We start from the raw sequence: 57,671 nt of genomic DNA on the forward strand, positions 1-57,671 counted from the left end.
CAGATACTTGTCTTTATGTTTAGACCAGTCTTTAATAGCCGTAAAGAATGACTTCCAGTCCTTTTCCAATAAGCGAAGGATTTGTTGAGCCGACTGAGCGGTAGGCATCTGTTTGTAATCATCAAATTCAAGATCTGCTTTTAACAGCTTATCCATATCTCCGTACCGAAGCCATTTATCATTTTTGACAAATTCGCTACGGACTAGATAGTTTGCATGATTATAGAGATTCTTTGATTTATGGGTAAAGTCACAGAACATTGAGTAGAACGGACTATTATGTTTTATCAGATGTTTCTCTACTCTCTGAGCTATCATCTTCTTCTACCCCCCAAAATAGCCACAACATTGAATATAAAAAATCTTATATATTTATAATCATTCTTTATTGTAATTAGTGACTATATTTATCTCACTCCCACTTTTTCCATACATCCGGCTGATATCCTATAGTAGAAAGCTTTCCGTTTCTCACTATAGGAGTCTTTATCACCTGTTGATTCTCAAGTATCTTTTCCAGCTTGTCTTCTTCTGCGATGTACTTTATAAGTGCCAGGGTATCTTTATCCTTGGCATCAGAGTTTATCATGTTCTCAATGCCACCGTTAGCCTGTGCTACGGAAGTAAATTCCCCCTTGCTAAGACCTTTTTCATTCATGTCAACAAACTGAAACTTTATGCCTCGTTCTTTAAAGAAACGCTGTGCTTTCTTAGTGTCGTTGCATTTCTTCGTACCAAATATCTGAATCATTTCATTACCCTCTCAAACCTGAACTTCTTGTAAAAGTACAAATCCAACACGCATCATATCAACGTGCCTTCGAAATGTGCGATCTCATGCTGTATTATCTGTGCAACAAAATCACTATACTTACCGTGCTGCTTTTGGAAGTTCTGATCCAGAAAATCCACTTCTATTTCCTTGTATCGGGTACATGAACGTACACCATCTAAAGAGAGGCAGCCCTCTTCTGTCTCATATTTTCCTGATTTATTTGTGATCACAGGATTTATCATCGGGATAATTATGGGACCTACCGCAACCACTATGATCTGCTTACGTTCTCCAATCATATTTGCTGCCATACCGACGCATCTTTCCAGATTTGCATTTAAAGTATCTATAAGGTCCTGAACTATTTCCTTATCAGCTTCTGTTGCTGGTTCTGACTTCTGCTGTAGGAACATGGGATCACGTACTATCTTTCTAACCATCGATTACCTCCTTTTATACACTTTCTATCATTTCTAATATCTACTGTTTTGCTACTTCGTACAGCAGAAATACACCATTGAACCATCAACATGAATGTCAATGTCCTTGTACATATGTTCCAGAATTTTTATAAGCTCTTCCTCGGTATGAAACGGAGGAGTAAACCAGCCTTTCTTTGAAAGTATGGTATTTACAAGCCAGTCTGATAAACTTGACTTTCCTTTTATGTAAAAACAAGCGATGAATTTCCCGCCAGTTTTTAATACTCTGTGAGTCTCTTTGAATGCCTTTTCCTTATCAGGAAACGCATGGAACCCATTCATTGACAGTACAATGTCGAAAGTTTCATCTTCCATCGGAAGATTTCCGACATCCCCCTGAATGAATGAAATATGTGAACTATCTTTAAGTCGCTGCTTTGCCTGTTCTAGCATGTCTTCACTGTAGTCAAGGCATGTTATTTCGGATTCCGGCAGAGATTTCCATTTATTCTCTGTAAATACAGCTGTTCCTACAGGCACATCAAGTATTGTTCCTTTGAAATTATCAGGAATATAAGAAAGAACCTTACGAGCTATCTCATTGTCATCAGTTCCGCTCCAGAAGATCTTAATATACATTTTGCTTAGGAAACTTCCCTGAGTGATCACATCATCATATATGTTCTTTGATGCCCTATATGCTTTCTGAGTCTTGTCCGCCATTACAAATTTCCCCGTCCGATATTTTCTATTATTTCTTCTTATACCCGCAGTCACAGTACTGTCCACCTGATGCCAGTGTATATTTTCTCACAACTGTTGGTTTCTTTTTCATGCTGAGGATTACTGCTGAAAACATGGCACAGTTTACAATATTGATCTTGAACCGATCCTCTTTCTCAAACTCAGGAAGCTCCCCAATGATTTTCTTATATCTTGGTTTCGCTGATTTTATGGTTTCGTCAGCCTCTGTATCAGAAAAACCAAGAACGCTTACCAGATTATCTCTAAAGCTTTGCTTATACAAAAGCCACATACCTAATGGCATTCCAAAATATTTCATATGTTCTTTCGGTTATGTATCTTTCGCCTCAATTCATCTAGAAATTAAGTCTTATCTCCATCTCATGCCATTTTTCACCGCCCCACTCGGATGCGGACTCTCCCAGGTCATCAAATCCAAACTTCCTGTACATTTTTATCTTTTCCTTATGACATGTCAGTACAAGTCTCTTCCGTCCGCGAGCCTGCTCTTTCCTGCAATAATTGAAAACAAGTTCCCTGGCAAGGCCCATTTTTCTGTACTCCGGAAGGACGTCAAGGCCCATAATCATTACTGTTTCTCCATCAGGCTCATGAAGGCTTTCATCAGTGAAAAATTCATCCCTGAATATACGTTCATTTGTTGCTATGCCGTTCAGGAATCCTACAATCTTTCCATCATTTTCCCTGTCTTTAATCACCAAAAACAGATCCGGCGCAACTTTGATACGTGCCTTCATATGTTCCGGGGTGCATGCTTCATTTGGAGGGAAGCATATCTGTTCGATCTTCACAACTTCATCTGATAACTCAGGTTTGATTTCACAAAACTCAAAATGTTTATATATCCCCGGTTCTTTTACATCAAGTTCTGACAGCATACGTCTTGCTCTCTCACGGCCCTTTTCCGTAAGGTATGCATACTTATTCTTTGGATTAATTATAAGGTCTTCCTTATCAAGTCTATCCATCGCATCAAAATCATAGTTCTTCCACGCAAGTTCATTAAAAGGCCTGCCTTCTCCGTCATTAAAACGTGTAAGATACATAAGTGCCAGTATCATGTCATCAATGGCTTCTTCCCGTGTTCTCATTTTTCCTTTATCCTTTCAAGTATGGCTTCTCTTACAGACAAAATATGTCCTGTGCCAGTCTCTTTCCGCTTTCTGTTTTCATTATTTTACTCATAAAATTCTCGATATTTTCCCGAATGTATCCGTTCTCCGTGGCATTTGCTATGTAATCCGCCTCAATCAGAATCTGATAATCGATGCCGTCGATCTCCTGTAAGGTATGGTGATGCCCAACAAGATAGGCAACACGTTCAATCTGACTTTCGCTCATGTCACAGTCGGAAAGGAATGCCTTCACCAAAGGGATACCTTCTTCTTCCTGATGTTTTCCGTTTGTATTTCCATACTTTTTACGGCAAAGGGGACAGGCAATATCATGGGTAATCGCGGCAACTTCAACGATAAACTGGGTATCCTTATCAAACCCTTCCAATTCCCCGATAGTTTTCGCATAAGTCCATACGCGGATAAGATGGTCGATATCATGAATGTTGCCATTGGAATAAGCGATCATTTTTCTCAAAATCTCTGCTATTGTCACAATCTTTCCTCCAGATAGTAAGTATGCTTAATCTGTATAATATCTCAATGAAGCGGAGGCAGCCCGTGGATGTCATAATTCTCATAATAGATATCAAAGGCAGTTTCCACATCCCCGAACAGCTCTATTAACGCTCCTGCCTGAAATATGGTAGAAAGCGACCCGGAAGGTGCCTTCCATGCGGCATTGGAGATCACCTCAAGTTTTTCATTACCCGGAGCATTAGCCCTGAGAATCGACTCAGCCTTAAAAAGCAACTCCCCTGTTGCGATATGGTAGTCGCTCGACACAATTGCAAGTTTCTTTACTGACGGATAGAGAGATGTCAGAATGTCATAGGTGAAAATGGCATTCTGAGCAGTGGTTATGGAATTGTCCTCCACAATGACACGCTTTTTCTCAATTCCCTGGTCAATAAGCCACTTCGCCATCTCACCGGCTTCTGAAGCGGATTCATTCTCGGAAGCTGTTCCGCCTCCCGTGCAGACAATATACGCATTCGGATACTTTTTTGCACTGTTAAGAGCAACGGTAAGTCGCTCAACAAGTTCCTCTTTCATTGTTCCGTCAGGATTCAACTGAAAACCCAGGACAACGATACAAAGCTCATCCGTATCAGGTAGATCGTCCGGCAGGACACCGTAATGAATTGGCTGACCGAGTTCATCGGAACTCCATATATTAATGATTTCCTTCCACTTTATTCCTGTTACTTTGTCTGCATCGGTCAGGTCTTTTAACAGTTTATCAATCCTGTCATTTGCTTCCACACCGTAGCTTCCATAATCCACCGCTATCTCTTCGACGATATTTTCCAAAAGTTTGGGATCTTCGGAGGGTTTAACGTTCCGGCTTACACACCCTGAAAGAGAAAACACCATGCAGAGCATAAATATATATTTAATTATGTGTTTCATATTATTTTTAGATGTTTTTGACACGATGTCATTCATTATATTTTCTGAAATCAGAAAATAATTGATTGATAAAGCTTCTCAAAATAGTCTGATCAATTTCGTTTTCAAATTTTATTTCCTGTGTATATCCAAAAGCGTTTTTATTGTTCAAGCATCCTGTGACTTTGATATGACCGTTCGGTTCAGCGATAAATATAATATAATTGTGAACACTATATGGTTCTTCCAGTCTTGACTCTCCTGACAGTGTTTCATAGAGATTCTTCAGCTGAACAGCAAATTCAGCTATATCCTGAACACCGACGTCCATAAATGTTTCAGCTGAATAGCCATAACTGGAAACCTTCACGCCTAGCGTTACATTTACAGGATATGCAAAGTCCTGTAAATGAATCTCCGGAGAAAATTCTAATATAAATGTGTCTGTCTCAATTCTATACATTTTTTCTCTCAAACTCTGATTTATCATTCCAACAGCTGATTAATCACCTTCTCATAATCATCTGAAATTAACGCTACTTCTTCACCGGCACGTTGAAATCCTTCTATAATGATCTTGTTATCATCTTGCAGGCTTTCAGAAGTACAGTCCTCATCTGACATCCTGGATTCTATCTCCGAGGCGTGACCTATGATATCGTTGTAATGAGATTTTATATACTCACCTGTCATTGCTAGACAGATAAATCTTATGTGTTTAAAGTAATTTCCGTCAAAATCCTTTCTCCATTCAAACGGAACATAACATCCCTCGACTATAAGATTCTGATGATTCTCCATGGCTGTTTTAATGATCTCACGGACAATTGGCCACAAATATCCTGTCAACTTATCATCATCTTCCGGAGTGAGATCCGTATTACCACTACGAATCAGACCCATTTTCAGGTGATCAATTGACAAGTACGGATATTTGTATTTCTCAAGCATTCTCTGTGCAAGGAGGGTTTTTCCCGTATGAGATGCACCGGTAATGATGATAATCATATTCTTTTCTTCAGTTCCTCTCTGACTTTATCCAAGTCACTACACGTTAGGATAGGAATCAAACTGTCTATTTCTTCACTGCTCTTATCCCACCATTTGAATTGTAACATTAAGCTTATCAGTTCATCGTCGAAACGTTTACGGAGCAGCTTGGCCGGATTTCCGACCACAATAGAATACGGCTCAACGTCGCTGCCAACAACACTGTTGGCTCCGATTATGGCTCCATCACCAATATGAACTCCTGGCAGGATCACTGCATTCTGACCAATCCAAACATCATTACCGATAACAGTATCTCCCTTTAACGGAAGGTCTGACACAGCGGGAGGATTCATATTCCAGCCTTCCAGAGTATAGAACGGAAAAGTTGAAACAGCATTCATCTGATGATTCGCCCCGTTCATCACAAACTCTACACCTGCCGCAATTTGACAGAACTTTCCGATGATCAGCTTATCGCCGTTCCATTCATAATGGTGTGTAACATGGCTCTCAAAATCAGAATCTGCAATATAAGTAAAGTCTCCGACAATGATGTTAGGGTTTTTTATCGTAGGTTTTACATATATTTCTTTATTGTACCCAGGTATCGGATGTATTGTATTGGGATTAGGGATTTTTCCGTCTTTCATATGTATTGTCCTCACAAAATTACGATTCTACTTCACCATCTCCCCATAAATCTGCGCCACCACACTGCCAATGTTCCTACTTCCAATGTATCCAAATGGTATGTTCTTTTCCCTCACTATTGCAATAAACTTTTTATAGCTGATATGGCTAATGTAATCTGTATAAAAATAAACTTTGTCCTTATCTTCCAACATTCCACTGTTTACGGTTTTATAAGCATCTGTGGCAAAAAAAAGCCATTCCGGGAATAGCTTTTTAAGCTTGTTCTGCCAGTTCACATGACCTCCGATTATGACGATCTTTTTATCAGCTATTGCTTTCTCCATATCCGGAAACTTATCTTCTGCTATCTCATCATCCTTATGTTCAGAATTATAGGCATACTCACGCAGTGCGATCAGCTCGTCCCGTTCAGCCTCATATTTCTTTACAATTCCTTCCGTTTCCTCAGAAGAATGCTTAGCACTTCTGTACATCTCCCGGAGGTACTTGTTTTCCTGCTCCTTTTCATTGAGTTTTTTCCGGACCCTGTAGGTATGTCAATGTTTATAAAAGAGCGATTACTTATCTCCGCATCTCAATCACCTTTAAGAAATCTCCAAAGTTATTGGGAAACATATTGCTACCCCAGATATGAATTCCTTCACTATCATCTGAAAACTCTATATCTAATGACCACTGCGTTCCGTCCATAACATCAGAATCATTGTATTCTTGATCCCAGTCATCAATATGAAGCTCTTTTAGCTCGGTGAGTAATTCTGACCACTTCTTGTTTTGATAAAGCACCCTTCCATCAATCAGGTAATCCATTATAGAATTCTCTCTCAACAAAGATGTCTTCACCATCATGGATGAGTGTTCTTCTCTCAGCTCCTCCAAAGAACCCACCATATTCAATGATTATTTTCTGGATAAGTTTCTTGTTCATTGGTGATCCTCCAGTAGTAATTCGTTAAAACAGCTCCATATTTAATCAATAAATCTTTTCGACTTTCTCTTCAATGCCATACATTCTCATGAACTCTTCTATCTCCTTATCATTACAGACCACCATAATCTCTTTAAATTTGCCGGTTGTAAGATTAATGAATCCGGCGACCATTTCACCATTACAAATGCTGGCTTTGATTGCCGGCTTTTGATTTTGCTTATCATAGGTTTTCTTTTCCGGCTTTTTCTTGAAAAACATAACAATATCTCCCAAATATAATGGTTAAAGAAGGCTCCTAAGAACATTTCCCTTTCCAACTTTTCTTCCGTTTTCATCATATGTTTCATTTCTTATAGGATCATATGAACCGCGCCTACGATTCCCATAATCTACTAAGTATTGAACACCATTTGATTCGGTTTCAATATACCCATTACCACCGTTTTTAAATCTTACTATTTCTCTGCTGTTTTTTCGGGTACTACTAAGATGCCTATGATTAATTGCTTCTTGACGAGCATTAGCATAGCGTTCGACATTGGGATTTTCAGATTTGACATTATGTTTGTCGGCATCCAACATTGTATTTGCAGCTTTACCCAAAGCATAGGCAGCAACAGCCTTTTGGGCAGCATTCATCCCTCTTATATCATTTGTTTCCTGTTTATAATCTGGTCGTTGTGATTCTGATGCAGTATTCTTTTTGCTCCCGGTATATTTTCTATTCGTTTTTTTCCATATTTCCGGATTCTTTCTTCGTGTTCTTATACATTTAACACATAGGATGATGTCCATGATAAATGCGATAGGAATAAGGATGAATGCTAATGGCGGAAATATAAACAAAAAAACACATCCGACGATAAGAACAATAACAAATTTAAAAGCTTCCTTTTTCTCTTTTTCAATCACAGACCTTTTATAAGCTTCAATTTCTTCGTAAGTCATATGTTTATCCTTAGTACTAATCTCAATACTGTTCAATTATCAACTTTCACAAATCAATGCCTGCTGATAAATCCCCATCAATCCATAATAATTCAATAGATCTGGCCAGTGATTTCCTGGATGATAAAAGTCCAAAAACAGACGTTTCTTGCCGAGTGTATCTTTGTAGTAATACCAATTATCATTCTTTCCATAATCATAATCTAGTCCAAATACGGTGCTATTCAAGATGTGAAAACAATTGCCACAAATGACAACATCAGGATCTATGAGCATAAATTCCTTTTTTATTTCCGGCATATCCTCAAAAGCATAGGCCTCTAACTCATCATAATCTGATTTGCTCTTTCCATTGCTCTTTTTAATGTTTAGGATAGCTATACGTTGAAGAATATCCTTATATACCGCTTCCGAATATTGTTCTTTGTACGGACAGATACTATGTCTTGTAGTATGAAGTACACCATAAGTCCAAATAGCAATCCTTCTCCATATTTTGTAATGCAAACATTCACCACTGGCAATCCAGTCAGTAAGAAGCCAATCCCCATCATTCTTGTTACTATAGGCCTCCTTTAGCACAAATAATATCCTTGGCTTCTGATCAAACCAAATCTGTGGATTAACAATACCATCAGAAATGAAGACATTATCTTTGTGATTTATTTCAAATCCGTTGATGTTTTTCGGTGATTTGTTTTTCCATAGTTCAAACAGTGTCTTAAGATCTTTGCATTCGTCAATACTTTTATTAGCCATTTTCTCTGAGCCTCCAAACATCAACCTGAAGCTATTGATCCACTATAATTCTGACAAAAGACAATCTTCTTCCGCCACCTCATACGCTGAATCATAGTCCAATCCCTCTGCATCCATATACTCTTCAGCCAGGTTCTCAATAAATCCATCGTTATCATCCACAGAAGCACCCACCTCTTAAATATCGACCTATCTTTTGCTTCGATATGGTGATGCCAAAATAACAGCTCTCATAAAATCAAGATTCATAGTTGACCAATTGAATATCTTTTTCATATCCTTTCGAGATCATGTTTTCCTGTTAGCTTTACATTAACAAAATCTGTAATTAAAAAGGAGGTGGACGGTCCACCCTTTTATGCCAAAGGATCTTTCAGCTTGTTTCCCTTTGTATATTGGTTGTATTCATTAATAAAATGTGTTATATCATCTCCATCTTTCAAAGCTCTTATGCAAATGTAGTCTTCAAGACAATCTTCGGTAAGTTCATTACTGAACTTACCGAACAGCTTGTTTGCCTCCTCAACGGTCATCTTTAATCCGACCACTAGCTTGTAAAGACTTGTACGTGTGATATTGGCACGACCGTTTATCATCTGCTTAATCTGTGAAGTTGATATGTGTGTCAGTTCCTCAATGCCATCATACTTCGGTTTTATATTGTGTTTCTTTGCATAAGCATCGATAACATCACCTATATCAATTCTTAAGTCAAATAGTCTCTCATCAAATTCCTTGATTTTACTCATACTGACCTGTGCACTTCCCTTGCCTGGTGTCAGCTGCATATCTTTGGAAAAAACTCTTTTTTCAATCTCTTCTTGGATAACCATACCTACCTCTAAAAACTTTTCGTTTAAAAAAATATCTTATCGCTCTTGTTTCTATTACACTTCCAACACAAAGTCTGGAGATTATTTTCCTCCGTTAATCCTCCTTTGGCTACCGGAATAATGTGGTCTATTTCAAGTAAAAGATTAGGCTCCTTATGAGTGGAGTTGCCACAAAACCTACAATTATAATTATCCCTTTTCTTAATAAATTGACGTAGCTTATTTGTCATCAAAGCTCGTTGTTCTTTTGCAAATGATTTCATTGAAATCTTGCTCTGAAGCATGTTTATCAATCTTTATATGATCATCATATTCGAGATATTCTGGCAGAATAAGTTTAAAGCAACACTGATTATATGACGGATTCATTCGTGAAACTTCCTTGTTAGTTTTATTTTTAACGAAATATATTATTCAAATTTTAATATCAAAAAAAATATCTCCCAGAGAAAACACAATCTCTGATATTCCTCCATCAGAACAACTAATACCTTAGCCTCTGGTTCGTTTTATACCACATGCCGGTCCGCCGAGGTTCATTGCCTTTTCTGCTTCTGCTTCAGGATCTGCTAAAACATCTGCATACTCAGGATGCTTCTGGAACCATTTTATAGCGTAGGAGCATGAAAGCTCTGCCTTACGGCCATCTTCTCTAAGAAGGTTTGCTACATGTTCAGTTATTTTTCCGGCTATTCCCTGTCCGCTCATAGAGGGATCTACTTCTGTATGAACGAGATTCACTACTCCCGGTTTAACCTCCGGATAGTCAAGTACTGCAATACGTTTTCCGGTCTCGTCTTCCAGCCAGGTACTTGAATTATTTGATTTGAAATTCATAGGGTGCTCCTTATTCGTCCACATAATCCCAGGCATTAAATGTCTCATCAGTGCGCTGCTCTCCATCGGTAATGCCTTTTACAAATTCAGTTACATATGTATCACCGGAAACAGTATTAATATAATAACGTATCTCGGCACCTGTATATGAACGGTACATCACTACAATCTGGTTATCGATAAATGATTCAATTTCATGAGCTTTTTTTATAGAAATCCACACCGTCTCCGGATTTAATAAAAAGACCTGTACTGTCCAGATGATAGTAATCAAAATTAGTCCATGCGCTGTAGGTTCCGTCCTTCAGTGGTTTCATAATCACTGAAGCATACAGGTTCTGTGCAGTGAAGGTTCCGTCCTGATTGTTTATCACTTCTACAGGTCCGATCCGACTTTTCACAGTTGGCTCCATACCGACGCACTTTGTATAAGAATACTTATATATTCCTTCGAGAGGTGAGATGGTGATCTCCGTTCTGGCAGGTTTCCCGTCCCATGCACCATCCCCACCCACATAGTATCCATCCGGCGTCCATGTACTTGTGACCATGACACCATCAGAACCAAGGTAGTAATTGCCTGCCCACTGATCTTTAACAGCTTTTCCGTCATCTCCTATATAGTACCATTTTTCGTTATACTGCCTCCATTCACCTGCTAAAGATGTCATGGAAATCATAAGAACAGATACGATCAATGCTAATGTATATCCCTTGAACAAAGCCACCTTTTCTTTCATGAAAACCTCCAAAGATTTCCCGGTACTCTTATAAATACATATCCCCTAAAGGATTCTTTAAGAAAATTTCGGCAAGGCTTCATACATGTATAAGAGAGTGGCATAGTCCATCCTGAAGAGGTATGTCCCAATATAACAATCAACCCTACCCATATAAAATGTAAAAAAGCCAATGTATTCTATAAAAATCATGCTGGCTAAAGTTGAACTTTGTGTCCAATTAGGGTAGTATAATACCATAACTATCCAATTTGGATAGTTATGGTATTATTTTATTATATGAAGGATCAAAATGAGCATAAATATTAAAGAATACAGAAACAAATCCGGCCTTTCTCAGACGCAATTTGCTGATTATTTTAATATTCCAGTCAGCACACTCCGTAAGTGGGAACAGGGGGAATCCAGGCCGGCACCTTATATCATTAAGATGATTTCCATGTTGCTTCCATCAGCAAAAGATATTATGAAAAAAATCATCACCAAAGATGGAACAACCTACTTTTATGAAGAAAGTTCCGGAATCCTGTATGATTCTGTCGGCAACTCGATTCAGGTCAAATTCGATATCGAAAATGTCAAACCTGAAAATCTTCCTCTTTACGTTGCCGACTTATTTGAATCATTCTATGAGATTAAAGAGAAGTTCGAACAGGATTGCAGATGGGATAAGGACGAAAACATTATTTGGAGTTAACAGAATCATGGCAAAAAAAAATGTAAAAGAATACTATCTCATGCATAAAGACATCCCGGTATGCCTTATGGAAATATCTGATGACGGATCTCTGGGGAAATACAGAAAAAACTCAGATGCATGGGAACATTTCCCATTGGGCGGACAAATGAATGAAATGAAATTCCATGATTGGTGGAAAGACCGTGCCATTCCTAAAACCCGTAATGGTGCCAAGTCTGCTCTGCAGCGTCTTGGATATTCTTCAACAAACAGTGCCTTGGTCGATAATCTTGCACTCAGTCTGTCTGACTGCTATTGGATTAAACCTCGTGGTGAAGACTTATTATGGAAGGATGTAAATCTTTTTACAAATGATTTTGTTGATACATTCGGCGAATTGACCATAAACAAAGATCATCTTATAGACATTAGAAAGGAAACAAAATTCAAATTTGCTACCTCTCAAGGTGAACTTCAAAAGAAATGGTGTATAGACAGCACCGGAAAACGTTATATGATCAAGGGTAACTATGGCCAGTCTTACCAGCAAAGCCTGAATGAACTATTCGCCACCACTCTTCACATGCAGCAGGGATTCGATAATTTTACCGAATATTCTCTTACCCTGCTTAAAGTTGAGGGTGACATAGATGGAATTGGCTGCTTGTCCTACGATTACTGCAGCGAGAACATCGAAAGTATCAGCGCCTGGGAACTGCTGCAAACCGTAAAGATACGTCAAAACGAATCATTTTATTTCCCATTAAAAAACGTTTGTCTTAAATTAGGCATGTCAGAAGAGTATTTTACAAGATTCATGGACTACGAAATAATGACTGATTATCTTCTGTCTAATACTGACAGACACATGAATAATATAGCCATCTTGCGAAACCCTGATACCTTGGAGTTATTAGGCTTTGCGCCCATATATGATTCCGGTAATTCCATGTTCTATAACATTCCTTATGATCAGATGTATAAAATACGAATTGATGAAATCAAAACTCACTCATTTGTGGAGCGTGAAAGTAAATTACTTTCTTACGTTCAAAACAGAAAAACTGTAGATATAAATAAAGCTCTTATGGACTTCGACATTTATACTAAAGATCTCTATGAACGGCAGATCCGTATCCCAAAATTGAAAGAGCTCTATGATAAAAAACTATCTATGCTCTCGGCTTTCCAGGATGGTAAAGACCTGTGGAAAACTTTCAGGTAAAACAATAAAATTTCAATAATAATGTTATTTTTCGATGTATTGAAATCATCATAAACTTGCACTTAAAAAAAGTCCAATTATCTCAAAGCTTTGCGAGATAATTGGACTTTTTGTTTTATTTTGATATCAATGAAACTATCTTCGTCCTTTGTACAGACTATATTTGAAGAAGGGCTTCGTAACACCTAAACTATATTATTCGTCTTCGGTCATTCCGATGAGGTCGAACTTCTCCTTGGAGATAACCACCTCAAAATCATCTTTCTTTGGTACGGGGAATTTTACCCATATAGTACGGTCTGACATGTTGTAGTACCAGCCGGACTCTGCCTCATCGAAGGCATCCCTGATGATGAAACGAGGAATCTCTTCTCCGTCGAGAGTTGCCCAGTAGGCACCCTTTTCCTTGCTGACAAGCTTTATCATCATGGTCTCAAGAGTTGATGGATACTCTCCCTCTTTCCTGAAGCTTATCTTAGTTCTGTCTCCGGCCTTCACTTTGATTTCGGTCTTTGCAAAGATTCCCTTCTGGAAATCCTCTGTGTGTCCGTCATCGTCATAAAGTGTGAATGCAGAATCAGCCTCTCCACCAACAAGTATCTCAAGATGCTTCATGGTATCTCTAAGGATATGTTTTACATCCTCTGTTGTGGTGAAGATACCGTTTCCTCTCAGGAACATAGGTATGGATGATGCATCAACAGGAATCTCGATTTCCTGTCCTCCCTCATAAGCCTTGAGATTGTCGTTCATGTCATACCATGTTGCGCCCTTCGGAAGGTAAAACTTTCTCGTCACAGCGCCCTTTTCGAGAACATTGGCAACAAGGATACTGCTGCCGTACATGAAGCTCAGGCTCTCATCAGTGTAGCAGCGCTTATCCTCCGGGAACTCAAGGAACAGCGGTCTCATGACAGGCATTCCTGTCTCATGGGCCTCCGCCATAAGTGAGTAGAGATACGGGAACATCCTGTAGCGAAGATGGTAAGCCGCTCTCACATAAGGAAGGTTTTCCTCGTACATCCATGGCTGGGTCACGGTGTTGTCATTGTTCGCGGAGTTGATGGTGAATCTCGGCTGAAAGATACCGTTCTGTATCCAGCGGAGAAGAAGTTCAGCTTCAGGAGCCGGACCTGCAAAGCCTCCGATATCACAGCCCATGTTGGCACATCCCGAAAGGCCCATGCCCATGATGGTTGCTACATTGAACTTAAGAGTACGCCAGTCTGTCAGATTATCTCCTCCCCAAACCTGAGCGTAACGCTGTATGCCCGCATATCCCGCACGGTTAATGATGTAAGGTCTCTCACCGGGATATACATCTGCTATTGCCTGCTTACCGAGGAAAGCCATGAGGTTTGAATGAAGTATCTTCAGCTCTGCCATGGTTCCGCCGAGGCCTTCTCTGTCACAGTAAGCATCTCTGTCCTCCACGCCGTCCATCTCGCAGTTGTCATTCCAAACTGTCTTGGTGCCTTTTTTGAGAATGTTTTCCTCCAAAAGCTTCTTCCATGCATTACGTCCCTGTACGCTTGTAAAGTCGATGAAACGGCCTTCACCGCCCCACCAGCGTCCGTAATAGTCAGCCTTTCCGTCCGGAGTCTTGATGAAAGCATTCTCCTTCTCAAAATATTTGATGTACGGATGGTGCTTCAGAATACCCGGCTTCAGGTTAGGGATGACATTTATACCCCGGCGGTTCATCTCTTCAAAGAACTTCTCCGGCTGAGGGAATCTTCTCTTATTCCAGTTGAAAACGTATCTTAGATTATCCTCCTCACCGCTTGAATAACCGCTGGCCAGCCAGAAGTTGTCGATGGGAATGTCTTCCTTTTCATGCTTGTCGATGACCTTGTAGATCTCCTGGTCACAGTCCTTTTCCAGCTCTGCGTAGTACATGGTGGATGCACAGTAACCCAGGGACTGCTTGGTAGGCATAGCCATACGGCCTGTGAGTCTGGTGTAGAGGTCGAGGACATTGGCCATGGAAGGACCGTTCATGAGAAACAGATCAATGTCTCCGCCGTCAGTCTGATAATAGCTGTATCGGTCCCAGTAACCGGAAATCTCCTCTCCCATATCGAAGAGGCAGTCATAGGAATTGTGATAGAAAAGTCCCAGGGCATGAAGGTTATCCTCATTCACTCTGATGTAGAAAGGAATGTGCTTGTACATCGGGTCACCCTTCTCAGGGTCATGACCGATGGCATCCTTAGGGGACATTCTGAGACGACGCCCCTTCTTGTCGAGATAACCTGTCTTCTCACCGAAGCCGTAGAAGTGATCCTTCTCCCTGTCCATTTTGTTGTAGTGATAGAGTCTTCCAAGCTGGTCCTTCTCAAAGGCTCTCTCAGCAAGATCTGAATAAATCAGCTTTCCTTCCCTTGTGTAGAGACGGAAGGAAAAAGGCTTCTTCAGGAGATGCAGTTCCAGTGTCTCTGTTCTGAAAACAAGCTCTTTTTCCTTTTCCTCATAAGGAACATCAAGGGCTGTTATTCTCTTTCTCTCCCCTGAGAGGAGATCATCCATGGCATCCTCCCAGGCAGTGGTTACAAGTGTATAGGATCTCTCAGGAAACTGACGGTCAAAAGAAACTCTGATTCTGATGAGATCCGAAGTCATAAAAACGAGCATCACATCCGCTGTATCACCGTGGATGATGTAGCCGTTGCCTGTTTTCTCTATTGATTCAAATTGTTTTAAAAGCATTTTTTCTCCTTGTAACTGTTCAGCCAATGTAATGAGATTATTCAACAGTACAACCATCACGAACCCTTAAGCTGAGGCATTTAAAAATCGTAAGCGCACAATTTAGAAGCAGTTATCCCTTTTCCTTGACTCCCTGGTCAACGCCGGAGTTTTCATCAAAGAAAACTTGGCGATTGACCAGGGATTACTGCTTCTTAAGGGGCGCTTACAGATTTTTCTGCCGAAGCGCCCGGGTTCTGATGGATATACTGTTGAATTTCATATCATTGGCTGAACAGTTTCTTACATCCCAATGAGATCAAAATCCTCAAAAGAAACTTTAAGATTATAATCCTCTTTCGGATTCTCATACTTCACTTCCACGCTTCTCTTGGTCTGACTGTAGTACCAGCCCTCTGCAACCTTTTCGAACTGATGACGGTTCAGGAAGTGCTTAAGCTTCCTTCCGGAAAGGCTTACCCAGTACGGGCTTCTCTCCTTCTTTACCATCTCAACCTTCACAGTACGGATGCTGTCCTCATAATCCCCTTCCCGTGAGAAACTTAGATCCACAACACTGTTGCCCTTCATGGAAATCTTTGTTGTAAGGTACTGTCCCTCCTTATAGGCATTGGACACACCGTCATCCTCGTACATGCAGTACTCTCTGTCTTCCCCGGGAACAACCGTGAGAAGAAGATCTGTGACCTTGTCCTTCTCCATGCTCATAAGCTGGTTCTCAGCCTTCGGCACGATGGCACCCTCTCTAAGGAACATAGGAATGGATGACATATCAACAGGAATCTCTATGGTCTGACCGCCCTCGTAGCAACGGAAGTTGTCATTCCAGTCATACCAGCGGTTTCCGGCAGGAAGATAGACACGGCGGGTGGATGCGCCCTTTTCCAAAACATTGGCAACCAGGATATCCCTTCCGAAGAGGAAATCAAAACTGTTCTCATATACCTCAGGATCATTTTGGTACTCATATACAAGAGCTCTCATCACAGGAGCACCTGTCAATGTTGCTTCCTTCTCAAGTGAGTAGAGGTACGGAGCAAAACGGTAACGGAGCAGTATGGCATCTCTTACGAGATCAGTTGAATTATGGAACATCCATGGCTCGGTTACAGTGTTGTCATTGGATGCAGAGTGAATGGAGAATCTTGCCTGGAAAATTCCCTGCTGTACCCAGCGGACGAAAAGCTCTTCCTCAGGTGCAGGTCCTGCAAATCCTCCTATATCCGCACCCTCATTCGGCTGACCGCTTAAACCCATACCTGTAATGATAGGGATGTTGTACTTCAGTGTCTGCCAGCTTGTGTAGTTATCCCCGCACCAGGTCTGGGCATAATGCTGAATTCCTGCGCTTCCCGAACGGCATACTGAATAGGGACGGGCTGATGGATCATTTTCACGCACCGCATCGTTTGAAAGCTTGCACATAAGGGTGCTCATGATTGGCTTAAGCTGTCCGATGGTGCCGCCCTTTCCGTCGAAGTCAACGATATCATCCTTGTCCATGAGGCTGTCATACTCGCAGTTATCATTCCAGATGGAATTTGTTCCAACCTCGATGAGAGCTTCCTTCATATATTTCTTCCAAAGCTCTCTTGCAGAAGGCTTAGTGTAATCCCAAAAGGCACCTTCGCCTCCCCACCACATGCCGATGGCGGTCTTTTTCGGGTCCTTTGAATCCTTAACGAAAACATCACCCTTCTCGAACTCCTCGAAATAAGGATGCATGAGGAGTATGCCAGGCTTTATATTCGGAACATTCTGAGCGCCCTTTTCATTCATTGCCTTGAAATAAGCTTTGGGGTCCTTGAATCTTTCCCTGTTCCAGGTGAACACACAGCGCTTATTCTGATAGCTTGTGTAGCCTGATGAAAGATGGAATCCGTCGATAGGGAAGCCCTCCTCATGTACAGTATCGATAAAATCGAGAACCGCATCATCACTGTCCTTCTCAAGCTCCGGATAGTACATGGAGGAACCCTGATAACCCATGGCACGCTTAGGAAGAAGTGCCGGCCGGCCGGTAAGCTCTGTATACTGGTCTACAACCTTTTTTATGGTGCCTCCCGCAAGAAGGAACATATCTATATCCCCTCCGTCTGCCTGCCAGTAAGCATATCTCGGCCAGTAATTGGACTTCTCGCAGCCCATGTTGAAAACAGACTCATAGAAATTATGGAAGAACACTCCCACTGCCTTCTTTGTTTCTCTGTCAAGACGGATGAAAAACGGAATGTGCTTGTAAAGGGTATCCATCTTCTCCGCATCATATCCCATGGCATCCGTTGCACGCTGACGAAGGAAGGTCTTGTTTTTGTTAATGCCTCCCACCTTCTCACCAAAACCATAGAAGCAGTCATCCTCCTTCATACGGAAGTAGTTAGTGATACGGCGATTCGAATCCAGTGTAAAAGGACTAAGCTTTTCTGTGCTGTAAAGCACTGCTCCGTCAGAATCCTTCACCGAAATGGTAATGGGGGCTTTTCCTATATGTAAGCTGAGCTTTCCTGTCTCAAAAAGAAGCTCTTCATCAGTCTCAGTGAATTCCGGCTCCACCGGCTCCACTCTCTTTCTTTCTCCTTCAAATAAAGGATCCAGACGATCCTCCCAGGCTGTCTTCATCAGTACATAAGACTCCTCGGGAAACTCCCCGGAAAAAGATGCTCTTAACCTGATAAGGTCATCACTCAGGAAATACAGCTTGATGTCAGCATTATCCGTATGGATCAGATAAGCTCCGTTAATTTTTTCTATATTTTTAACTTTTGAACAGATTTCCATAACTTTCCTCTCAAATTTGGGTATAAAAATACAGCCTGCACTTCTCTGGTCTATCGACATCGTAAATGCAGGCTGTGCTCAAAATCTGAATTATCCTGCACTTTACCCCTTCATGACACATCGCTGTGTCAGAATTCAGATACCGGCAAAATAAGAACTCACAGCTTGATAATGCTTCTTACCACCAGAAGCTCGGTACAAGTCCGCAGAGATAAGGTATGAGCATAGTGAATATAGGCATAAATGTTACGAGAAGCAGCGCAACAACCATGGCTGCGAACATCTTTACGATATACTTTGTTACACCTTCTATACCTACCTTGGCGATTCCGCATCCTACGAAGAGGCAGGAACCTACAGGAGGAGTTACAGAACCTATACCCATGTTCATAATGAGCATGACACCGAAATGTACATCACTCATTCCGACGCTTCTTGCAATAGGAAGGAAGATCGGTGTGAAAATCAGAACCGCAGGAGTGAGGTCCAGGAACATTCCCATGATAAGGAGGAAGAGGTTCATGATGAACAGGATCACATAGCGGTTGTTGGAAATGCTCATGAGTCCGGCGCTTATGGCTGCAGGAATTCCTGTATAAGACATTACGTAGGACATGATGGAGCTGGATGCGATCAGGAAGAGTATGGTGGAGGAACTTACCATAGTGTCAGCAAGGAGCTCATAGAATTCCTTGGCATGAAGCTCTTTATAAACTATTCCCAGAACTCCGCAGTAGAGGCAAAGCACAACTCCGGCCTCTGTTGCTGTGAAGAATCCGGCGAGGATTCCACCCATAACGATGATAACCGCAAGAAGTGAAGGAATAGCATCAAAAGCAACCTTCCATGGAGACTCGGTCTCAACAATTGTTGAAGTCTTGTATCCCATTTTCTTTGCCATGATGATAGCGATACCTGCTACGAATACACCAAGCATGATACCCGGTATATAACCGCCCATGAAAAGAGCTGCTACGGAAACACCGCCGGCTGTGATGGAATAAAGGATCAGCGGTCCTGATGGAGGAATAAGGATTCCTGTAGGAGCTGAACAGATATTAACTGCTGCTGAGTAGTTAGGATCATATCCTTCGTCCTTCTCAAGAGGTCCCATGATGGAACCCATAGCTGATGCTGCCGCAACTGATGATCCTGAAACAGCACCGAAGAACATGTTTGCAAGAACGTTTGTAGCTGCAAGGTATCCCGGAACCTTTCCAACGAAGAGACGGGCAAAACGAACGAGACGCTTTGCGATACCGCCCTTGTTCATGATATTGCCGCCCAATGAGAAGAAAGGAAGGGCCAGAAGTGAGAATGAATCCACTCCGGAAAAGCATCTCTGTGCCGCTGTAAGACTGAAGATGGAAAAATCCATCCCGCTTGCAAGAGCTGTTATGATAGACGCAATTCCGATGCCTGCAGAGATGGGAACACCTCCGAGAAGCATCACGAAGAAAGAACCAAACAGAAGAACTGTTGCCTGTATAACGCCCATTATTCCTGTCCTCCATTCTTTTTATTCTTCTTCATAAAAATCTGCGCATACTTTAGTACTCTTGCGATGATGATAAATACACCTGACAATGGCAGGATTGCATACAATGTCTTAAAGGGGATACGCATTACCGAAGAATAGTTGGTAGCATTACCCTGAAGCTTTGCTCCGCCCATAACGAAAACATATACTACGAAGAAAATGATAGCTGCCTCGATAAAGATATTGAGAACAAGCTTGAAACCGCCATTTGCCTTCTTGGTCACCAGATCCAGTGCCAGATGCTGGTCCTTATAAAAGCAGTAAGCAGAACCGATAAATGAAGCCCAGATGAGAAGATATCTCAGGAGCTCATCTGTAAAGGTAGATGGATCTTTCAGAACCCATCTAGTGAAGATCTGCCATGTTCCGAAGACAAGCAGGCCGAACATGGCCGCTGCCATGAGAAAACGCATGACAAGTGTAAGATATTTATCTATTTTTTCCAAAATGATCCATCCTTCCAACTGCCGGACCCCGGCCGGAAGCTTTTTCAGCCCCCGGGCGGAACCCCGTACCTCATGTACTCACAGTACTGATCAGTCTATGATTTGTATTAATGATTACTTCTGAGCAGCCTGAATCTTCTCGCAAAGAGCGTATGTATCAGGCTCATCCTTCTGAAGCTTCTCATAGATAGGCTTTACTGCCTCCTGGAATGCAGGGATGTCAACATCCTCAACGAAAGTAACGCCCTTGCCCTTAACATCATTGATTACCTGATCCTCAAACTCCTTCCATGCCTGCTTGTAGTTTGAAGACATCTCTGCTGCAGTCTCGTTGATGATCTGCTTCTGGTTGTCGCTCATCTCGTTCCAAACCTTCTCTGAGATAACAACGATATCAGGAATCATGGTGTGCATGTCGTAGCTGTAAACCTTTGCAACGTCAGCGTGATCACGAAGAGCAGTAACATTGTTCTCTGCACCGTCGATAACGCCCTGCTGGATAGCTGTGTAAATGTCTCCGTAGCCCATAGCTGTTGCTGAACCGCCAAGTGCGTTCATCATATCGATAGCCATCTGTGAATCCATGGTACGGATCTTAAGTCCCTTAAGATCTTCAGGCTTTCTGATCTCTTTGTCCTTTGTGTAGAAAGAACGTGCGCCGGAATCAAGCCATGTAAAGCCGCGGAATCCCTGATCAGCTGTTGCATCATATACTTCCTTCATGAGGTCCTGATTCTCAAGTACCTTGAAGTATGACTCCTTGTCATTGAAAAGATACGGAACTGAGAAAGCTGTATAAGCCTTAGAGAAATTTCCAAGTGTTGCTGCTGAAACCTTTGCCATGTCAAGAGCGCCGCCCTGGATCTGTGAAATCATATCTGTCTCTGAACCGAGAACACCGTTTGGAACTACCTCGATATTGATGGTTCCGTTTGACTTCTCCTTAACTGTATCGGCCCAGCCCTTAAGTGCTATATTAACTGCATGATCCTCAGCCATGTTGTGACCGAGCTTAATGTTGAAGGTCTTCTCTCCTGATGCCTCACCGCCGGCTGCTGCTTGTGTTGCTGTCTGTGATGCATTTGATCCTCCGCATCCTGTAAGTGCCATGCTTACTGTCATAAGGATCGCTCCTGCCAATGCTACAATTCTGTTCTTTTTCATCTTACCCTCCAAATGATAACGTGAATGTCATTTTGCGGGACACCCACAATTCTTTACATCCCGTACAGTTTCGTACAGAACCCTCTTATCAAGAGATTTTTTCAACATGCCTGTCGCGGATCATATCCAGCAGGTCTCGTAGATTCATGCTGAGCATGCTTCTGCTTTGTTTCCATTCTTTGCCAGTTTTTTCAGAAAGAAAATCTACAAATCTCTGCTGTTTTTCCTGAGTCCAGATTCCTCTCGGAACCATGACTGCATTCTGACGGCTTTCGAAAAGGTAGAAACATCTCTTATCAACAAGCATCCGGTCTATCTTTTCATAAGGAATGTTCATTCCTGTCTGATCGATAAGCACCGCATCACCGGTAAACCGGTATCGTACAAGGCTTGTCTGCCCCTTTCTGGACTCAATGACCTGTTCAGCCCTCATCCTTCCGGGGAAATCGGTACTGACCATAAACCAGCACCCTATCAGCATAAGTACGCCTCTTACTGCAGTGCTCTTCACCAGGAAAAAAGCCGCCAGAAGTAAAAGCAATCCAAGACCTGCCCTGAAAAGAATCTTCAAACGTTCATAGCTGTAATATTCAGCCTGAAACATCCATCTGATAGCATCATCGTTAAATACGGTTTCTGCTTCAAAATATACAGAGGATTTTTTCATACGCTTCTCTCCCTTCGTGAATTTGCTGTGATTTTGACTTTTCCAAACTTTTCGTTTGTTCATATTTGCCCCAATTCTATCATCAAGTTTATTTTTTCGTATATTCGTATGTGACAGGTATATTGCAAAATGTGATATGGGCTGTTATTATTTTCACCAGTGAAAATACAACAGGCGGACGCATGTGATAAGCGTCCGCCTTTAAGGATAAATTTTAAGATACAGGCATCCCGATGAGTCCCTGCTCCCGGGTACAGAGGAAACATCATGTCATTACACCACAAAGTCAACCATATTACGGATTCTCACCTTACAAAGGGCGAAGCCACGCAAAAGCTGCCTATTCCCATAGTCATAACATGGTATACAAACCGTACCAATGTGCAGTCAGTGGTACACTCTCATCCATATTACGAGCTGATACTTCCTCTGTACGGCGGAGTAATGTATTCCGTGAACGGAAGCCTGATCCATCTTAACGAAGGAGAGCTTATAGTACTTCCGGCGGATATCTATCACTATGGAAAATATGATATTTCCACTGATGTATCCGATCGTCTTCTCGCCCAGATCGATCAGTCTTTCTGGGATAATGTTTCTTCAGCGGAACCTTTTCATGAGCTTTGCAGACTCCAGGTGCCTCTTGTATTCAGTACCTCGGACGTTGCCGCATGGGAGATACGCTCATTTTTCGAGCAGATGGACCTCAGCAGAAATATCAAAGATCCCGACAGCCGGCTCTTGCTCTGCAGCAACATGCTTCGTACTCTTTTCATATATATGACCGAGAGTCTTCATGAACAGCATGCGCCGGAACTGGCCAAAAACCAGCTTGTGGAACAGGCCGTATCCTACATACGGGAGCATTTTACCGATCCCGAGCTTACGGTTTACGACATTGCTGAAGATACCTTCTCAAGCAGAGAACATCTTTCCAGACTCTTCAAGCGCTATACCATGAAGAGCATTCATTCCTATATCACCGAGCTTCGTATGCAGCACTTCCACCAGCTCCTCCGGGAAGGAAAAAGCATCATGGATTCCTGTACCTACAGTGGTTTCTCCGACTACTCAAGTTTCACCAGAAGCTTTAAAAAAATGCACAACATGAGCCCGACACAGTACCTAAAGTCTCTGGAGGGGGCTAAGGAAAAATAATAGTGTTCCGCTTGATACGGAAGAAAAAAGCCGGATAAACCTTCAGACTTACGCCTTCAATGAAGAGGGTTAAGTAATCATTGACTGATAATTGATACAAAGCAACTATGATAAATTTAACATAATCTATTACAGAAAAGGTGCTGTCGCCTGGATCAACAATCTAAGCGACAGCACCTTTTATAATGATATTCGGTTTTGAATCCTAATTCTGTGGTTAAAATTGCACTTGGGAATTTAATTATGCCGCAGTTGTGGCTGTATCATTTTTAACCTCTGCCTTTGTCGCAAGTAGCTTTTTGATACATGTTACTGCTACAAGAACACCAAGAACGATAAGGAATGCTGCAACTATGAGCTGTAATCCGTTTACGAGGAAGGTGCCTGTACCTGCTGAAAGCGCCTTGACATTTCCGATGATGTTAAGAATGATAGCCGAGAAGGTCACTGTAAGCATTATTCCCATAGGAACATAAAGCATCTTTCCATTTCGTCCTGTAGCCTTCAGGAATACTGCAATACCGATGAGTACGAGAGCTGCAAGCATCTGGTTTGCAGATCCGAAAAGTGCCCAGACATTGGCATATCCACCGAGACAAAGGAGATATCCGAAGAAAAGTGTGATGGTGGTTGCAAAATACTGGTTGAGGCAAAGCTTCTGCCATGCAGGGATCTTTGACTTGTCTGTTTCGTCACTTGCAAAAAGCTCCTGGAATGACATCCTTCCGATTCTTGCAACTGAATCAAGGGATGTAAGCGCAAGGGCTGATACACACATGGTCATGAAAACATTGGCAATGCTGTTTGGAACTCCGAAGGTTGAAAGGAATCCGGCAACACCCTGTGAAAAGATCTGGAAGGGTGTGAGGTCTGCAGGAACTGCACCGTTTACAGCTACGGCTCCGCAAACAAGAAGTGAGCAGACACCGAGAAGTGTTTCAACTACCATTGCTCCGTATCCGACACAAAGCATGTCCTTTTCATTCTTTACAGTCTTTGAAGATGTTCCTGAAGAAACAAGGCTGTGGAAACCTGAAACCGCTCCGCAGGCGATGGTAACAAACAGTGTCGGGAAAATGTAGCTCTGTGAACCGTTCGCTGTCGTGAGTACGAATCCGTTGAAAGCATTGAGCTTCATCTCAGGATGGGCTACAACAAGTCCGAGAACAGCTCCGATGATCATACCAAGAAGCATGAATGTAGTAAGGTAATCTCTCGGCTGCATGAGAAGCCACATAGGCATAACGGATGCCGCAAAGAGATATGCCATGATAACGTAGTTCCACTGCGGTGCTGTAAGATACATCGGCATAGCCATTCCTACTGCGAACATAACTACAAGAAGTCCGATGGCTACTACAACTCTTACGCCTTCCTTCATGTTCTTGAAGTGTTTTTCAACAAGACCGAAGGCCATGGCTACGAAGATAAACAACATTGAAATGGTAGCAGCGGCAGCTCCGTTAAAATTCTGAGCTGTAGTTCCGTCTGCAGCCTTTGTGAAGCCGTTAAATGTGCTTGATACCATGGATGTGAATGCTGCGATTACCAGCAATGTGAAAAGCCAGCAGAACAGTGAGAAGAATCTTCTTCCTGCTTTTCCGATGTACTTCTCGATAACCATGCCGATTGACTTTCCGTCATTTTTTACCGATGCATACATAGCACCGAAATCCTGAACAGCACCGAAAAAAACGCCGCCGAACAGAAGCCAGAGAAGACATGGCACCCATCCGAAGGCAGCCGCAAGAATCGGTCCCTGAACCGGTCCTGCTCCGGCAATTGATGAAAACTGATGTGCAAATACTGTCAGCTTTGAAGATGGCACGTAGTCCTCTCCATCCTCATACTTTGTGGCCGGTGTAATTGCTTTCTCATCGATGCCCCAGGTTTTTGCAAGGTATCTGCCGTAAAGGAGATATCCTCCCAGCAACGCAATACCTGCAACAAGTAAGATAACTAAACTATTCATTTCAGCCCCTCCCCTATAAAGAAACTTTGGTATTACCTATAGAGTAGCACCAAAGCGTCGAGCCATGACATACAGTTATGTTATCCGAGATATTATGTTTCATTATATCCATTTTGATACTGTTGAGTGATCTTGAAATTTGAGTAAATTTACGTATGAATATCACATGCTTTTAAATAGTGAGTTTTTTTACGGTCATTTTTATAATGCAAATATTTTTCGCCTTAAAATAAGGGAAATACGTAAAAAAATACCGTATGACCGGGAGTTTTTAATGCCACCCCCCGGCATACGGTAGTATATTTTCTCAAAGCAGCGTAAAATCACTCAACTTTAACGTAATATTACTCAACTTTTATTGCGTTCCGTATTTACACTCAATCAATAGTCTCCTCCATACTGAGTGTCGCTGATAAGCTCATAGTCATCTTCTATCTGATTGTTGTTTTTAAAATACCTGTATCCGCCTTTCAGGAACTCTATCAGTTTTTTTCTGGTATTGATATTCAGATAACTGCACACTTCATAAAAGATATCCTCAGTAATGGCATCCCTCAGCTTATCCCCGTCCAGATTGTCCGGAACTTCACTGAAAGTGATATAAACCGCATCATCTTCATAAAATAATATAGGATAAAAATTATCTTTGTCCCTGATACAGGCCTTCACACTCATCATCTTAAACGAGGACTGAGTGATAACTATCTCCTCATCAAGATGCCTTACGATTACATCATTTCCGGAAATACTGATTTCATCCCATGTTATGGGAACTGCCCGGAAATGCGGATTATTGGATAGAGCAATCTCAAAATCCAGCAGTGAAAAATCTTTTACCAGAATCCTAAATAACTGTGACGCACTATATGTCATAACTCCACCCCTTTGATAAGACAGAATTTAAATCGATCGCCATTTTCCCACAGTTTTTATTTCGACAGTTTTTTCAGTCTCATTACAGCTTCATGACATATACTCAACGCGTTGATGCAAGAGATGTTGCAAAACAACACAGCTCTCAAAAACGCATACACGGCATCATCCGGAGGCGGAACAGTATTACGCCCCACAGAAACATTATCATGATGTAATGGCATATTACACAGGAAGGTGTATATGTTTCGCATCATACGTGAGTGAAAAATATTTATGACACTCACCTTTTATTATTACGAATAAAACAAACGAGGTGAATCAAAATGAAGAAAACAGGAAACATTAATATGAAAAAAACAGCTGCAGTTATCGGAATTTGCACATTGCTCGGAGTAGCTTCCATCGGAGCTATAGCATCATTTGCAGATGTGACTTCCACAACTGCAGAAAGTGTTCAGCCACCTATGAATAACGGTATGTACATGGGTAAGATCACAGCTATCGGAAGCGGTTCTGTAACCATAGAGACCATGGGAGGCGGAATGAAAATGGGCCAGGGAGGCGCAGCAATGTCCGCTGACGGAACACTTCCTACAAATGCATCCGGTGAGCTGGAGACTCCACCTGCACTTCCTACAAATGAATCAGGTGAAACAGAGACTCCACCTACACCTCCTACAAATGCTTCAGGTGAAATCGAAACACCTCCTGCAGACGGAGCAAACGGTGGACAGATGGGCGGCTCTTCTACTATGACCTTTACAGTAGACAGCACTCTTATAAGCAGCTTTTCAGTAGGTGATATGGTTGAGATCACTTCTTACGACGGAGCTACAGCATCGGCTGTTACAGCAGCACAGCAGCCTGCTGATATGAACACAAGCACTTCAGCGTCATAATTTTGCGGTATTACAGATTTTTTAAAACACAATGCCGGGCTGGCAGCGAAAGCCCGGCTTTATATTTATACCCTGAGAAAATAAAAAATCCGCAAAGCTTTTCTAATGGGGAGGAGGAAAAACCATGCGGATTTAGTGTACCGTGCACTGCCATTGGATTGGTCACAGCGCGTCAACAATGTCTACATATTGTATTTATGGATTTATTATAGCACAATCTCTTGCTTTTACCACTGCGTTTTAAGCGTTTTTATAATCTTTTTATATATAATTCATAAACTTTTCTTTATCAAAATTTCATTTCGTTTTTCTTATATTTTTGCTTAATTTTTCTTCATTTTGTGTGTGCCGAAACTTTACAGGATACCCCCTCTGTGTGGTATAATTAGTTTAGATTTAAACCTTGGTTCGTGACTCAACATAATCTGATGTAAAAAATATAAAAGTTCGATTTTATATGATCGTGATTTTTTCGGACTTTTGGAAAGGAGCGATATGGCTATTAACCCAATCGGTGCTGTCGGATCAGAATCTTCTGACAGTAACCCCTATGAACGATATTTCAAAGCCTACTACGGTGGCGCCCAGGGTTATTTGAATTACAGACAGTTCCAGAACGGCTACGGACAAAACTCTCAGAGAACTGCTTTGGATGATTCAGATACCGTAAAAACCGGACGTATCAGTTCTCCTTCCGAGTGTAAGACCTGCAAAGAACGCAAATATCAGGACGGATCTAACGAGATGGATGTCTCTTTTAAGTCCGCATCACACATTTCCGTAAGTGAAGCTCCTTCGATGGTCAGAGCTCATGAACAGGAACATGTGACCAATGCTTATCAGAAGGCAGAAGAAAGGGGCGGAAAAGTATTACAGGCTTCTGTTAGTATAAAAACCGCTGTGTGTCCGGAGTGCGGAACCACTTATGTTTCCGGAGGCGAAACCTCAACAAAAATTGCTTATCCCGTTGAAAAGACCGCATCTCAAAGTCTCGCAGAAGATACAGGTCTGGGAAAAGTATTTGATACAAAAGCATAAAGGATTGTTTATCTTACCTTTTCTCTTTTTTTATTTTCCGAAAGGACCGGGAGCTTGCCACTCCCGGTTTTTTCATTTCATTATTTCACTGTAATTTAAAGTTGAGTGATTTTACGGAAATCATCTTTTCGAAATGTGAGTGATTTTACGGAAATCACCTTTTTCCGGGTTTATCAATACTAAAATAAGCCCTATAAGCCTCAAATCTCACCCAAATCGGCGCACTTTTTCACAATTCTCCGTAAATTCCCTCAACTCTCCCGTATATTCTCTCAACTTTTAAACGCAAATGTCTGTTCTGCCGTAAAACGGCTCAACTATTTCACCTAAACATTGTTCTATAAATCAGCCTGCCTCCCGTAAAAAACTATATATCTCTTCTCCGGCTCTCATGGGCTGAAATATAAAAAACCTGCCGATGGCAATTTTTTCCATCAACAGGTTTTTTTATTGTATTACAGTCCTTAAGCAAAGAATCCGATTTAATTATTGGGGTGTCCTGGCGGATACACTGTAAACCTCCACCTTTTTTGACATTCGGCTGTTGAAGAAGATCCTGTCCCCCGAATGTGAATATATAGGATGTGGATGGGCATCCTGTCCAAGCCAGTCTGAATCATGTTTACAGAGCGGCACCCATTTAAGCTTTCCCCCATCCCAGTCAGGCTCAACCTTCGTTATATAAGCACCATCTTTTCTGTGGGGATCCGGACCGTTATCTGTGGAATTCTCTCTCTCGATTATTTTTTCTCCCGGCATGCGATAATATCCGTCGCAGGTAAGATTTCCATGATGATCCATAAGGAAATGACCGTAAGCATTGTACTCATCAGGAAGTGCTATTTCCCAAAACTTCCTCCCGGGAAGTCCTTCTTCATCTTCCACAGAAAAATCTATGTCGCACCTTCCTACCATTGCAGGTCCCTGATCATATCCTCCATGATATATTATGGTCTTTCCATCATCTGTCCACATCTCATGGCATACCCAGTCCTGACGCTTTCTGGCGTATCCTCTGCTGTTGCCTCCTGTATTCTCCCCTTCTGAGCGTATGTGGTACAACAGATTCTTCTTGTGATCATAGATATTTACACGCCTTATACCGCAGTCAAATGCCGGCCACTCGTGATTGAACATTATCACATCGGAATCCTGTGGATTGAACTGTACATGAGTTATCCAGCAAAGCGGAACAGTCTTTTCAAAAAGCAATTCTCCGGTTTCAGTATCATATACGCAAAGATAAGAGTTCAGCTTCTCATCCTGAACCCGCTGATCGATATTGTACTTAGGCCTCTTATCAAGTCCGTAACCTTCGGTATCCGGATCGAAATCCAGTATTCGTCCGTCTGTCATGGGAACACAAAGGCGCTTTCCATCCAGGCTTACATGGGTAAATGCAGTCATTCTGCCATCCGGCACTCTGTTCAGCTCTTTGATATTTCCCTCTTTATCGGTGCGGCAGATGCGGTCATCCTGAATATAGTATATACGCTCATTGACGTAGTCGAGTGAGACACTGGCTTTCCCCAGACCCTGGTTTTCTGTGCCGTCAAAATATACATAGCTTTTTAAGATGCCCTTTTTATTATCCGTAAGTTTTCTGTCGATGCCCCTGAACATGTCATGCATCCAGACATTGGGCTGACCGTCCCTGTCTGAGATAAGATAAATTCTCTCGTCATCTCTGCTGAGTGACGAACAGGTAAAGTACAAAAGCTGGGTGTCAAAATCACCCTTTCCGGAGTCTCCGCTCACCAGCACCCTGCCGTTCAATGTTTTTTCATTCCCCATAATGACCACCTGATTCACATTTTCCTGATGTGACATAAGTGAGAAGGCTCCCTCGAAACGATTTGATGTGGACTATTGCCCTTCACTGATGCCCCTTGCATCTTTAAATTTACAGTATCATCCTCTGCTGAAAGATATTCCTGTCATCCTCATAGAACATGATGTTGCTCCTGAACACCACCTGACTGCCCACTGTCACCAGATCCTGTGGTTTCACGTCCTTCAGAAGGTACTCTATGAGCACATGACATCCGGTATATGACTGGGCGTATGGATTTTTTTGTATGAGATTCTGAAATGTGCTACGCTTAAGAGCGTCTATGTTTTCCGGAAAAAGGTCGCTGCCGACAGCCACGATCTTTCCTGCCCGCCCGGTCTCCTCAAGGGCTCTCATAAGCATCATGCTGGTTCTTGAAGAAACACAGCATACAGCAGCTACATCCGGCTGGCTGACCAGCTCCTTTATATTTTCGTAATTCTCTGCATTTATAACGTGATTGTAAAGCTTATAAACTTTATTCGTACAGTTATTCTCTTCCATATACTGATCAAAGCCGATCTCTATCCCATGATGGGAATATATTTCCTGCTTGCCTGCACACAGAAGAATGCCTCCATAGGACATGATCCTCTCGGTTATAATCTCCGCAAGGGTGCGGCCTATGACGTTGTAATTGGCCTGAACGCAGGAAATACGTCCGCTGCCGGGAACATCACAGTCAACGGTAATAAGCTTAAGCCCTGCATCGGTATACCGTTTCAGCTCCGAAGCATCAAAAGGAGATGTATTGCCATCCAGAACCATGCCGTCTATTTCCCCGTTCTCCAGTTTTTCACGAAGTGACTGAAGATTCATCACGGATTCACGGTCCTCACTGTCCGGCGAACAAAAAGCCACATAAGGACATTCCAAAAGACTGACGTTCATATCCTTCCCGTATTCTGTCCAGGCATCTCTCATTCCCTTCCAGATAGGCGGATAGTAATATCTGTTGTCACCGGTAGTATTGGGAAAACACCCCACGATGGTCTTTGTTTTTCTGTTGAGAGATGCTGCAGCATAGTTAGGATGGTAATCCAGCTCCTTTGCGGTCTGCAGAATCTTCTCTCTCGTCTCATCGCTGATGCCTGTTTTCCCATTGAGTGCCAGATGTACCGTTCCCAATGAATATCCGGTCTTCGCGCAAATATCTTTAATAGTGGTCTTTTTATTCAAAATCACACCTCGAACTAATATCATTTAAGTTTTGTGTTCAGCCCCGCCTGGATTTTTACCTGATTACAGGTCAAACCAGGCCACACCTGCATTAAGGTATCAGTTACTTACTTTAAAGTCAAAGAATCTGTTTGCATTATTAAAGCAAACATCCTCTATTATTTCCTTTAAATTTTCTTCTGTCCCGAAGTATTCACCTCTTTCACAGAGCTCACCGAGATAATTACAGAAAACTCTTCTGTATAATTCATGTCTGGGATAAGAAATAAAGGATCTGGAATCCGTCAGCATGCCTACCGACAAAGCCACCGGATACAGATTCCCACAGCTTCTGAACTGACGGTCGATGCCATACTGCTGGTCGTTGAACCACCATGGAGCCGCAAGCTGAACCTTAGCTTCAGTTCCGTTATCACAGAATCCTGCCGCAAGGACCGCCCAGGTCTCGATTTTAGTGCCATCCAGGGGATAAAGCAAGGTTCTGGGAAGTTCTCCCATTACAGTGAGCCTGTTAAGAAGCTCTCCCACGGATTTAACTGCGCACTGATCATCCGTACAGTCAAATCCCGTAGACTGACCTACCCTTTCAACGCCTGTTCTGTTGGCATCAAGATAAGTTCCGATATGGAGCTGCATCACATATCCTTCCTTATTATATAGTCTGCCCATCTCCACCAGAAAAGCACTCTGATACTTATCTATCTCCTGCTTCGTCAGCGGCTCATTTTTTCTGGCTTTTTGGAAGATCACTTCGATTTCTTCATCAGTATAGTCTTCCCATGTGAAATGCGGTATGCCATCGTCGGAAACTGTTGTACCGGTGACTTCTCTGAAATACTTAAGCCTGTCCTGCAGCGCCGGAAGCATTGACCTGAAATCCTTTATTTCACGGCCTGTTACCCCGGAAAGCTTATTTAAATAAGAATCAAAGCTGTCAAGTTCCAGAAACATGGCCTTGTCCGGTCTGAATGCCGTTATGACACGTACTCCGCCTTTATACTCTCCCTTAAGAAGCTTATGATATTTAAGGTCATCCAAAGGGTCTTCAGTGGTGGACACGAGACGTACGTTGCTGTGTTCCATGCACCACTGTCTCGTCATGTGTTTTTCTTTAATCAGGGCCTTTGTTTTCCGGTAGATTTCCTCGGCATTGGCCTCGCTCAGGGGCTCATCTATACCGAAATAACGCTTAAGTTCCAGCGCGCACCAGATGAAGATAGGATTCCCAACCATCTTTGGAAGCACTTTGGCAAAAGCCAGATACTTATCATGGAAAGAGGTCTCATTTCCGGTGATGTACTTTTCATCTATACCGAAGGTGCGCATGGCTCTCCACTTGTAGTGATCCCCCTCAAGCCACATCTCTCCCAGATCCTCGAACTCTTTGTTCTCATACATTGCCTTGGGTGAAATATGACAATGATAATCTATGATGGGCATGTGCTCCGCGTATTTGTGGTAAAGCTCCCTGCCGGTTTCATTGCAAAGATACAGCTCCTCGGAAAATTTTGAATTCAGTTTCATACTATCTTCTCCCCTTTATCCATCCTGCTTTTGAAACAGATTTTTGAGTCTCAGGTCTCTGTCCCGCCTTATCCGCCAACCGCATTTTATTCAGCAAAAACCAACTCGACTCTCAGAATCCTATCAATGCTCCGCCATCCACAGGTATACAGGAGCCTGAAATGTATCTCGCAGCTCTGCTGCATAAAAACGCTGCCGTCATACCCACATCCATAGGATCTCCAACGGATTTTGCCGGAATCCGGCTCATGATTTTCTGAAGACGCGGAGTATCATTGTCCACTGCCTTATGAAACATAGGTGTGTCGATCCAGCCCGGGGCGATGGCATTGACAGTCACCCCATACTCTGCAAGTTCCGCCGTAAGCACATGGATCATGCCGAGAAAACCGGCTTTCGCCGTTGCATATCCTGCCACCTGCGGCTGCCCGATATAGGAAGTCATGGATGCCTGAAATATGATGCGGCCGTGACGCTGTTCTATGAAATATGGCGACACTGCCTTTGCCATGGCAAAGGATCCCACCAGATGAACATCCAGCACCTTCCTGTAATCCTCCACCGTCATGTCCCAAATGTACTTCTTGCAATGGTTCCCTGCGTTGTTGATCAGGATAGTGACCTTTCCGAAATCCGAGACTATTTTCTTCACCAGCTCATTCGCACCATCAGTGTCGGTTATGTCATGCTGATAATATCTAACCCTGTCTCCGAATTCTGCCAATGTCTCTGCCGCAGCTTCAGGGCTTCTGGAACCTACCACCGCTGCCTCCGCACCTGCGGAAACCAGACACCTTACGATTCCGAGTCCCAGACCGGAAGCTCCCCCGGTAACTATGGCGACTTCTCCGCTGAGATCATACCAGTTTCTGATATCAAAATTTCTTACTTCCTCTTCAGTTAATGCAGCCATTTTCCTCACTCTTTCTTTTACATAAACCACTGCTGCCCACGCCTTTTACGCCACACTCTCATGCTTCGCAGGCTCTTTTAAATGCAACTTCCTTCTCCTGATACTTGTAGGGAATGAAGAACTCCCTGTGTCCCATGGCCTCCGACTTGCTGGGCTTTCCTCCTGCGATTTCCAAAACATATCCCATAAGCTCTTCCGCCATTTCGTCTATGCTTTTCTCACCCGTTAGAATGGGGCTTGCATCAAATTCCATATCCTCACTCATTCTCTCAAAAGTTGCATGATTTCCGGTTATCTTTATGCAGGGAGAAACTGCGCTTCCTACCACATTCCCTCTGCCCGTAACCAGAAAAACCATATGCGCCCCGCAGCTTATGAGATCCATGAGCCCCTCACTGTCATTGGGATTTGTTATCCCGAACTGCATCCAGTAAGGATCCGGTGTGGAATCAAGAAGCCACAGTCCCGGATGTTTCGGAGGGGCAGACACCTTTATTACCCCCTCAATCTTTTTGGTCCCGCTCTTTGCAACAGCTCCCATGGACTTCTCTTCGATAGTACTCAATCCCCCGGCAAAATTTCCCGGGCTCACGGAATACTGTCTCACCGACTTACAGTAGTCGAGGGCCTTTTCATATGTGTAACGTATCTCCTTCGCAGCTTCCGCATTTGCAGCTCTCTGTTCCAGCAGGTCTCCGAGCCCTATGGCCTCTACAATTTCCTCAAATACAGCAGTGCCCCCAAGCTCCACCAGCCTGTCATAGAACCTCCCGACTAAAGCATTACCCGCAAGTCCCGAGGTATAGTCTGAGCCTCCGCACTCAGCACCTATGACGAGATCCGAAATTCTCATTTCCACTTTTTCGGCTTCTGCAAGCTTTGCCAATGTCTCCTTAACCCACCTGAGACCCTTCTCTATGGTCTTCGAGGTTCCGCCTTCCTTTTGAATGAACATCCAGGCATTGGGCTTACCTTCCTTTTCCGCTATATCGGAAAGCCACTCCGGCTGTATGTATTCGCAGCCGAGACCCACCGACAGCACCGCTCCTATATTCGGATGCCGTATCATGCTTATGAGCATGTTGACGGCATACTGATTATCCGTACATCCGTCAAATCCAATGAGCTCAACATCAGGATCAGCGGAAAGCTCAACTATACGCCGTGCCACAAACTCAGAACACTTGACGGTATAGATAACCAGAACCCGGTTTCTGATTCCCGGAGAACCATTCTTCCTTTTAAATCCGGGCCATGTAATTTCCTCAGCTTTCATTCATACACCATCCTTCAAACTCATACCCCTGGAATCTGCTGTTTCAACTCAGGAATATATATTCCCGGGTAATCTCCCCCGGCATCTACCGTGGTCCATTTCAGGATACTTCCGGTCTTTAATCTCAAAAAACCGTTGCTCACTCATATCTGATATCCTTCGGAGCCCCCGTTACTGCATCAAGATGACCGGACCTTTCGTCATAGTTCGAACACATCACATGAAGATGGATCCAGCTCCCTTCGGGGATGTCTGCAGTAGCCCTTCCTATGACAACACCGTATTTCAGGATACTCTCATCCTTTTTTATATCCCTGAGGGCTATCTTGTGTCCTACAGGGATGTCCTCCACAGCTTCCATCCCGCCGCGGTCTCCCTCACCGATAATCTCACATCGCTCCCCCTTCGGTATTTCCGTAAGGGCCGTGGCCACATTATCATCATGATTAATCTGAAATGCTCTGTACAATATCTTATCCTCGTTTTCTATGTCCATTCCCACAGACTGCCTGTGCCAGAAACCACATACAGTTATGTTTCATTAACCATCCACATATGCCGCGGCATCTCACAGTATCCCGTATTTTGCAAATGCATCCGTGGAAGACATTCCCCCCTCGATGGCTTTACGAACCACCTTCTCACCTGATGCTTTAATCAGAGCCTTTTCCAGAACCTCATCCTTTATCTCCTTCGGAATAACCAGTACTCCGTCAATGTCTCCGAATATGAGATCACCGTCATGTATAGTCACCTGGCCGATTTCGATAGGACATCTGTACTTGAAAACATAGGTACGGATGGAACTGTCCTGGGCCCAAGTAGCCCTGCAGAATACCGGAAAATTCTGTCCGAGAACCTGAGGTGTGTCTCTGGAATAGCCGTCAAGAATTGCTCCGACTGCTCCCCTTGCCTTTGCTGTTGCCGTTAGTAGTTCTCCCCACAGAGCGGAATTATGTGCACCTGTTGCCACATAGATTTCATTCTTCTGAAGCTGATCCAGTGCCTCTGTCATAAGTCCGAAGGGCTTCTCCGGATACTCATAAACATCATTCTCCAGAATGGTACATGCGTATCCCGCCACCTTCAGACGGTTATCCGGCACACTTCTGTCTATAAATGCCTCTGCCGGAACAAGCGCCTCAAGGGGCTTTATCTCAGCAGGAAGGAACTGATGGGGATACCCCATCTGATCCAGTATGTCTCCCACCACCGGTGTATATAGTTTTTCCTTCATCAAGGCAAACATCTCTTCGTCATTGTTCCACTGCTTTTCCATATCTAAATTCCTCGATTCATGTATTATCAGGCAAATGCCCATATAATATATAAGTCCTACGCATTGCTTCGCTTTCGCTCCCGCCATGCTACAGAAATCTCGAATCCGCGCTAACGCGCTACTTCTCGATTCCTGTTGTCGTATCAGATGTCTGTGCATACTTACAAGCAAGCTTGACGTATACACAGCCGCCTGATACAGGACTTATACAATAAAAATGCTGCCAAAGCATCTCAGCAGCATTCATCTAAACTACTTCATATAAAATTACGCCAATCATCTGTCATCAGCCTATACCAACCGGCATAATGAGATTCGGAATAGTCATACAGAAGGCCGGAATATAGGTAACTACCAGAAGTACGATGATCATACAGATATAGAACGGAATCATACTCTTTGAAAGCTTCTCCAAAGGAATCTTCGAGATAGCCGCACCGATGAAAAGTGTAGAACCTACAGGCGGTGTAACGAGTCCTATACCAAGATTAGTGATCATGATGACACCGAAGTGTACAGGGTCTATACCTATGGATGTTGCTATAGGAAGAAGGATCGGTGTCAGAACCAGAATGATAACGCTCATGTCCATCATGGTTCCGAAAATAAGCATCAGAATGTTCATCATGATGAGGATCGCATACTTGTTGGTTGTGATTCCGAGGATAGTTCCCGAAATCATAGCCGGTACCTTAAGATAGGTAAGCAGCCATCCAAAGGCGCTTGATGTAGATATAAGGATCAGCACTATGGCAAGGGTGTTCAATGCATTTTCCAGAACATTCCAGAAATCCCTGAAAGTCATCTTCTTATAGATAAAGAACGAAACAATCAGCGACCATACCACCGCAATGGCTGCAGACTCTGTTGCCGTGAAAACTCCGGCTACAACACCTACCACAACGATCATAACCGTAAACATTCCCCAGATCGCTGATGTGGCCGTCTTGAAAAGATAGCTGATACTGAAAGGTGTTCCCTTGGGATAATTTCTCTTTATGGAAATCACATAGCTGTAGATCATAAGAACGATCCCCAGGAAAACTCCGGGCGCGAAGCCTGCAAGGAACAGACGTCCTACAGAAACACTTCCCGCTACAGTTGAGTAAATAACCATGTTATGGCTTGGGGGGATAAGGATACCCTCAACGGAGCTTGCCATGGTAACGTCAGTGGAGAAATCTCCGTCATATCCCTGCTTTTCCATCATGGGAATAAGAATGGTTCCGAGAGATGCCGTATCCGCTGCGGAGGAACCTGAGATTCCGCCGAAGAACATGGACGCCACGATATTTACCATGGCAAGTCCGCCCCTGATCCATCCGACCAATGCGTCCGACAGCTCTATGAGCTTATCGCTGATGCCTCCCTTTCCCATTATCTCGCCGGAGATGATGAAGAAGGGCACTGCCATAAGTGAGAAGGAGAACACTCCTTTTACCATCAGCTGCACAACCTGCATAAGGGGCAGCTGAAGATATATAAAGGTAATAACCGAAGCCATGCCTATTGCATAGGCGATAGGCATTCTCAAAATGATGAAGCCAAAGAACATGCCTATGAGCATGATCGTAGCCACTGTTGTACTAGGCATAGTTTCTTTTCTCCTCTCTGCACTTTCTTGCCTCCTGAAGCCTTGCCTCATGCTCCGCCTGCTCAGCCTCTTTCTTTGCCTTTTCAGCCGCCCAGAAATCTATATACTCCCTGGGAACCTTGTCGATCTTTTTGAAAAGTGCAAGGAAAAATCTCTCACTCTGCATAAGAAGCATGCAAATTCCCGCAAGCGGTACCGCACCGTAAAGTACAGCCTGAGGAACCGGAATACCCGACATGGTGCTCTTGGTCATAAGTGCGCAGAACTGCACTCCGTATATGATCATGAACAGTGAAAATGCGAAGATCATCACCTGACTCAGCACCTTGAGAAGATCAATGACCTTTTTCGGAAGTATGAAGTCAAGTATCATTACCCTGAGGTGCGTATCGGTTCTGACTGCAAGAGATGCGCTGACCAAAGCCATATAGACCATGCAGAGCAGAATGGACTGCTCGCCCCATCTGGGTGTTTTGTGTAAGATGTACCGGCAGAATACTACATAACTCGTGATACAAATAGATATGATGAACACTATTTTACAGAATGACATAAACAGCCAATACACAGTGTCATAGAACTTTTTCATCAGTCATCCTCCTGCATTTTTGAACGTCAGCCCTTTAGGAATTGAAAATCCCGGGGCTGACGTTAAATGTCCATTCCTTAATTATTAACCCTGAACCTCTACAACCTTCTGAAGAAGATCCTCGATGCCCTCTGTGTAGCCGGCCCAGACTGTCTTACAAGCCTCCTGAGCTGCTGCAACGTCTGAATCGCTCATCTCAAGGATAGTAACTCCGAGATCCTCAAGCTTCTTCTTAAGTTCAACCTCTTCACTCTCGATCTGAGCCTTGTTCCACTCTGAAGCCTTCTTTCCTGCCTCGCGAAGGATCTGCTGGTCATCTGCTGAAAGCGCATCCCACTTAGCCTGTGCCATAAGGATGATTCCGGGTGAGAATGTATGTCTTGAAAGCAGATAGTAAGGAGCTACTTCATAGAACTTGTTTGAGTAATATCCCGGATATCCGTTCTCTGCACCGTCAACAACACCTGACTGAAGCGATGTATAAAGCTCGCTGTAGGAAATAGGTGTCGGTTCACAGCCAAGTGCCTTCATGGTATCCATCATGAGCTGTGTCTCAGGAACTCTGATTTTAAGTCCCTTGATGTCTGAGAATCCCTTAATTTCATTTCTTGTGAAAATGTTTCTGGCACCTTCGTCTGTGTAGGTGATGCCAACCATGCCGGCTCCGACGTCCACACCCTCTGTGAAGAATGCCTGACCAAGTTCCTCATTCTCAAGAACCTTCCACATGCTCTCACGGCTCTTGAAAATGAATGGGAGACCGAACATATTAAGCTTTCTGAAACCGTAATCAGAAAGTGAGTTTGTGTTTCCACGATAGAAATCAACTGTTCCGCCGCCCATCTGAAGAGCATTGAGACAGGTCTTCTCATCACCCAGTGTTGATGAAGAGTTTACTTCTATAACGATACGTCCGTCAGACATGTCGTGAACATACTTTGAGAACATGTAGCCTGCTCTGGTGTTAATGTTGTCATCAGGATTCAGCTCGCCATACTTGAATACCATCTCGGCATCCTTTTCCCAGTCAAGAATGGTCTGAAGATCCGGCATAGTATCATCTGATTCCACAGCTTCCTTCTTCTCCTCTTTTGCTGCCTCCGGAGCTGCCGCTGTAGTCTCGGCAGTTTTCTCAGCCGCCTTCTCTGTTGCAGCTGCCGTGGCTGCTGTAGTGGCTGTGTTTGATGATCCGCAAGCTGCCAGTCCTGTGAGCATTGCTGAAGCTATAGCAAGTGCTACCAATCTTTTTCTCATATTTTCCTCCTTTAATGAGTTGTCAGACCCTTTAGATTTTGTTTTGCGCAAAGGCCCGACAATAGGTGACAAGTCATGGAAACTCTGTCACATTCTTAATGCAATTAAACGTTCCGCTTAAAATTCTTCGTTCTGAAACGTTTCACTTAATAAGCCAAGATTAATCCCTCGCAGGATAATTGTCAACAAACTTTTATAAATATTGTATATCATCCGCATGATATATGAATATATTTTATGCATCATTACAACCGCCGTATATTTGCAGCCCTGCTGCAACTTGGCAAAACATTACGGTATTTACTTTTAAATGGTTAAATGTTAGTATAAAAATCACAAAAATGATATATTTTCTAAAACGTTTCAGTTCAGGCAGCAGAGGAGGATTTTATGGCTTACACCGAACAAAACCTTGCGGTTTTCCATTCAAAGATCACAGACTCCGACTTCAGGAGATTCTCTTTTTACAACGGACTCATCAGAAATCACAGTTTAATTAAGACAGCATTATTCGCGGTGCTGCTCTGTCTCTTCGGCTGGTGCAACTACCACGCAGGCATGCCCCTTCTTTGCCTCTCCTTTGTTCTGCCGGGTCTGCTGCTTCCCTTTGTTTATCTTTTCAGATACCGGAAGAGCGTGAACACCCAGATAGAGACATTGAAACTCTCCAGAGAGCCGAAGGATGCATATACTGTAGGCTTTACAGACAGAGGTATATGGATAAACCGGGGCAACGAACATGTCGCGCTTGACTGGGAACGTCTTGACAGCGCTGTATCAGTAAAAGATGCCACCTATCTTTACTATATGAAGAACAGGGCGCTTATCCTTCCGGACAACGCCTTAACTCTCTCGGACATTGCCTCCTTCAAGGCTCTTTTGTCCGAAAAAATGGGGCAAAGGCAGGAGCGTAAAGCGTGAAGTATTCCAACATAGGCTTTTGACAATCAAAAAATTTTTCCATATCAAGGAGAACATCTATCATGATAATTCAAAAATTCGAATCCTGGTGGGTCGAAAGAGGCCGCTGCCTCTTTGACGAAAAAAGACAGGGCGGCGCCAAGATGGGCTGGGACGTCCTGGTCATAAAACTCACCACCGACACCGGTATAGAGGGCATCGCGACCTGTATGGCAGCAAGATCAGGGGCGGTTTCCGAGTCTTATCTCAACGAAACCGTGGCGCCTGTTGTTCTTGGCAAAGATCCTCATGACAGAGAGGCCATCTTCCAGGAGCTTTGGATCATCGACAGACACGAAGCATTTTTCCCTGTCTTTCTTCCTGGCCCCGTTGACGTAGCCCTTTGGGATATTTGTGCCAAAGAAGCCGGGCTTCCCCTATTCAAGTACATAGGAGCCTACAGAACCGGTCTTCCTGCCTATGCAAGCTCCAACTTCCTGCCATCGGTTCAGGCCTATGTAGACGAAGCTCTCTACTATAAAGAGAAAGGGTTAAAGGGTTATAAGATGCACCCGGCAGGACCTGCAGAATTTGATATGCAGGTACATCAGGCCGTTCGTGATGCAGTTGGTCCTGATTACGCCCTTATGACAGATCCTGTAGGAGATTACACTCTGGATGAAGCTGTCAGGGTAGGACGTCAGCTGGAAAGACTTAATTTTGAATGGTTCGAGGAACCTTTCAGGGATTTTGAACTCTATAAATACACAGAGCTGTGCAGAATTCTGGACATACCTATAGCTGCCACAGAAACCACAAGAGGCTGTCACTGGGGTGTGGCCCAGGTCATCAACCAGCATGCTGCAGACATTGTAAGAGCGGATGTTTCATGGAAAGACGGTATCACAGGGACTTTAAAGATAGCTCACCTTGCAGAAGCCTTCGGTCTCAATGTAGAGATACATACAACCACCATGAACTATATGGATATGGCCAACCTTCATGTAAGCTGTGCCATAAAGAACTGCAAATACTTTGAGTACTTCGTTCCGGAAGATAATTACAGACTTCCCATGAAGGGCGATCTTCCAATCGATGAAAACGGAATCATCCATGTCCCTGAGGATAAGCCGGGTGTGGGTGTGGAGCTTGACTGGGATCTCATAAACAAAGCCTGCCATAATTACATCTGCCAGGAATACAAAGGCTGATGCCATAAGCTTTTTCTCTTTTGAAGCAAATTCAAACAGAAAAAAGCCATACATAATGCCGATTAAAACCGCTGCCTGCACCGCCGGAGTTATGATCCTTCGGAAGTCATGCAGCGGATATGGTACATAGAACTAAAAGCCGTATATGCACTGCGGCAGAACGGAGAATATCATGTCAGAATTAGAAGGATATGCGGGAATAGTTACCGGCGGCTCCAGCGGAATAGGTCTGGAAGTGGCCAATCAGCTGGCCTTAAGAGGAGCAACCGTATATATCATTTCAAGGACCGGACACGTCAAGGCCGACTGTCCCGAAAGCCTCCCCGGAACTGTTCACATAAAGGGAGACATTACCGATACCGAAGAAATGCGCGGCATCATCCGTGAGCTTGCGGAAAAACACAACGGTCATCTCGATTTCCTTGTGAACAATGCCGGCGCCACCTATAAGTGCGTTGCCCAGGACATTCCCGAGGATGAATTCGACAGAGTCCTGAACACCAACGTCAAGTGTTCCTTCCTGATGGCTCAGATGCTCTATCCATACCTTAAAAAGAGTCCTCACAAGGGAAGGATAGTCAATATCTCCAGCATGAGTGCCCATCTCGGATTTTCACTGGTGGTTCCCTACTGTGTAAGCAAATCCGCAGTTCTGGGACTGACCAGAGGGCTGGCCATAGAATGGGCCAACGATAACATTACCGTAAACTCCATTGCTCCCGGCTGGTTCCACAGCAAGATGCTGGACGAGGTCATGGACGATAAAAGACGTGAGCAGATACTGAACCGTATCCCGGTACATGATTTCGGTGATACTAAGGACCTTGGCGCTCTGGCGGCATTTCTCATCGGCCCCAACGGTTCATACATAAACGGTCAGGACTACGCCATGGACGGCGGCGCTCTGGCATACGGATATTGATATGATAACAAAAAAATTCTCCGGTACTGAAGGCAATGAATGCCAATGCTATATCCGGCACCACCGCCTGTATAAGTCCATCACATTTTCCATACATTCTATTGCATCCCGCACTCTGTATGATTATTATAATTTCCATGAAAAACTATTACATGGACAATGCGGCCACGACGCCGCTTTCAAAAGAAGCTCTTGAGGCCATGATGCCTTACCTTACAGAAGAATTCGGCAATGCATCAACCATTTATATGCCGGGACAGAGGGCAAAAAGTGCAGTTGAAAACAGCAGACGCACCATAGCTGCCACCATAAATGCTAGACCGTCAGAAATTTATTTTACCAGCGGAGGCTCGGAATCCGATAACTGGGCTCTTGTGGGCGCATATGAACAGGCGCGTTCTGCCCTTCGTGAAAAAGGCCTGCCAGGACATATCATTACCGATAAAATAGAACATCATGCCGTTCTCAACACCTGCGGGTATCTGGAATCCCGGGGCGTTGATGTAACCTATCTCGACGTGGATTCTCAGGGCAATGTCAATCCCGGAGATGTTATGGCAGCAATCCGGGAGGATACCATTCTCGTCAGTATCATGACAGCCAACAACGAAGTGGGAACCATTGAGCCTGTAAAGGAAATCGGGGAAGGTCTCCGGAAACATCAGGAAAAAACCGGACAAAGAATTCTGTTCCACACTGATGCTGTTCAGGCATACGGACATATTGCACTGGATGTTTCCGGGCTCAATGTTGATCTCATGTCCTCAAGCGCCCATAAACTTAACGGGCCAAAGGGCACAGGTTTCCTTTACATGCGCCGGGATATCACTCTTCCCGGTTTTATACACGGGGGTGCTCAGGAACGTGGACGGAGAGCCGGCACGGAAAATGTCCCTGCCATCGTGGGATTTGCCCGGGCTGCGGAAATTGCCTGCGGAAACATTGGCACAAGGATGATACGGGAAACAGAAGTACGTGACCATCTTATAAACAGGCTCCTTAATGAGATTCCGGGAACAGTTTTAAACGGCTCACGGGAATCCAGACTTCCGAATAATATTAATGTCTGTTTCCCGGGAACAGACGGAGAAACTCTTCTCCTTCTTCTTAATGAACACAGCATTTATGCAAGTGCCGGTTCCGCCTGTGCCAGCGGTTCTCTGGAGCCGAGTCATGTGCTTATGGCCATGGGGCTCAGCAAGGACGAAGCCAGAGCCAGTCTCAGACTGACCATCAGCCATGATACCTCCATGGAGGATGCCGACTGCGTGGCAGATACCCTGAAACAAATTCTGTCCCGTCTCAGAAATATTTAATGATGTGATGTCTAAAATATATATACTCATCATAGCAAACTGGGCACATATACCTGCCATGTTCTTAATGATCTTTAAGGATGCCTTTGAGATTATTGCTTCCCGATACGGACTCTCACGAAGTTTCAGAAATTTAATAAATAAGCACTTGTTCATTTTACCCGGTAAATGTTATCATAAGTCGTAATTTTTTCAGGAGGTCAACGATGATTGGTTTTTTTGATGCCGAGTTCAATTCACTGAAACAAGCTGACGGAAGCTATGATTACAGTCTGATTGATATCGCAGTCATACCATGTAAAAGCAAGAAACAAGTGCCTGTAAAAAAACCTTTTCAATCATTTTGCCGACCGGAAAAGAATGACGGAAAGGTTTACCGGGCTATACGTGAGCTGACAAATATCTCACAGGACGTAATAGATAAAGCCGAAGGGTTCACTACAGTTTACAGAGCATTCAGAGAATATATAACTCGAAACAATATCACAAAGATCTTCACCTGGGGCGGCAGTGATCTGCCTATGATGAACTGGAACTGTGAGTTTTACAATATTCCTAAAGAAGAGAGGGATATACTTGATCTCTTCGTAGACATTGCCCCTGACATCTGCAGTAAACTGGGCACAAAATCCGTTACTTCCGTGGAGAACGCTTCATTTATCTGCAGCTGCAGAAAAAGAGACAGGCACAATGCTTTGGACGATGCCATATCTTTACATGAAATTGTTTACGTCACCGAGCTGAAAAAGTTCAACCGGCAAAGGGCAAAACAGTTCCATGAATTTGAGTGTCACAGAAATGATTTCCTTATTGCAAAACAGCTTATGGAAAGCCTGAAGCTTCATGGCACAGATATAAACGAACTCATTGAACGCATAAATAACGGAGAGAAATTCCCAAGCTTTTTTGAGTATCTCTGCCGGAATGAAGACAATAAAAAACAGGAATCGGCTTGATAATAACCGATTCCTGTTTTTTTACGTTGTAAGTGTCTTTAATCCATATCGGACCGATTCCTGCACTGCCTGTAACGCCGGCCATGAAAATCCGCATCGCGAAGGATGGCGTGCCGTATTCTTTGAACCTGCCAAAGGGCGCCTTACTCCCTTTTACAGAAAATCCACTTTTCCCGTATCTATATGATACAGAGCTCCCACAACTTTCAGGCTGTGTTCATGCTCTTCCTTCTGTATCTCGAGACTCTCCTCCACCGCAGCGACACTGTGCTTCACATTGAGGATACATGCCTTTTCCGGATCGGTTTCATCCCGTATGGCTTCCCGTATCTCATGAAGTATAAATCTGATGTATTTATTGTCATCATCCGGATGGAAGGCTGCTCCTATGGCTCCGCAGTTTGTATGTCCCATGACAACGATAAGTCTCGTACCCAGATGGCTCGCCGCATACTCTATGCTTCCCAGCTGATGATCGTCGATTACATTGCCCGCAACTCTGATGACAAAAAGCTCACCTATCCCGGTGGAAAATATAGTTTCAGGAATGACTCTCGCATCAGAGCAAGTCACCACCACTGCAAAGGGTTCCTGTCCCTTTCCGGCAGTCTTCAAACGGGCTCTATTCGAAACATCTCCGTTACTCATATCAGTTTCCACATATTTGCGATTTCCATCCATGAGCCGTTCCAATGCTTTGTCAGCAGACATTACGATTTTGTTCATGACTTACTTCTCCTTTTTCTAAAGCATCTCCCAGTTGCATCTAACATCTTTATACCAGAAAAAGGCATTCTTTTTAAGTCATTTCTTCTCATCCCATCGCTTCTTCAGTACGAAAGCAGATGACTTAGGCTGGCGGTCTCTGGTGAATATTCCCTTCTTGTTTCCGCCTACTCTGAAGATACCTTCGGAGGTTGCGAAATCAGCGAAATTCCACACCAGCTCTCCCTGAATGGAATCGTAATCATCAAGTACTCTGAAGTTCATCTCATAGTAGTCATTCTGATATTCCTCAGACCACATGGTTCCCGGAAGCGAATGGTTTCCTGCCAGAGTATCTGTGCCGAATTCCGTCATGACAAAGGGCTTATCAACTCCTAAAGCTTTCCAGCGGTCAAGCTCGTCCCTGAACTTTCCTTCGGCCTCTTCAAAATCTTCACCGCCGCTTATGTACCAGCCGTAATATCTGTTGAGGCAGATGAAATCGAGTAGCGGGTAGCAACGGCACTTTTCAGGACTGCTGTTCTTCTCCAAAGCACCTGTAAGAGGTCTCTTCTGGGGATCCAGTTTCTTTGCCTCTTCAAATATCCCGGAGAAATATTCATATGCATAATCACTTGTTGTTTCCGGCTCGTTAAAAAGACTGAAGGCTATGACACTGGGATGATTTTTATCCCTTGTAATCATTTCCCTTATCTGCTGAAGATGATTCTTCTTAAGCTTCGGAACTGTAGGTGTCTCAAAGAAATAAGTGTACTTTCCGGTTCCCGCATCAACGAAATTGTGAGTAGAACGCATCATTCCCACAGCAGGTACCTCATCGATGATGAGGAAGCCCTCTTCGTCAGCCATGCGGTACCATTCATCAGCGTATGGATAGTGGCTGGTTCTGAAGCAGTTTGCCCCGTTCCACTTCATGCACTCAAAATCACGTTTGGCAACCGAATAGTTGAAAGTTCTTCCCAGAATGTTGAAGTCCTCATGTTTTCCGTAGCCCTTGAGATAAACAGGCTTTCCGTTTACAAGTATCTCCCTGCCCTTTACCTCTACGGTTCTTAGTCCTATTCTGTCTGTGTACTCATCAAGAAGTCTTCCCTCCTTGTCAGTCACCCTTATGACAATGTCATAGAGATGGGCATCTCTCACATTCCAGAGGATGGGATTTTCCACTGACAGTGAGGCTGTATACACGGTGATATCATTAAAGCTGATCCCCGTGGTTTTGCCGTCACTATCGGAACAAATATCCTTGAAATCTTTTTGAAACTTTGATATCCCGATATTTTCCTCAGCGTGAAGATTCTCTTCTGCAGCAACCCTTCCTGTTTCATCGATGAGCTTCACAGAAACATTGACATAATCTAAAGCTGTATCTGCACAGACTGCTGATTTATCCTGAGAAAACGGAGCTTCTGATCCTTTTTCTTTGTTTGAACCTTGCGTGCCGGCTTTTCTCAGCTTCACCTGAAAATCAATTTTGGCACTTCCGTCGGAAAGCTCTGTAACATAGCTGTAATCCTCTACGGAAGTTTTCGGCACAAACAAAAGCTCCACACTTCGCTGGATTCCTGAGTAATTGAAGAAATCAAAATAGGGCTTTGCAGTGAGGCTTCCGTCTTTGTTTTTCTTGACTGTTCCGCAGGGAAGACTTTCCTCATTAAGTTCGTTGTTTGCTTTAACGGAAAGCCGATTCACACCCGGACAGATATACTCTGTGATGTCAAAAACAAATGGAAGAAATCCTCCCTCATGCTCTCCGATTTTTTGTCCGTTCAGATAGACCCGGGCCCTGTGGGTAACGCTTCCGAATCTCAAAAGCACCCTCCCGGATTTACGCTTTCCGGCACACGAATAGGGCACTGCAAAATCCGTTTCATACCAGAAATCACCGCAATAGTTCTTTTTCTTTTTATCTGTGAAGAGATCCGCAAAGCTTCCGGGAACAGGCATCATTTCATACTCAGAAAGCCCCTTCTCCCACTGCTTTTCTTCTCCTGTTTTTTCTCTGTCAAAGGAAAATTTCCACATCCCGTCCAGGGAAAGCTTCATCCTTGTGGCTGTCATGCAGGGATATAAAAGTGATTCCATCATATATTCAAATCTCCGTTTTTTACATTATCTCAGGCAGAAGCCTTCTGAGCTGCCGTTGTTTTAAACCCGGAATGCTTATCCTCATTATCTTCTCTGAATGTCACAAATGCTGCCGCAAAAGCTCCAACTATGGAGATAACGATAGCTACGATTCCCCAGGGGCCGTAAACCGCATAGATGGCCGGCAGTGTAAGAGCATTAACAGAAATCTGCACATCTCTGGTTACATGCATGACCGCACATAGAGCTCCGCCGATTCCGTTGATGATACACATAGCGGCAAAAACCTTCTTTCTTGCAAGAAGCACACCGTAAATTGCAGGCTCTGTTACGCCGCCGATAAATGCCGACAGGGCTGAGGTTCCCGAAAGCTCTTTCAGCTTCTTGTCTCTTGTTCTAAGGAATACTGCAAATGTTGCTGCTGCGATACCAAAGTTTGTTCCTACAGTTAAAGGAAGGATATAGTCATAGCCTAAAACCGCATAGTTGTTCATGCAGATAGGGATGAGTCCCCAGTGAACACCGAAAATGATCATTACAGGCCAAAGTGCTGCCATCAGGAATCCTGCAAGAAGCGGTACTGTGTTGAGACCGAGCTCGATCATTACGGCGATGCCTCTTCCCACATAATCTGTCACAGGTCCAACAACTATAAGTGTCAGAGGGAAGATCACAAGAAGGTCAAGCAGCGGGATAAATATACCGGCAACAACCTCAGGCAGGAACTTCTTGAGAAGCTTCTCCCACTTGGCCTGAACAAAGGCTGCCGCAATGATGGGAAGCACTGAACTTGTGTAGCTTATCATGTTCACGGGAATGCCCATGAAGGTAACTGCCGTTTCAGCAGACTTAAGAGCTACGATGTTCGGATAAACCATAGCTGCCGCCATAGCCATGGTCAAAAAGGGCTTGGCTCCAAACTTCTTTCCTGCTGAATAACCGATGAAAATCGGAATGAAATAGAATACGCCGTCAGCAGCGGAATAAAGAATCTGATATGTTGTTGACTCCTTTGAAAGCAAACCCAAAGTGACAAAAAGAACTACAAAGCCCTTCAGAAGTCCGGCTCCCATATAGGCTTCCATAAATGGTGTAAAGATAGCGGAAACATACTCTACAAACTTGTCTCCGAGGACATTTTTCTTTGTCTTCTTTTTGTTTTCAGAAACGATATCCCTGATATCTTCAGTATCTTCGGAATCCGCTCCTCTGTTCTGTCCCCAGGCTGCCGCTTCCGGAAGTGCCATAACCGCATCGTAAGCCTTTGTTACATCCTGGCCGATAACCACCTGTGTCTGCCCGCTTGCTTCAATCACCTTCAGAACTCCGTTGATGCTCTCAAGCGCTTCCTTGTCCACCTTTGACTTGTCCTTAAGAATAAATCTCAGTCTTGTCACACAATGTGTAAGCTCCTTTACATTGTCACTGCCGCCTACATTCTTAACAACTTCTCTGGCTATCAGTTCATAATCCTTTGCCATATCTGTTTCTCCCCGATAATTTGATTATTCCGGCAGACTTCTTATATCCATTCCGGAATGTAGTTTTAATTCTGAAGATATCAGGTGACCCTGTCTATGCCACCCATATCATCCGGCAAGGATCCTCGTTGTACTAAACAGATGTCAGTACAAACGATACCGTACCGGTTATTAATTTGAATCGATTCAGCTGATGGTGACATTATAGCAGTAGGTCGTTCTTTGCATTAGAATATTTTTGATGATATAGCAATATAATGCACGCTGTGCTAATATTTTTTCACAATCACTCACAGAAAGGAGTTTCCGGTACAACGACATTTAATTTTGACATATATTTCATACGTCTATATCACACTTATACCCGCACGGTAGCGGGAGAATTGCACGAAACGAATCTATGTCGGCTTTGACCGGATAAATGCTATGAATCTTTATGACGCCTGCCGCTTTCTCGAAAATCTGGAACTGATTCCGGTTCACGTTTTTGACTCCGAAAACGCCATTTCTGAATTTATAAACAAATACCGTATCCACCCGTCTCAGCAGCTCTTTTCAGAAAAGGAGCTGAATGAGCTGTTTTCAGCATTAAACGACTCTGATTTACTGCTGTATGAAGACCCTTTCCGCATAAAATTTCTCTTTGGTAAATGCCGGGATATCCCTGTTGCCTACGGTCCCTACTGCACAGAGCTTCTTTCCACCGAAGAAATCACCATACTCCTCTCTCACCTGAAAATCAAAGACCTTTCACCAGAAGATCTTGCCCGTCAAAGAAGCCGCTACACCGTAAAGCCTCAGCAGAATGTACAGTATCATCTCAATATCCTCTTTTCCGAAGTCACCGGAGATGAGACCATACGAAATGTTAAGCTCTATGCGCTATCACCCTCTTCTTCATACATCGAGGCTTCAACTGAAAAAAAGGAGCTCCGCACCCAGCTTGTACGTGAGCATTACAGCAATGAAAAACGTCTTATGAATGCTGTCGAAAGAGGTGATTTCACAGAGGCTCTGGAGGCATGGCACTTCCTGCACAAGGCAGTTTCATACACGAAAATCGGCCACACTCTCGAAACAGCCAGAGTATCCGCCGGCATTACCAGAACCCTTATTCGTATAGGTGCCGTAAATGCCGGACTCCCCGCCGAAATAAATGACCGTATATCCGGCCAAAGTTCTTTCAACATAACCAAGGCACGAAGCATTGACAGCATATACCAGGAGCACGAAAGACTTATCAGGGAGTACTGTGATGTCATAAAAGCTTATCGTGAGAACAAGTACAGCACCACCGTACAAAGTCTCATATATCTTTTGGAAAATGACTTCGAAAAGTCTCTGACCCTTGAGGAACTGGCATCTGAACTCAGCATCAGCAGCAGTGCCATCAGTCACCTGTTCAAAAAAGAGACCGGCACTACGCCTATGGCATATCTTAACCACATCCGCGCAAAAAAAGCAGCCGACCTCCTGAGACAGACCGATTCATCTATACAGGAGATAGCTGCTTCCGTTGGAATACTTGATTCCAATTACTTTGTCAAGTGCTTCAAGAAAGAATACGGTATGACTCCCAGCACATACAGAAAGCGGTTTGGAGCTTCGTGAGAAATTCCGGAATCACAAATTATGTAGTCTAAATTCAGACCATATGCAAATCAAATAATATCTGATATCATCTCCCATACAGGGTCCTTCAATCCTGCTTCAATAATTCATATCACGTTCTGTGATTAATAATTCCACAAACTTCTGTAAGAGTAGAGGTATATGTCAATCCACTGAAGATGGAAGCATCCTTTTCAGACTGGCAGAATATAACCTTCGAATAGCACTTGATAATGCAGAACATAACCATATTTCGAATACAGTCATTATCCGTCTTCCGAATTCCGGTCTTATCAATCTGAGAGGCCCCGGAGATTCCTCTAAAGTTTCACAAATGAGCATAGTCTATAAATATCAAGATCAGGAAATACTGCTGCCTGTTCCCGTAATGAATATTACTGCATATTCTGCAGACGATATATACAACGACAGGTTATTCTTTTTAATACCGTTTTATGCTATAAGGTATGAAAAGCGTTTAATAAAAATATCAGATTCGGAAGACCCCGAATATGATAAGATATATTCAGAACTGCAGGATTATTTCGGCAGATTAAAGGAAGCTTGCGAGAAAGATATCATCTCTGAAGATGACACCCGTAAGCTTGCTGAACTTTCAAAAATCATTCTCATACATATATCAAGAAATCTTAATTCGACTTTACGTGAAAGGATGGTGAATCTCTTGGGCGGACAGGTACTTGAACTTCAGGAAGACAGATGGCTTAAGCAGGGCCGGGAAGAGGGACGTATAGAAGGAAGCAAATCTATATTATTCTCTTTAGTCATTGATAAAATCATAGATGTTTCAGTCGCCGCCGAAAAAGCAGGCGAAAGTGAAGGTGAATTTATTAAAGAAATGGAAGCGTATATCAATAAACAAAAATCATAATCATTAATCGTTAAAAGCATCGATGACGTTTAAATCATCGATGCTTTTGTATTAATTGCTTATTTAGCTCCCACAATATATACCACAACATATATTTAAAAATATCAGCTCATCTTCATTTTTCCTTAATTCATGAATAAAATCATATTTCTTTCGGTTGGCTTGAATGATGGGAGAGGTTTATAATAATCTGATTGTGACTATTTTGATATTCTGATTTTTTGACAGCGAGGTAATTTCATGAACAGACAATTTCAGGGTAACATGATGCTTTTGATCACTTCCTTGATCTGGGGTTCAGCCTTTGTTGCCCAGAGTGCGGGAATGGAATATGTAGGACCTTTTACCTACAACACAACGAGAAGCTTCATCGGCTTTCTGGTACTCATACCCCTTGTAATATTCTTCAGAAAAAGATTTCTGAGACAGCATCCCCTTTCCGAACGTCAGGAGCAAAAGCTGAATCACAGCTCAGTGACAGGTGGAATAATATGTGGCATGGTACTCTTCGTGGCCAGCAATCTCCAGCAGGTAGGCATCAGTTCCACAACAGCCGGAAAAGCAGGGTTCATCACCGCCCTTTATATCGTCATAGTTCCTATAATGGGAATACTTATGGGTAAGAAAATTGCCAGGATTATATGGATTTATGTCCTGATGGCAATATTCGGATTTTATCTTCTGTGCATCAAAGACGGTTTTTCTATAGGTAAAGGTGATTTCTACTGTCTTCTTTGCGCAGTTGCCTACTCTTTCCATATCATGGTCATAGACCACTTCGCCACCCAGTTTACAGACGGAGTCCTGATATCCTGTGTCCAGTTTCTGACAGTAGGAATCCTATCTATCGTCCCTACACTGCTTTTTGAAACGCCTTCATTTTCCGCTATATGGGATGCAAAAGTCACCATCCTGTATGCAGGAATCCTGTCAAGCGGTGTGGCCTACACATTGCAGATACTTGCGCAAAGCCGTACCAGTCCGACTATCGCTCCGCTTCTTATGAGCATGGAATCCGTTTTTGCAGTTGTATTCGGATGGCTCATTCTGAAGGAAAGTCTGAGTCTCAGAGAAATGCTGGGCTGCGCCATCGTGTTTCTGGCTGTAGTTCTGGCACAGCTGCCTGCTCCGGATTTTAAAAAGAAACTATTCAATTCATAAGCCACTTGACTTCCGGATCTTTTAGATCAAGCTTCCGAAAGGATGTAATGAATTATTTGGGCTTCGATACAGCTAATCTGCGTCTCGGCCTATATATAAGAATTATTTTAAGAAGGTGAATTCCATGACTGACAAAACAAAAAGAAAACAATTTATTCTTTGCTTCTCTGCTTTCGTAACAAACGGAATGCTGGCTCTTTCCATCGGTTCCCTGCTGCCGTTCCTCCGGGATGCCTTCGGTCTCGATTATGCATTCTGCGGACTTCTGGTAAGTCTTCATTCCATAGGAAACCTTTGCTCCAGCTTCTTTTCAGGGGCACTTCCCATGCTTATAGGAAAGAAAAAAAGCATTCTCTTCTTTGAAAGCTTCTTCCCTATTTCTTTTCTCCTGATACTTCTTGGAAACTACAGATTCCTTCTTGTTTTTTCCTTCCTGGCAACAGGAATTGCAAGAGGAGCCTCAAGTAATTACTGCAATGCAAAGATCAACTCCATCGCCACCGGCATGGCCTGGGCACTGAATTGTCTCCATGCCTTTTTTGCGGTCGGCGCCTTCTTATTTCCTCTTATTCTGATGCTCATGACCAGAAACGAGAGTCAGAACTGGGTATACGCCTGCGTATTCCTCGCCGTTCTCGGTGTCATGACATGTCTTTTCTACTATCTGATGCCGGAGGATGCCGAGTCCGGAAGCCATTCCGGCAAAAAGAAACCTGTAGATAAATCTTCAGACATATCCGCCGATCAGGATATGAACCCGAAGACATCCGGCGCATGCCCGGCAAACGAAAGAAAAACCGGGAAGCCTGCTGCAGCCTTTGGATTTTTCAGGGAGCCGCTCTTTTATATATGTATAGCTACACTGTTCTTCTATTTATGTGCGGAACAGGGTGTCATCGGATGGATGATCACCTATTTCAAGGACACCGGACTCCTTCAGCCAAATCTCGCTCAGGTCACCGCAAGTATTCTTTGGGTGATGATCCTCTTAGGAAGACTCACAACAGCTTTCCTTTCAACTAAGGTAAAAAAAGAGAACCTGCTTCCCGCCATGGGCGTAGGCATAGTTCTCTTCTTCATAGTGCTTATACTGTCCAGAACCACCCTTCCAATCATCATCGGTATAATGGGCTTCGGTTTCTCCATGGCCGGCATCTATGCCACAACCGTTTCCTTTGCAGGTGAGCTCATCAGGAAGTACAGCCTTGCCTGGAGCTTTATCCTCACCAGTGCAAGCCTCGGCTCCATTGTCATGCCCACAATAGTAGGTGTTATCGCAGAGAACTTCGGCATCGCAACAGGAATCGGAAGCATAGCCATTGCCCTTTTCATCGACATGATCTGCATCATGGTGCTGGTCAGATTTGTAAAACGAACCGGTCATATCAAGGCAGAGTCAAAGTCTGTCGCACAAGCGGTATGATCTGTCATGAAGGTTATGAAATCCTCGGGAGGAAGAGGCTTGGAGAAAAAGTAGCCCTGCTCATAATCGCACCCAAGCTCTTCCATCTTATTTTTCATATCTATAGTCTCTATGCCTTCGACTATTACCCCCATTTTAGAATGTTTAAACAGGTTGATAAGGTCGGGTAAAAAACCGGCCTTACCTTCAAAATATGACCATACAAAGCTCATATCGATTTTTACAACATGAATCGGCAGATTTACCAGGCTGTTGAGATTTGCAGCTCCTGTTCCGAAATCATCAAGGAAAAACTCCGACCCTTTTGCGCTGAGTCCTGCTATGGTAGTCAGTATCATAGTATAGTCATCTATCATGGACTCGGTTATCTCAAAATCAAACAGGCTCATGGGTATTCCATGCCGTTTGGCAATTTCATACAGGTCATCGGAAAGACTGCGGCTTATACACTGGATAGGTGAAAGATTAACACTGATGAATCTCAGTCCTAGTTTTTCCGTATCCACATTTTCAAGAAAGGCGCAAACCCTCTCAAAAATCTGTTTACCTATCTCTATGATGTCACCGTTTCTTTCGGCTGTCTGTATAAATTCAACAGGCGGAATATTCCCGATATCAGGATCCTTCAGCCTCGCAAGGGCTTCCGCACCTTCGATTTTCCCTGTCTTAACCGAGTATATAGGCTGAAAATATACTTCAAATCTGTTTTCGGCCATCGCACGCTTTATGGCTTTTTCTACATCCCTCTGCCTCTTTACATTCTCAATCATTTCTTCTGTAAAAGAAAAATTATCACGGCGATTTTCGGAATATGAATTTACTATAGCATATCTGGCTATATCACTTATGATGGGGCTGTGCTTACTTATCATTTCCTCGGAAAGCAGCATCATACTTATATTTACCGGAAAATAGTTGTCGCAGATTCGAATCAGATGAGTATATTTTTCTTTCCACTCTTCTGTCATCACAGAAACAGCCTTATTCTGATGTCCCTTAAACAGAATTATAAAGCTTCCGTTTTCTGTCCAGAACAAGAATTCATCCGGATAGTTCTCGGCAAGCCAAGAAGCTACTATTTTAAGAGTTTCTTTTATCTGCTCCATGCTGTATATAGCTTTCAGAGTCCCAAAATTATGCAGAGAAATAGTCATGAGACTGAATGGTATATTCTTATTCTGAATATCCTTTCCTATGAGATAAAGTGCATTCTTGTTGAGAAAACCCGTGCCTGAGTCTCTGTATAAGTCAGGATTTTCTGATGTAAGAAATATTATCATTATAGAAAGCAGACTGAAGTAACTTGTCACCAGCATATGATAGAACTGTTTTCTGACAAGTATTCCGAATAAAAGTAAAAGGTTATAGGAAAGAAGTCCTGCCCGTATACGTCTTGTCATTTTGCCCCAATTCATCGCGATGATCACCAGTGAACACCCGATATAAAAATACGTGCTGAAGTATATGACAGGGTAGAAAGAACAGTTATGATAACCATCCGCTGAAAAAGTATAGATAGCCGCTGTCCAGGGAGAAGACAGAATAAGCATAACGGCTGCTGCCGCCGGAAGAGAGACTATCATCCTGATCCAAAAGTAGTGCTTATTATAAAATCTTGAGGCTTCAACAGTGTATACAAACAGAAAAAAACCCCTCAGTATAAATCCCAGGAAATATGCGTGGTTTACCGCATACATGATCCATAACGGAAATTCTTTCCATATCTCATTCATTTCACAGGAAATGATATCCGCAGTTGTCATCACAAAATTGGAGATCAGGATATACCAAAAGCAGTAACTCTGCATCAACGGAAGATTTCTTCTGAATCCATAAAACACGAGAAGTATGATCTGTACCGGCAAAGTAGCTATTGCGAAATCATAATTAAAGGGACTTATCCAATTTATCATATCACTCTCCATCTCGCCGTAGTTCTCATAACGGTACATATATTAAGAATAGGCATTTACGATTTTTACCTGCCACTATTATTATCGAACCAAACTGACAACAGTATAAATGAACTTTATTTTGATTTCGAAGTCCGGTCTGTTATACGGAGAGCCCGGTCCTTAATTTCGCTAAATGAACCCCGGGAAGTTAATAAACCAAAAACAGATGCAGCCCCTTTGGTTTCAGAGCTGCATCCGTCTGTTTACCGTTCAACAAGTTGATACCTCGAATGCATCTCGTACCTGAGTCAAAAAGCTGCATCCATAAGTTTACCGGTACTGTATTTTATGTTTATCAGGAGAAAAATATTGTTATAGAAATATACGTTATGACAGAGGTGCCGGATATTCGATCTTTGTATCTGTAAAGTCAAAAGGCCATACAGTCTTGAATGTACCATCCTGAATCTGAGCCACAGCAACAGAAGAGTGAATATTATCATTTGTATGCTGTGCACCATCAAACTCATAATCCTCAAATTTGATTTCATTATAAGGAAGGATGATGTCAGGACCGTTAGGGAATGAATCCTTGATATCGATCTTATCAAGGACATCCTTAACAGCAGTTCCGTCTGTTGTGCCGGCCTGTTCAAAAGCTGTCTTAAGAAGCCATACCACAGTATAAGACTCTGCTGAATGTCCGTTCATATCTACATCAAATTGAGCCTTGAACCTCTCATTAGTCTCAACACCCTTCTTAAGATCCGGATTGAATTCCACAACAGTTGTTATACCGTTGGAGATTCCCTCTGTTGACGGGATATATGACGGATCCGCAAAACCGTTCGCCTTGGCAATTATGATAGGAGGCTGATAATTCTGCTCCTTAAGAGTCTTTGTAAAAAGAATTGCATCTGCTATATATGACTCGCAGATAACTGCATCTGCATTGGCTTCTTTAAGAGCGAGGACCTCTGAGGTGAGATCCGCAGCACCGCTTGAATACTGAACTTCCTTCACGATCTCAAGGTCATACTTTGGTGCGTAGAGATTAACGCAGCGAATGATTTCCTGTCCGATCTGGGAATTATCCGCAAAAATCGAAACAGTCTTTACTTCTTTACCGGTCTGTTCGGAAGAATCTTTTATATACTTGACCATATCTTCCACATATACTGAGTTAAGCGGGCAAAGACGGAAGAAATACTGGAGTCCTCCTGTTGAAATACTGTCTACTGTAGAAATGGCTGTTACCATAGGTATCTTATACTGCTCACATACCTTGGCAACGATTTCTGTAAGTGTTGACTGATGGCATCCCATGATGGCATT

58 protein-coding genes and 1 pseudogene (1 of these 59 running past the window's edge) are annotated in these 57,671 nt (G+C 43.2%); 14 read left to right on the top strand and 45 right to left on the bottom strand.

What is annotated here, in order from left to right; translation table 11 throughout:
* From T515_RS11365 to T515_RS11470, 22 genes and pseudogenes are all read right to left on the bottom strand, one after another.
* Positions 1-318: pseudogene (locus T515_RS11365) on the bottom strand (hypothetical protein); the annotation flags it as partial.
* Positions 319-412: 94 nt separating this feature from the next.
* On the bottom strand, positions 413-751 hold the full coding sequence (locus tag T515_RS11370) for an arsenate reductase family protein (RefSeq protein WP_036611179.1): 339 nt from the start codon (positions 749-751) through the stop codon (positions 413-415).
* A 53-nt stretch (positions 752-804) separates the two neighbouring features.
* Complete coding sequence (locus T515_RS11375; protein WP_036611181.1) at positions 805-1,215, bottom strand: peptide deformylase; 411 nt, start codon at positions 1,213-1,215, stop codon at positions 805-807.
* Positions 1,216-1,266: 51 nt separating this feature from the next.
* On the bottom strand, positions 1,267-1,920 hold the full coding sequence (locus T515_RS11380) for a class I SAM-dependent methyltransferase (protein WP_036611262.1): 654 nt from the start codon (positions 1,918-1,920) through the stop codon (positions 1,267-1,269).
* Between the two features lie 28 nt (positions 1,921-1,948).
* A complete protein-coding gene (locus T515_RS11385; RefSeq protein ID WP_081832794.1) occupies positions 1,949-2,260 on the bottom strand; it encodes a hypothetical protein in 312 nt (103 codons plus the stop codon).
* Between the two features lie 37 nt (positions 2,261-2,297).
* Positions 2,298-3,053, bottom strand: coding sequence for a DUF6429 family protein (locus tag T515_RS11390; RefSeq protein ID WP_330372667.1), 756 nt, complete (start codon positions 3,051-3,053; stop codon positions 2,298-2,300).
* A 31-nt stretch (positions 3,054-3,084) separates the two neighbouring features.
* On the bottom strand, positions 3,085-3,573 hold the full coding sequence (locus tag T515_RS11395) for an HD domain-containing protein (protein ID WP_036611183.1): 489 nt from the start codon (positions 3,571-3,573) through the stop codon (positions 3,085-3,087).
* 44 nt (positions 3,574-3,617) lie between these two features.
* Positions 3,618-4,391 (bottom strand): YdcF family protein, encoded by a 774-nt coding sequence (locus T515_RS16730; RefSeq protein ID WP_197026438.1) that lies wholly within the window; start codon positions 4,389-4,391, stop codon positions 3,618-3,620.
* A 127-nt stretch (positions 4,392-4,518) separates the two neighbouring features.
* Positions 4,519-4,944, bottom strand: a complete 426-nt coding sequence (locus T515_RS11405; RefSeq protein ID WP_197026439.1) for a WapI family immunity protein — start codon at positions 4,942-4,944, stop codon at positions 4,519-4,521.
* Positions 4,945-4,955: 11 nt separating this feature from the next.
* Positions 4,956-5,477 (bottom strand): AAA family ATPase, encoded by a 522-nt coding sequence (locus T515_RS11410; protein WP_036611185.1) that lies wholly within the window; start codon positions 5,475-5,477, stop codon positions 4,956-4,958.
* Positions 5,474-6,112, bottom strand: coding sequence for a CatB-related O-acetyltransferase (locus T515_RS11415; protein WP_036611186.1), 639 nt, complete (start codon positions 6,110-6,112; stop codon positions 5,474-5,476). Before T515_RS11415 ends, T515_RS11410 begins: the two co-directional genes overlap by 4 nt.
* 27 nt (positions 6,113-6,139) lie before the next feature.
* Positions 6,140-6,589, bottom strand: a complete 450-nt coding sequence (locus T515_RS11420) for a hypothetical protein (RefSeq protein ID WP_036611188.1) — start codon at positions 6,587-6,589, stop codon at positions 6,140-6,142.
* Between the two features lie 88 nt (positions 6,590-6,677).
* Complete coding sequence (locus T515_RS11425) at positions 6,678-6,926, bottom strand: hypothetical protein (RefSeq protein ID WP_036611190.1); 249 nt, start codon at positions 6,924-6,926, stop codon at positions 6,678-6,680.
* Positions 6,910-7,044 (bottom strand): hypothetical protein, encoded by a 135-nt coding sequence (locus T515_RS18215; protein ID WP_278245417.1) that lies wholly within the window; start codon positions 7,042-7,044, stop codon positions 6,910-6,912. Before T515_RS18215 ends, T515_RS11425 begins: the two co-directional genes overlap by 17 nt.
* A gap of 45 nt (positions 7,045-7,089) precedes the next feature.
* Entirely contained in the window at positions 7,090-7,305 is a 216-nt protein-coding gene (locus T515_RS11430; protein ID WP_036611192.1) for a hypothetical protein, read from the bottom strand.
* 24 nt (positions 7,306-7,329) lie between these two features.
* A complete protein-coding gene (locus T515_RS11435; protein WP_036611194.1) occupies positions 7,330-7,995 on the bottom strand; it encodes a hypothetical protein in 666 nt (221 codons plus the stop codon).
* A gap of 39 nt (positions 7,996-8,034) precedes the next feature.
* A complete protein-coding gene (locus T515_RS11440) occupies positions 8,035-8,754 on the bottom strand; it encodes a hypothetical protein (protein ID WP_036611197.1) in 720 nt (239 codons plus the stop codon).
* A 356-nt stretch (positions 8,755-9,110) separates the two neighbouring features.
* Complete coding sequence (locus T515_RS11445) at positions 9,111-9,587, bottom strand: transcriptional regulator (protein ID WP_036611201.1); 477 nt, start codon at positions 9,585-9,587, stop codon at positions 9,111-9,113.
* Between the two features lie 23 nt (positions 9,588-9,610).
* Positions 9,611-9,871, bottom strand: coding sequence for an HNH endonuclease (locus tag T515_RS18475; RefSeq protein ID WP_334290864.1), 261 nt, complete (start codon positions 9,869-9,871; stop codon positions 9,611-9,613).
* A gap of 208 nt (positions 9,872-10,079) precedes the next feature.
* Entirely contained in the window at positions 10,080-10,424 is a 345-nt protein-coding gene (locus T515_RS11460) for a GNAT family N-acetyltransferase (RefSeq protein WP_081832797.1), read from the bottom strand.
* 10 nt (positions 10,425-10,434) lie between these two features.
* A complete protein-coding gene (locus tag T515_RS11465) occupies positions 10,435-10,647 on the bottom strand; it encodes a hypothetical protein (RefSeq protein WP_036611203.1) in 213 nt (70 codons plus the stop codon).
* The gene (locus T515_RS11470; RefSeq protein ID WP_036611205.1) at positions 10,619-11,164 is read right to left on the bottom strand and encodes a hypothetical protein; all 546 of its coding nucleotides are present in this window, start codon (positions 11,162-11,164) and stop codon (positions 10,619-10,621) included. Before T515_RS11470 ends, T515_RS11465 begins: the two co-directional genes overlap by 29 nt.
* Positions 11,165-11,456: 292 nt before the next feature.
* Between T515_RS11470 and T515_RS11475 the strand changes: the two genes are divergently transcribed.
* Entirely contained in the window at positions 11,457-11,861 is a 405-nt protein-coding gene (locus T515_RS11475; protein ID WP_036611207.1) for a helix-turn-helix domain-containing protein, read from the top strand.
* A gap of 7 nt (positions 11,862-11,868) precedes the next feature.
* Positions 11,869-13,068, top strand: a complete 1,200-nt coding sequence (locus T515_RS11480; RefSeq protein WP_036611209.1) for a hypothetical protein — start codon at positions 11,869-11,871, stop codon at positions 13,066-13,068.
* A 195-nt stretch (positions 13,069-13,263) separates the two neighbouring features.
* Here the strand turns inward: T515_RS11480 and T515_RS11485 are convergent, their stop codons facing one another.
* The 6 genes from T515_RS11485 to T515_RS11510 all read right to left on the bottom strand — a co-directional run bounded on the left by T515_RS11485 (position 13,264) and on the right by T515_RS11510 (position 22,372).
* The gene (locus T515_RS11485) at positions 13,264-15,777 is read right to left on the bottom strand and encodes a glycoside hydrolase family 31 protein (protein ID WP_036611211.1); all 2,514 of its coding nucleotides are present in this window, start codon (positions 15,775-15,777) and stop codon (positions 13,264-13,266) included.
* 282 nt (positions 15,778-16,059) lie between these two features.
* The gene (locus T515_RS11490; RefSeq protein ID WP_036611213.1) at positions 16,060-18,555 is read right to left on the bottom strand and encodes a TIM-barrel domain-containing protein; all 2,496 of its coding nucleotides are present in this window, start codon (positions 18,553-18,555) and stop codon (positions 16,060-16,062) included.
* A gap of 178 nt (positions 18,556-18,733) precedes the next feature.
* Complete coding sequence (locus tag T515_RS11495; RefSeq protein ID WP_036611217.1) at positions 18,734-20,053, bottom strand: TRAP transporter large permease; 1,320 nt, start codon at positions 20,051-20,053, stop codon at positions 18,734-18,736.
* The gene (locus T515_RS11500; protein ID WP_051671675.1) at positions 20,053-20,541 is read right to left on the bottom strand and encodes a TRAP transporter small permease; all 489 of its coding nucleotides are present in this window, start codon (positions 20,539-20,541) and stop codon (positions 20,053-20,055) included. Before T515_RS11500 ends, T515_RS11495 begins: the two co-directional genes overlap by 1 nt.
* A 114-nt stretch (positions 20,542-20,655) precedes the next feature.
* Positions 20,656-21,705 carry a TRAP transporter substrate-binding protein gene (locus T515_RS11505; RefSeq protein ID WP_036611219.1) on the bottom strand — a complete coding sequence of 350 codons (1,050 nt, stop codon included), beginning with the start codon at positions 21,703-21,705 and terminating at the stop codon, positions 20,656-20,658.
* Between the two features lie 88 nt (positions 21,706-21,793).
* A complete protein-coding gene (locus T515_RS11510; RefSeq protein ID WP_036611222.1) occupies positions 21,794-22,372 on the bottom strand; it encodes a YcxB family protein in 579 nt (192 codons plus the stop codon).
* 267 nt (positions 22,373-22,639) lie between these two features.
* Here T515_RS11510 and T515_RS11515 point away from each other — a divergent pair, with 267 nt between their 5' ends.
* The gene (locus T515_RS11515) at positions 22,640-23,530 is read left to right on the top strand and encodes a helix-turn-helix domain-containing protein (RefSeq protein ID WP_036611223.1); all 891 of its coding nucleotides are present in this window, start codon (positions 22,640-22,642) and stop codon (positions 23,528-23,530) included.
* Positions 23,531-23,771: 241 nt separating this feature from the next.
* On the opposite strand, the gene T515_RS11520 is transcribed toward T515_RS11515, so the two are convergent.
* Together T515_RS11520 and T515_RS11525 are read right to left on the bottom strand one after the other, a co-directional pair.
* The gene (locus T515_RS11520; RefSeq protein WP_036611225.1) at positions 23,772-25,502 is read right to left on the bottom strand and encodes a carbon starvation CstA family protein; all 1,731 of its coding nucleotides are present in this window, start codon (positions 25,500-25,502) and stop codon (positions 23,772-23,774) included.
* A 381-nt stretch (positions 25,503-25,883) separates the two neighbouring features.
* The gene (locus tag T515_RS11525; RefSeq protein WP_036611227.1) at positions 25,884-26,375 is read right to left on the bottom strand and encodes a hypothetical protein; all 492 of its coding nucleotides are present in this window, start codon (positions 26,373-26,375) and stop codon (positions 25,884-25,886) included.
* A 326-nt stretch (positions 26,376-26,701) separates the two neighbouring features.
* Between T515_RS11525 and T515_RS11530 the strand changes: the two genes are divergently transcribed.
* Both T515_RS11530 and T515_RS18030 read left to right on the top strand, forming a co-directional pair.
* Positions 26,702-27,277: a hypothetical protein gene (locus T515_RS11530; protein ID WP_036611230.1), complete on the top strand. Its 576-nt coding sequence runs from the start codon at positions 26,702-26,704 to the stop codon at positions 27,275-27,277.
* Positions 27,278-27,772: 495 nt separating this feature from the next.
* Positions 27,773-28,315, top strand: coding sequence for a hypothetical protein (locus T515_RS18030; protein ID WP_242839369.1), 543 nt, complete (start codon positions 27,773-27,775; stop codon positions 28,313-28,315).
* 486 nt (positions 28,316-28,801) lie between these two features.
* Here T515_RS18030 and T515_RS11540 read toward each other — a convergent pair whose 3' ends face one another.
* The 10 genes from T515_RS11540 to T515_RS11585 all read right to left on the bottom strand — a co-directional run bounded on the left by T515_RS11540 (position 28,802) and on the right by T515_RS11585 (position 39,754).
* Positions 28,802-30,145, bottom strand: a complete 1,344-nt coding sequence (locus T515_RS11540; protein WP_242839370.1) for a hypothetical protein — start codon at positions 30,143-30,145, stop codon at positions 28,802-28,804.
* Between the two features lie 73 nt (positions 30,146-30,218).
* Positions 30,219-31,325: a LacI family DNA-binding transcriptional regulator gene (locus T515_RS11545; RefSeq protein WP_036611231.1), complete on the bottom strand. Its 1,107-nt coding sequence runs from the start codon at positions 31,323-31,325 to the stop codon at positions 30,219-30,221.
* A gap of 99 nt (positions 31,326-31,424) precedes the next feature.
* Entirely contained in the window at positions 31,425-32,849 is a 1,425-nt protein-coding gene (gene uxaC / locus T515_RS11550; RefSeq protein WP_036611233.1) for a glucuronate isomerase, read from the bottom strand.
* A gap of 112 nt (positions 32,850-32,961) precedes the next feature.
* Complete coding sequence (locus T515_RS11555; RefSeq protein ID WP_036611235.1) at positions 32,962-33,762, bottom strand: SDR family NAD(P)-dependent oxidoreductase; 801 nt, start codon at positions 33,760-33,762, stop codon at positions 32,962-32,964.
* A gap of 58 nt (positions 33,763-33,820) precedes the next feature.
* Positions 33,821-35,038, bottom strand: coding sequence for a UxaA family hydrolase (locus T515_RS11560; protein WP_036611236.1), 1,218 nt, complete (start codon positions 35,036-35,038; stop codon positions 33,821-33,823).
* 139 nt (positions 35,039-35,177) lie between these two features.
* Positions 35,178-35,534 (bottom strand): UxaA family hydrolase, encoded by a 357-nt coding sequence (locus tag T515_RS11565; RefSeq protein WP_330372668.1) that lies wholly within the window; start codon positions 35,532-35,534, stop codon positions 35,178-35,180.
* A gap of 72 nt (positions 35,535-35,606) precedes the next feature.
* Positions 35,607-36,317 (bottom strand): RraA family protein, encoded by a 711-nt coding sequence (locus T515_RS11570; protein ID WP_036611238.1) that lies wholly within the window; start codon positions 36,315-36,317, stop codon positions 35,607-35,609.
* 286 nt (positions 36,318-36,603) lie between these two features.
* On the bottom strand, positions 36,604-37,911 hold the full coding sequence (locus tag T515_RS11575) for a TRAP transporter large permease (protein WP_036611240.1): 1,308 nt from the start codon (positions 37,909-37,911) through the stop codon (positions 36,604-36,606).
* Positions 37,904-38,500, bottom strand: a complete 597-nt coding sequence (locus T515_RS11580) for a TRAP transporter small permease (RefSeq protein ID WP_036611243.1) — start codon at positions 38,498-38,500, stop codon at positions 37,904-37,906. Before T515_RS11580 ends, T515_RS11575 begins: the two co-directional genes overlap by 8 nt.
* 84 nt (positions 38,501-38,584) lie before the next feature.
* Positions 38,585-39,754: a TRAP transporter substrate-binding protein gene (locus T515_RS11585; RefSeq protein ID WP_051671676.1), complete on the bottom strand. Its 1,170-nt coding sequence runs from the start codon at positions 39,752-39,754 to the stop codon at positions 38,585-38,587.
* A gap of 390 nt (positions 39,755-40,144) precedes the next feature.
* Here T515_RS11585 and T515_RS11590 point away from each other — a divergent pair, with 390 nt between their 5' ends.
* From T515_RS11590 to T515_RS11610, 5 genes are all read left to right on the top strand, one after another.
* Positions 40,145-40,675, top strand: coding sequence for a YcxB family protein (locus tag T515_RS11590; RefSeq protein ID WP_036611245.1), 531 nt, complete (start codon positions 40,145-40,147; stop codon positions 40,673-40,675).
* Positions 40,676-40,737: 62 nt separating this feature from the next.
* Positions 40,738-41,865 (top strand): enolase C-terminal domain-like protein, encoded by a 1,128-nt coding sequence (locus T515_RS11595; RefSeq protein ID WP_036611247.1) that lies wholly within the window; start codon positions 40,738-40,740, stop codon positions 41,863-41,865.
* Positions 41,866-42,037: 172 nt separating this feature from the next.
* Entirely contained in the window at positions 42,038-42,787 is a 750-nt protein-coding gene (locus tag T515_RS11600; protein WP_036611249.1) for an SDR family NAD(P)-dependent oxidoreductase, read from the top strand.
* A gap of 119 nt (positions 42,788-42,906) precedes the next feature.
* Positions 42,907-44,103 carry a cysteine desulfurase family protein gene (locus T515_RS11605; protein ID WP_242839371.1) on the top strand — a complete coding sequence of 399 codons (1,197 nt, stop codon included), beginning with the start codon at positions 42,907-42,909 and terminating at the stop codon, positions 44,101-44,103.
* 206 nt (positions 44,104-44,309) lie between these two features.
* Positions 44,310-45,059, top strand: a complete 750-nt coding sequence (locus tag T515_RS11610; protein WP_036611251.1) for an exonuclease domain-containing protein — start codon at positions 44,310-44,312, stop codon at positions 45,057-45,059.
* A gap of 153 nt (positions 45,060-45,212) precedes the next feature.
* Here T515_RS11610 and T515_RS11615 read toward each other — a convergent pair whose 3' ends face one another.
* From T515_RS11615 to T515_RS11625, 3 genes are all read right to left on the bottom strand, one after another.
* Positions 45,213-45,785 (bottom strand): carbonic anhydrase, encoded by a 573-nt coding sequence (locus T515_RS11615; protein ID WP_051671677.1) that lies wholly within the window; start codon positions 45,783-45,785, stop codon positions 45,213-45,215.
* Positions 45,786-45,863: 78 nt separating this feature from the next.
* A complete protein-coding gene (locus tag T515_RS11620) occupies positions 45,864-47,873 on the bottom strand; it encodes a glycoside hydrolase family 2 TIM barrel-domain containing protein (protein WP_036611253.1) in 2,010 nt (669 codons plus the stop codon).
* A 29-nt stretch (positions 47,874-47,902) separates the two neighbouring features.
* Positions 47,903-49,354, bottom strand: a complete 1,452-nt coding sequence (locus T515_RS11625; protein WP_081832799.1) for a PTS transporter subunit EIIC — start codon at positions 49,352-49,354, stop codon at positions 47,903-47,905.
* A 426-nt stretch (positions 49,355-49,780) separates the two neighbouring features.
* Here T515_RS11625 and T515_RS16745 point away from each other — a divergent pair, with 426 nt between their 5' ends.
* The 4 genes from T515_RS16745 (at position 49,781) to T515_RS11645 (ending at position 54,441) form a co-directional block, all read left to right on the top strand.
* Positions 49,781-50,965, top strand: coding sequence for a helix-turn-helix transcriptional regulator (locus T515_RS16745; protein WP_051671678.1), 1,185 nt, complete (start codon positions 49,781-49,783; stop codon positions 50,963-50,965).
* A 121-nt stretch (positions 50,966-51,086) separates the two neighbouring features.
* A complete protein-coding gene (locus T515_RS11635) occupies positions 51,087-51,857 on the top strand; it encodes a hypothetical protein (protein WP_155988365.1) in 771 nt (256 codons plus the stop codon).
* Positions 51,858-52,097: 240 nt separating this feature from the next.
* The gene (locus T515_RS11640; protein ID WP_036611256.1) at positions 52,098-53,018 is read left to right on the top strand and encodes a DMT family transporter; all 921 of its coding nucleotides are present in this window, start codon (positions 52,098-52,100) and stop codon (positions 53,016-53,018) included.
* 124 nt (positions 53,019-53,142) lie between these two features.
* Positions 53,143-54,441 carry an MFS transporter gene (locus T515_RS11645; protein ID WP_051671679.1) on the top strand — a complete coding sequence of 433 codons (1,299 nt, stop codon included), beginning with the start codon at positions 53,143-53,145 and terminating at the stop codon, positions 54,439-54,441.
* Here the strand turns inward: T515_RS11645 and T515_RS11650 are convergent.
* Together T515_RS11650 and T515_RS11655 are read right to left on the bottom strand one after the other, a co-directional pair.
* Entirely contained in the window at positions 54,399-56,354 is a 1,956-nt protein-coding gene (locus T515_RS11650) for an EAL domain-containing protein (RefSeq protein ID WP_197026440.1), read from the bottom strand. The two genes, T515_RS11645 and T515_RS11650, sit on opposite strands and share 43 nt — an antisense overlap.
* Before the next feature lie 369 nt (positions 56,355-56,723).
* Positions 56,724-57,671, bottom strand: the 3' portion of a protein-coding gene (locus tag T515_RS11655) for an ABC transporter substrate-binding protein (protein ID WP_036611260.1). 420 nt of this gene lie beyond the right edge of the window; 948 of the gene's 1,368 nt are visible here — the last part of the coding sequence; its start codon lies off the right edge, out of view; its stop codon occupies positions 56,724-56,726.

The sequence above is a fragment of the Oribacterium sp. P6A1 genome, from assembly GCF_000702885.1.
Lineage (GTDB): Bacteria > Bacillota > Clostridia > Lachnospirales > Lachnospiraceae > Oribacterium.

Excerpts from the sequence above, each read along its gene's own strand:
- T515_RS11445 (WP_036611201.1), bottom strand. The coding sequence starts at position 9,587 with ATGGTTATCCAAGAAGAGATTGAAAAAAGAGTTTTTTCCAAAGATATG.
- T515_RS11540 (WP_242839370.1), bottom strand. The coding sequence starts at position 30,145 with ATGTCACATCAGGAAAATGTGAATCAGGTGGTCATTATGGGGAATGAA.
- T515_RS11430 (WP_036611192.1), bottom strand. The coding sequence starts at position 7,305 with ATGTTTTTCAAGAAAAAGCCGGAAAAGAAAACCTATGATAAGCAAAAT.
- T515_RS11575 (WP_036611240.1), bottom strand. The coding sequence starts at position 37,911 with ATGCCTAGTACAACAGTGGCTACGATCATGCTCATAGGCATGTTCTTT.
- T515_RS11375 (WP_036611181.1), bottom strand. The coding sequence starts at position 1,215 with ATGGTTAGAAAGATAGTACGTGATCCCATGTTCCTACAGCAGAAGTCA.
- T515_RS11640 (WP_036611256.1), top strand. The coding sequence starts at position 52,098 with ATGAACAGACAATTTCAGGGTAACATGATGCTTTTGATCACTTCCTTG.
- T515_RS11650 (WP_197026440.1), bottom strand. The coding sequence starts at position 56,354 with ATGATAAATTGGATAAGTCCCTTTAATTATGATTTCGCAATAGCTACT.
- T515_RS11370 (WP_036611179.1), bottom strand. The coding sequence starts at position 751 with ATGATTCAGATATTTGGTACGAAGAAATGCAACGACACTAAGAAAGCA.
- T515_RS11415 (WP_036611186.1), bottom strand. The coding sequence starts at position 6,112 with ATGAAAGACGGAAAAATCCCTAATCCCAATACAATACATCCGATACCT.
- T515_RS11645 (WP_051671679.1), top strand. The coding sequence starts at position 53,143 with ATGACTGACAAAACAAAAAGAAAACAATTTATTCTTTGCTTCTCTGCT.
- T515_RS11510 (WP_036611222.1), bottom strand. The coding sequence starts at position 22,372 with ATGAAAAAATCCTCTGTATATTTTGAAGCAGAAACCGTATTTAACGAT.
- T515_RS18030 (WP_242839369.1), top strand. The coding sequence starts at position 27,773 with ATGGCTATTAACCCAATCGGTGCTGTCGGATCAGAATCTTCTGACAGT.
- T515_RS11585 (WP_051671676.1), bottom strand. The coding sequence starts at position 39,754 with ATGAGAAAAAGATTGGTAGCACTTGCTATAGCTTCAGCAATGCTCACA.
- T515_RS11560 (WP_036611236.1), bottom strand. The coding sequence starts at position 35,038 with ATGAAAGCTGAGGAAATTACATGGCCCGGATTTAAAAGGAAGAATGGT.
- T515_RS11620 (WP_036611253.1), bottom strand. The coding sequence starts at position 47,873 with ATGATGGAATCACTTTTATATCCCTGCATGACAGCCACAAGGATGAAG.
- T515_RS11385 (WP_081832794.1), bottom strand. The coding sequence starts at position 2,260 with ATGAAATATTTTGGAATGCCATTAGGTATGTGGCTTTTGTATAAGCAA.
- T515_RS18475 (WP_334290864.1), bottom strand. The coding sequence starts at position 9,871 with ATGCTTCAGAGCAAGATTTCAATGAAATCATTTGCAAAAGAACAACGA.
- T515_RS11610 (WP_036611251.1), top strand. The coding sequence starts at position 44,310 with ATGATTGGTTTTTTTGATGCCGAGTTCAATTCACTGAAACAAGCTGAC.
- T515_RS11615 (WP_051671677.1), bottom strand. The coding sequence starts at position 45,785 with ATGAACAAAATCGTAATGTCTGCTGACAAAGCATTGGAACGGCTCATG.
- T515_RS11580 (WP_036611243.1), bottom strand. The coding sequence starts at position 38,500 with ATGAAAAAGTTCTATGACACTGTGTATTGGCTGTTTATGTCATTCTGT.
- T515_RS11520 (WP_036611225.1), bottom strand. The coding sequence starts at position 25,502 with ATGAATAGTTTAGTTATCTTACTTGTTGCAGGTATTGCGTTGCTGGGA.
- T515_RS11470 (WP_036611205.1), bottom strand. The coding sequence starts at position 11,164 with ATGAAAGAAAAGGTGGCTTTGTTCAAGGGATATACATTAGCATTGATC.
- T515_RS11485 (WP_036611211.1), bottom strand. The coding sequence starts at position 15,777 with ATGCTTTTAAAACAATTTGAATCAATAGAGAAAACAGGCAACGGCTAC.
- T515_RS11460 (WP_081832797.1), bottom strand. The coding sequence starts at position 10,424 with ATGAATTTCAAATCAAATAATTCAAGTACCTGGCTGGAAGACGAGACC.
- T515_RS11515 (WP_036611223.1), top strand. The coding sequence starts at position 22,640 with ATGTCATTACACCACAAAGTCAACCATATTACGGATTCTCACCTTACA.
- uxaC (WP_036611233.1), bottom strand. The coding sequence starts at position 32,849 with ATGAAACTGAATTCAAAATTTTCCGAGGAGCTGTATCTTTGCAATGAA.
- T515_RS11555 (WP_036611235.1), bottom strand. The coding sequence starts at position 33,762 with ATGGCTGCATTAACTGAAGAGGAAGTAAGAAATTTTGATATCAGAAAC.
- T515_RS11475 (WP_036611207.1), top strand. The coding sequence starts at position 11,457 with ATGAGCATAAATATTAAAGAATACAGAAACAAATCCGGCCTTTCTCAG.
- T515_RS11480 (WP_036611209.1), top strand. The coding sequence starts at position 11,869 with ATGGCAAAAAAAAATGTAAAAGAATACTATCTCATGCATAAAGACATC.
- T515_RS11525 (WP_036611227.1), bottom strand. The coding sequence starts at position 26,375 with ATGACATATAGTGCGTCACAGTTATTTAGGATTCTGGTAAAAGATTTT.
- T515_RS11425 (WP_036611190.1), bottom strand. The coding sequence starts at position 6,926 with ATGGATTACCTGATTGATGGAAGGGTGCTTTATCAAAACAAGAAGTGG.
- T515_RS11435 (WP_036611194.1), bottom strand. The coding sequence starts at position 7,995 with ATGACTTACGAAGAAATTGAAGCTTATAAAAGGTCTGTGATTGAAAAA.
- T515_RS11420 (WP_036611188.1), bottom strand. The coding sequence starts at position 6,589 with ATGTACAGAAGTGCTAAGCATTCTTCTGAGGAAACGGAAGGAATTGTA.
- T515_RS11605 (WP_242839371.1), top strand. The coding sequence starts at position 42,907 with ATGATTATTATAATTTCCATGAAAAACTATTACATGGACAATGCGGCC.
- T515_RS11570 (WP_036611238.1), bottom strand. The coding sequence starts at position 36,317 with ATGGAAAAGCAGTGGAACAATGACGAAGAGATGTTTGCCTTGATGAAG.
- T515_RS11495 (WP_036611217.1), bottom strand. The coding sequence starts at position 20,053 with ATGGGCGTTATACAGGCAACAGTTCTTCTGTTTGGTTCTTTCTTCGTG.
- T515_RS11410 (WP_036611185.1), bottom strand. The coding sequence starts at position 5,477 with ATGATTATCATCATTACCGGTGCATCTCATACGGGAAAAACCCTCCTT.
- T515_RS11590 (WP_036611245.1), top strand. The coding sequence starts at position 40,145 with ATGGCTTACACCGAACAAAACCTTGCGGTTTTCCATTCAAAGATCACA.
- T515_RS11505 (WP_036611219.1), bottom strand. The coding sequence starts at position 21,705 with ATGAAAAAGAACAGAATTGTAGCATTGGCAGGAGCGATCCTTATGACA.
- T515_RS11600 (WP_036611249.1), top strand. The coding sequence starts at position 42,038 with ATGTCAGAATTAGAAGGATATGCGGGAATAGTTACCGGCGGCTCCAGC.
- T515_RS11380 (WP_036611262.1), bottom strand. The coding sequence starts at position 1,920 with ATGGCGGACAAGACTCAGAAAGCATATAGGGCATCAAAGAACATATAT.
- T515_RS11625 (WP_081832799.1), bottom strand. The coding sequence starts at position 49,354 with ATGGCAAAGGATTATGAACTGATAGCCAGAGAAGTTGTTAAGAATGTA.
- T515_RS16745 (WP_051671678.1), top strand. The coding sequence starts at position 49,781 with ATGAATCTTTATGACGCCTGCCGCTTTCTCGAAAATCTGGAACTGATT.
- T515_RS18215 (WP_278245417.1), bottom strand. The coding sequence starts at position 7,044 with ATGAACAAGAAACTTATCCAGAAAATAATCATTGAATATGGTGGGTTC.
- T515_RS11440 (WP_036611197.1), bottom strand. The coding sequence starts at position 8,754 with ATGGCTAATAAAAGTATTGACGAATGCAAAGATCTTAAGACACTGTTT.
- T515_RS11565 (WP_330372668.1), bottom strand. The coding sequence starts at position 35,534 with ATGGACATAGAAAACGAGGATAAGATATTGTACAGAGCATTTCAGATT.
- T515_RS11390 (WP_330372667.1), bottom strand. The coding sequence starts at position 3,053 with ATGAGAACACGGGAAGAAGCCATTGATGACATGATACTGGCACTTATG.
- T515_RS11595 (WP_036611247.1), top strand. The coding sequence starts at position 40,738 with ATGATAATTCAAAAATTCGAATCCTGGTGGGTCGAAAGAGGCCGCTGC.
- T515_RS11490 (WP_036611213.1), bottom strand. The coding sequence starts at position 18,555 with ATGGAAATCTGTTCAAAAGTTAAAAATATAGAAAAAATTAACGGAGCT.
- T515_RS11530 (WP_036611230.1), top strand. The coding sequence starts at position 26,702 with ATGAAGAAAACAGGAAACATTAATATGAAAAAAACAGCTGCAGTTATC.